The 57,671-nt window shown below is 37.1% G+C and carries 51 protein-coding genes (1 of these 51 running past the window's edge); 43 read left to right on the top strand and 8 right to left on the bottom strand.

The features are described from left to right. Window positions 1-253, bottom strand: partial view of a phosphatase PAP2 family protein gene (locus tag MT489_RS17270; protein WP_244682817.1) — the start only. 377 nt of this gene lie to the left of the window's left edge; the window shows 253 of its 630 coding nt (coding positions 1-253); it begins with the start codon at window positions 251-253; its stop codon lies beyond the left edge, outside the window. 85 nt (window positions 254-338) lie between these two features. Beyond that, window positions 339-1,352: an LLM class flavin-dependent oxidoreductase gene (locus MT489_RS17265; RefSeq protein ID WP_244682816.1), complete on the bottom strand. Its 1,014-nt coding sequence runs from the start codon at window positions 1,350-1,352 to the stop codon at window positions 339-341. A gap of 370 nt (window positions 1,353-1,722) precedes the next feature. Here MT489_RS17265 and MT489_RS17260 point away from each other — a divergent pair, with 370 nt between their 5' ends. The 7 genes from MT489_RS17260 to MT489_RS17230 all read left to right on the top strand — a co-directional run bounded on the left by MT489_RS17260 (window position 1,723) and on the right by MT489_RS17230 (window position 8,780). After that, complete coding sequence (locus tag MT489_RS17260; protein WP_244682815.1) at window positions 1,723-3,345, top strand: Na/Pi cotransporter family protein; 1,623 nt, start codon at window positions 1,723-1,725, stop codon at window positions 3,343-3,345. 422 nt (window positions 3,346-3,767) lie between these two features. Next, window positions 3,768-4,538: a gluconate 2-dehydrogenase subunit 3 family protein gene (locus MT489_RS17255; protein WP_244682814.1), complete on the top strand. Its 771-nt coding sequence runs from the start codon at window positions 3,768-3,770 to the stop codon at window positions 4,536-4,538. Between the two features lie 33 nt (window positions 4,539-4,571). Then, window positions 4,572-6,287, top strand: a complete 1,716-nt coding sequence (locus MT489_RS17250; RefSeq protein WP_244682813.1) for a GMC family oxidoreductase — start codon at window positions 4,572-4,574, stop codon at window positions 6,285-6,287. Between the two features lie 15 nt (window positions 6,288-6,302). Then, on the top strand, window positions 6,303-6,518 hold the full coding sequence (gene tatA / locus MT489_RS17245; protein WP_244682812.1) for a twin-arginine translocase TatA/TatE family subunit: 216 nt from the start codon (window positions 6,303-6,305) through the stop codon (window positions 6,516-6,518). A gap of 9 nt (window positions 6,519-6,527) precedes the next feature. Continuing rightward, window positions 6,528-7,259 (top strand): twin-arginine translocase subunit TatC, encoded by a 732-nt coding sequence (gene tatC, locus MT489_RS17240; protein ID WP_244682811.1) that lies wholly within the window; start codon window positions 6,528-6,530, stop codon window positions 7,257-7,259. Between the two features lie 11 nt (window positions 7,260-7,270). Then, the gene (locus MT489_RS17235; RefSeq protein WP_244682810.1) at window positions 7,271-8,008 is read left to right on the top strand and encodes a polysaccharide deacetylase family protein; all 738 of its coding nucleotides are present in this window, start codon (window positions 7,271-7,273) and stop codon (window positions 8,006-8,008) included. Between the two features lie 67 nt (window positions 8,009-8,075). After that, window positions 8,076-8,780: a pseudouridine synthase gene (locus MT489_RS17230; protein WP_244682809.1), complete on the top strand. Its 705-nt coding sequence runs from the start codon at window positions 8,076-8,078 to the stop codon at window positions 8,778-8,780. Window positions 8,781-8,832: 52 nt separating this feature from the next. On the opposite strand, the gene MT489_RS17225 is transcribed toward MT489_RS17230, so the two are convergent. Then, the gene (locus MT489_RS17225; RefSeq protein ID WP_244682951.1) at window positions 8,833-10,527 is read right to left on the bottom strand and encodes a M3 family oligoendopeptidase; all 1,695 of its coding nucleotides are present in this window, start codon (window positions 10,525-10,527) and stop codon (window positions 8,833-8,835) included. A 475-nt stretch (window positions 10,528-11,002) separates the two neighbouring features. Between MT489_RS17225 and MT489_RS17220 the strand changes: the two genes are divergently transcribed. From MT489_RS17220 to MT489_RS17200, 5 genes are read left to right on the top strand one after another with little or no spacing between them, the layout of a single operon-like run. Then, on the top strand, window positions 11,003-12,091 hold the full coding sequence (locus MT489_RS17220) for an alanine racemase (protein ID WP_244682808.1): 1,089 nt from the start codon (window positions 11,003-11,005) through the stop codon (window positions 12,089-12,091). A 14-nt stretch (window positions 12,092-12,105) separates the two neighbouring features. Next, the gene (locus tag MT489_RS17215) at window positions 12,106-13,710 is read left to right on the top strand and encodes an N-acyl-D-amino-acid deacylase family protein (RefSeq protein WP_244682807.1); all 1,605 of its coding nucleotides are present in this window, start codon (window positions 12,106-12,108) and stop codon (window positions 13,708-13,710) included. Window positions 13,711-13,727: 17 nt separating this feature from the next. Next, window positions 13,728-14,192 (top strand): RidA family protein, encoded by a 465-nt coding sequence (locus MT489_RS17210; protein WP_244682806.1) that lies wholly within the window; start codon window positions 13,728-13,730, stop codon window positions 14,190-14,192. A 35-nt stretch (window positions 14,193-14,227) separates the two neighbouring features. Further along, the gene (locus tag MT489_RS17205; RefSeq protein ID WP_244682805.1) at window positions 14,228-15,223 is read left to right on the top strand and encodes an N-acetylglucosamine kinase; all 996 of its coding nucleotides are present in this window, start codon (window positions 14,228-14,230) and stop codon (window positions 15,221-15,223) included. 37 nt (window positions 15,224-15,260) lie between these two features. Beyond that, on the top strand, window positions 15,261-16,358 hold the full coding sequence (locus MT489_RS17200) for a polysaccharide deacetylase family protein (protein WP_244682804.1): 1,098 nt from the start codon (window positions 15,261-15,263) through the stop codon (window positions 16,356-16,358). Between the two features lie 566 nt (window positions 16,359-16,924). Here MT489_RS17200 and MT489_RS17195 read toward each other — a convergent pair. The 3 genes from MT489_RS17195 to MT489_RS22360 form a co-directional block, all read right to left on the bottom strand. Further along, window positions 16,925-17,299 carry a VOC family protein gene (locus tag MT489_RS17195; RefSeq protein WP_280518691.1) on the bottom strand — a complete coding sequence of 125 codons (375 nt, stop codon included), beginning with the start codon at window positions 17,297-17,299 and terminating at the stop codon, window positions 16,925-16,927. Window positions 17,300-17,519: 220 nt separating this feature from the next. Then, on the bottom strand, window positions 17,520-18,329 hold the full coding sequence (gene zupT / locus MT489_RS17190) for a zinc transporter ZupT (protein ID WP_244682802.1): 810 nt from the start codon (window positions 18,327-18,329) through the stop codon (window positions 17,520-17,522). 389 nt (window positions 18,330-18,718) lie between these two features. After that, window positions 18,719-18,826: a putative holin-like toxin gene (locus tag MT489_RS22360; protein WP_325167455.1), complete on the bottom strand. Its 108-nt coding sequence runs from the start codon at window positions 18,824-18,826 to the stop codon at window positions 18,719-18,721. 240 nt (window positions 18,827-19,066) lie between these two features. Between MT489_RS22360 and MT489_RS17185 the strand changes: the two genes are divergently transcribed. The 17 genes from MT489_RS17185 to MT489_RS17105 all read left to right on the top strand — a co-directional run bounded on the left by MT489_RS17185 (window position 19,067) and on the right by MT489_RS17105 (window position 41,234). Then, the gene (locus MT489_RS17185; protein WP_244682801.1) at window positions 19,067-19,537 is read left to right on the top strand and encodes a hypothetical protein; all 471 of its coding nucleotides are present in this window, start codon (window positions 19,067-19,069) and stop codon (window positions 19,535-19,537) included. Between the two features lie 413 nt (window positions 19,538-19,950). Further along, window positions 19,951-20,922 (top strand): LacI family DNA-binding transcriptional regulator, encoded by a 972-nt coding sequence (locus MT489_RS17180; protein ID WP_244682800.1) that lies wholly within the window; start codon window positions 19,951-19,953, stop codon window positions 20,920-20,922. A gap of 76 nt (window positions 20,923-20,998) precedes the next feature. Next, window positions 20,999-22,381 (top strand): ABC transporter substrate-binding protein, encoded by a 1,383-nt coding sequence (locus tag MT489_RS17175; protein ID WP_244682799.1) that lies wholly within the window; start codon window positions 20,999-21,001, stop codon window positions 22,379-22,381. A gap of 26 nt (window positions 22,382-22,407) precedes the next feature. Beyond that, complete coding sequence (locus MT489_RS17170) at window positions 22,408-25,350, top strand: extracellular solute-binding protein (RefSeq protein ID WP_244682798.1); 2,943 nt, start codon at window positions 22,408-22,410, stop codon at window positions 25,348-25,350. Beyond that, window positions 25,340-26,233: a carbohydrate ABC transporter permease gene (locus tag MT489_RS17165; protein ID WP_244682797.1), complete on the top strand. Its 894-nt coding sequence runs from the start codon at window positions 25,340-25,342 to the stop codon at window positions 26,231-26,233. Before MT489_RS17170 ends, MT489_RS17165 begins: the two co-directional genes overlap by 11 nt. A 45-nt stretch (window positions 26,234-26,278) precedes the next feature. Further along, window positions 26,279-27,160 (top strand): carbohydrate ABC transporter permease, encoded by an 882-nt coding sequence (locus tag MT489_RS17160; RefSeq protein ID WP_244682796.1) that lies wholly within the window; start codon window positions 26,279-26,281, stop codon window positions 27,158-27,160. 15 nt (window positions 27,161-27,175) lie between these two features. After that, window positions 27,176-29,197: a YIP1 family protein gene (locus MT489_RS17155; protein WP_244682795.1), complete on the top strand. Its 2,022-nt coding sequence runs from the start codon at window positions 27,176-27,178 to the stop codon at window positions 29,195-29,197. Continuing rightward, complete coding sequence (locus tag MT489_RS17150; RefSeq protein WP_244682794.1) at window positions 29,190-31,454, top strand: DUF5696 domain-containing protein; 2,265 nt, start codon at window positions 29,190-29,192, stop codon at window positions 31,452-31,454. Before MT489_RS17155 ends, MT489_RS17150 begins: the two co-directional genes overlap by 8 nt. Continuing rightward, window positions 31,451-32,317 carry a carbohydrate ABC transporter permease gene (locus tag MT489_RS17145; RefSeq protein ID WP_244682793.1) on the top strand — a complete coding sequence of 289 codons (867 nt, stop codon included), beginning with the start codon at window positions 31,451-31,453 and terminating at the stop codon, window positions 32,315-32,317. The genes MT489_RS17150 and MT489_RS17145 overlap by 4 nt, the downstream gene beginning before the upstream one ends. Window positions 32,318-32,372: 55 nt before the next feature. Continuing rightward, the gene (locus MT489_RS17140; RefSeq protein WP_244682792.1) at window positions 32,373-33,308 is read left to right on the top strand and encodes a carbohydrate ABC transporter permease; all 936 of its coding nucleotides are present in this window, start codon (window positions 32,373-32,375) and stop codon (window positions 33,306-33,308) included. 21 nt (window positions 33,309-33,329) lie between these two features. After that, window positions 33,330-34,538: a glucoamylase family protein gene (locus MT489_RS17135; RefSeq protein WP_244682791.1), complete on the top strand. Its 1,209-nt coding sequence runs from the start codon at window positions 33,330-33,332 to the stop codon at window positions 34,536-34,538. 8 nt (window positions 34,539-34,546) lie between these two features. Next, a complete protein-coding gene (locus MT489_RS17130; RefSeq protein ID WP_244682790.1) occupies window positions 34,547-36,958 on the top strand; it encodes a beta-galactosidase in 2,412 nt (803 codons plus the stop codon). Between the two features lie 389 nt (window positions 36,959-37,347). Further along, window positions 37,348-37,836 (top strand): GNAT family N-acetyltransferase, encoded by a 489-nt coding sequence (locus MT489_RS17125; protein ID WP_244682789.1) that lies wholly within the window; start codon window positions 37,348-37,350, stop codon window positions 37,834-37,836. A gap of 92 nt (window positions 37,837-37,928) precedes the next feature. Then, the gene (locus MT489_RS17120; protein WP_244682788.1) at window positions 37,929-38,651 is read left to right on the top strand and encodes a YwaF family protein; all 723 of its coding nucleotides are present in this window, start codon (window positions 37,929-37,931) and stop codon (window positions 38,649-38,651) included. Window positions 38,652-39,037: 386 nt separating this feature from the next. After that, window positions 39,038-39,499 (top strand): GyrI-like domain-containing protein, encoded by a 462-nt coding sequence (locus MT489_RS17115; RefSeq protein ID WP_244682787.1) that lies wholly within the window; start codon window positions 39,038-39,040, stop codon window positions 39,497-39,499. A gap of 99 nt (window positions 39,500-39,598) precedes the next feature. After that, the gene (locus tag MT489_RS17110; protein ID WP_244682786.1) at window positions 39,599-40,087 is read left to right on the top strand and encodes a sigma-70 family RNA polymerase sigma factor; all 489 of its coding nucleotides are present in this window, start codon (window positions 39,599-39,601) and stop codon (window positions 40,085-40,087) included. Next, window positions 40,080-41,234 carry an anti-sigma factor gene (locus MT489_RS17105; RefSeq protein ID WP_244682785.1) on the top strand — a complete coding sequence of 385 codons (1,155 nt, stop codon included), beginning with the start codon at window positions 40,080-40,082 and terminating at the stop codon, window positions 41,232-41,234. Before MT489_RS17110 ends, MT489_RS17105 begins: the two co-directional genes overlap by 8 nt. A 27-nt stretch (window positions 41,235-41,261) precedes the next feature. Here the strand turns inward: MT489_RS17105 and MT489_RS17100 are convergent, their stop codons facing one another. Together MT489_RS17100 and MT489_RS17095 are read right to left on the bottom strand one after the other, a co-directional pair. Then, entirely contained in the window at window positions 41,262-41,777 is a 516-nt protein-coding gene (locus MT489_RS17100) for a GNAT family N-acetyltransferase (RefSeq protein WP_244682784.1), read from the bottom strand. Between the two features lie 38 nt (window positions 41,778-41,815). Next, window positions 41,816-42,649, bottom strand: coding sequence for an aminoglycoside 6-adenylyltransferase (locus MT489_RS17095; protein ID WP_244682783.1), 834 nt, complete (start codon window positions 42,647-42,649; stop codon window positions 41,816-41,818). A 162-nt stretch (window positions 42,650-42,811) separates the two neighbouring features. Between MT489_RS17095 and MT489_RS17090 the strand changes: the two genes are divergently transcribed. From MT489_RS17090 to MT489_RS17025, 14 genes are all read left to right on the top strand, one after another. Next, window positions 42,812-43,579, top strand: a complete 768-nt coding sequence (locus MT489_RS17090) for a class I SAM-dependent DNA methyltransferase (RefSeq protein ID WP_244682782.1) — start codon at window positions 42,812-42,814, stop codon at window positions 43,577-43,579. Window positions 43,580-43,749: 170 nt separating this feature from the next. After that, entirely contained in the window at window positions 43,750-45,198 is a 1,449-nt protein-coding gene (gene hpaB / locus MT489_RS17085; protein WP_244682781.1) for a 4-hydroxyphenylacetate 3-monooxygenase, oxygenase component, read from the top strand. 411 nt (window positions 45,199-45,609) lie between these two features. Further along, window positions 45,610-46,539, top strand: coding sequence for a cysteine synthase A (gene cysK, locus MT489_RS17080; protein WP_244682780.1), 930 nt, complete (start codon window positions 45,610-45,612; stop codon window positions 46,537-46,539). Window positions 46,540-46,623: 84 nt separating this feature from the next. Next, window positions 46,624-47,466, top strand: coding sequence for an ABC transporter ATP-binding protein (locus MT489_RS17075; RefSeq protein WP_244682779.1), 843 nt, complete (start codon window positions 46,624-46,626; stop codon window positions 47,464-47,466). Further along, a complete protein-coding gene (locus MT489_RS17070; RefSeq protein WP_244682778.1) occupies window positions 47,399-48,151 on the top strand; it encodes an ABC transporter permease in 753 nt (250 codons plus the stop codon). Before MT489_RS17075 ends, MT489_RS17070 begins: the two co-directional genes overlap by 68 nt. Window positions 48,152-48,327: 176 nt before the next feature. Continuing rightward, on the top strand, window positions 48,328-49,311 hold the full coding sequence (locus tag MT489_RS17065; protein WP_244682777.1) for an aliphatic sulfonate ABC transporter substrate-binding protein: 984 nt from the start codon (window positions 48,328-48,330) through the stop codon (window positions 49,309-49,311). A gap of 158 nt (window positions 49,312-49,469) precedes the next feature. Then, complete coding sequence (locus MT489_RS17060; RefSeq protein WP_244682776.1) at window positions 49,470-50,345, top strand: VOC family protein; 876 nt, start codon at window positions 49,470-49,472, stop codon at window positions 50,343-50,345. Between the two features lie 135 nt (window positions 50,346-50,480). Continuing rightward, the gene (locus MT489_RS17055; RefSeq protein ID WP_244682775.1) at window positions 50,481-52,064 is read left to right on the top strand and encodes a M3 family metallopeptidase; all 1,584 of its coding nucleotides are present in this window, start codon (window positions 50,481-50,483) and stop codon (window positions 52,062-52,064) included. A 31-nt stretch (window positions 52,065-52,095) separates the two neighbouring features. After that, window positions 52,096-52,557 carry a hypothetical protein gene (locus tag MT489_RS17050; protein WP_244682774.1) on the top strand — a complete coding sequence of 154 codons (462 nt, stop codon included), beginning with the start codon at window positions 52,096-52,098 and terminating at the stop codon, window positions 52,555-52,557. 79 nt (window positions 52,558-52,636) lie between these two features. After that, window positions 52,637-53,005, top strand: a complete 369-nt coding sequence (locus tag MT489_RS17045) for a cytochrome-c oxidase (RefSeq protein ID WP_244682773.1) — start codon at window positions 52,637-52,639, stop codon at window positions 53,003-53,005. A 264-nt stretch (window positions 53,006-53,269) separates the two neighbouring features. Beyond that, on the top strand, window positions 53,270-54,952 hold the full coding sequence (locus tag MT489_RS17040; RefSeq protein WP_307416091.1) for an ankyrin repeat domain-containing protein: 1,683 nt from the start codon (window positions 53,270-53,272) through the stop codon (window positions 54,950-54,952). Between the two features lie 242 nt (window positions 54,953-55,194). Further along, entirely contained in the window at window positions 55,195-55,764 is a 570-nt protein-coding gene (locus tag MT489_RS17035; RefSeq protein ID WP_244682771.1) for a histidine phosphatase family protein, read from the top strand. Further along, window positions 55,757-56,479: a nucleotidyltransferase domain-containing protein gene (locus MT489_RS17030; RefSeq protein WP_244682770.1), complete on the top strand. Its 723-nt coding sequence runs from the start codon at window positions 55,757-55,759 to the stop codon at window positions 56,477-56,479. The genes MT489_RS17035 and MT489_RS17030 overlap by 8 nt, the downstream gene beginning before the upstream one ends. A gap of 105 nt (window positions 56,480-56,584) precedes the next feature. After that, a complete protein-coding gene (locus tag MT489_RS17025) occupies window positions 56,585-57,505 on the top strand; it encodes a helix-turn-helix domain-containing protein (RefSeq protein ID WP_244682769.1) in 921 nt (306 codons plus the stop codon). The last annotated feature ends 166 nt before the right edge of the window (window positions 57,506-57,671 follow it).

Here is a 57,671-nt window from a genome sequence, read left to right as displayed (position 1 = left end):
TTAAAAACGATGCTTCTAGATGTTTTTTCTTAATGAGGAGGAAAATCAATACGACAACCGAAATTGGAATAATAAAGTCTTTAGATCCCAATTCAGTGAAAAAGTAAAAGAACCCATTAAAAAAGGTAGTTCTGATTCCTTCAAAAAACCTGAGAGTACTAATATCAATTTTTGTGAAAAATCCAAGGTTATAAGAAAAACCTAGTCCAAAAAATAATATTAAACTTATAATCAAAAAAATCTTTTTTGCCACAAAGTTGCCTCCGTTCTGGATAGTTCATTCCCACTTTATATTTTTGTTCTATAGCATGTCAACTCTATCCAAAACGGCGAGGAACTTAATCCATCATTTCAGCAACAATATCATAAGAACGCAAACGATCTTCTTGGTAAAAAATTTGTGAGTTAATAATAATTTCGTCAGCTTCTGTTTCTTTAACAAAGGCCTCCAGCTGTCGTTTTACAGTATCATAATTGCCAACAAAGGTAGAACGCGAATCGAGTGTTCTTTCAATATGTACACGTTCAATCGGAGACATGACGTCATCCATATTCTCAACAGGTGGTTGCAACTGTGTTGGACGATTTCTAATTAAACTTAAAAATTGTTGCTGCTGTGAGGTTGAAAGCCACATTGCTTTTTCATCTGAATCAGCTGCGATGATGTTGATACCGAGCATTACATAAGGTTTTTGAAGAAAAGCAGATGGTATGAAATTATCACGGTACAGCTTTAGCGCTGGCAAAAGATAATCCGGTGCAAAGTGGCTAGCGAAAGAAAATGGCAATCCTTTTTGTGCTGCTAGCTGTGCACTAAACCCGCTTGATCCTAGAAGCCATAGTGGAATATGTAAACCTTCACCTGGAATAGCGCGAACCCTAGCTTCAGGATTATATTCAAAATAAGCTTGTAATTCTTCTACTTGCTCTGGAAATTCCTCCGCTCCTCTACCTAAGGAGCGTCTAAGTGCATAAGCAGTAGCTTGATCACTACCAGGCGCACGTCCAAGCCCCAGATCAATCCTACCTGGGTATAACGATTCCAATGTTCCAAACTGTTCAGCAATGACAAGTGTCGCATGATTAGGCAGCATAATGCCTCCTGCCCCGACTCGAATCCGCTTTGTTGCGCCAGCAATGTGACCAATTAGGATGGAGGTTGCAGAGCTTGCGATTCCAGGCATATTATGATGCTCGGCTAACCAGTAACGATTAAAACCAAGAGCTTCTACGTGCCGTGCCAATTCTACACTGTTTTTAAAGGACTGTTCCGCGCTGCTTCCTTTTGTAATAGGGGCTAAATCAAGAACTGATAAGGGAATGTTATTAAACAATTTTTGACCACTAGACATTTTCCCACTCCTTTTTCCTTTTAAATAAAGACTCTTTTCTTACACATTGTTGCTATTTAATATAATTTAAATAATAGAATAAATTTGGAACTCAAAACTTAGACATTCTGAGAAAAGAGCTAGTCATTCATAAGAACCGCCAAGCAAGGGTAAAAGCAGGCTTTCGGGCTTTTACAAAAACAACAAACTTTCCGAAAATAGCCTAAATATATGATAGGCTGATTCGTTCATTCAGTCCAACGATTCGGTCTCTAATTGTAAATTCGCCTTTACAAAATCTTTACAATTCCTTAATGTACATTTAATTGTTTCTTAATTAAGATTGTATGGGGCAGAAAGATGTCGAATAAAAACAATTAGGGGAGAAGACATGGATTTGCAATCATTACTTTTTATGTTTTTTGGAGGGCTTGGTATATTCCTATACGGAATTAAGTCAATGGGGGATGGACTCCAAAAGGTTGCCGGAGATGGTTTAAGGGAATTACTCGACCGCTTTACAACTAGGCCGATTATGGGTGTTTTAACGGGAATTGTCGTAACGGGATTAATTCAATCTAGTTCTGCTACAACAGTTTTAACGATTGGACTTGTTACAGCAGGTTTTATGACATTAAGACAAGCCATCGGCGTCATTATGGGTGCCAATATTGGAACGACTGTCACAGCATTTATTATAGGAATTAACATTTCCGAATATTCATTACCAATCCTTGCTTTTGGGACAATCTTAATTTTCTTCTTTAAAAATCATAAAGTTAATAATTTTGGACAAGTATTTTTTGGATTTGGGGCTTTATTTTTTGGGTTGAGCTTGATGGGAGACGCAATGAAGCCACTCCGAAGTGCGCAAGTTTTTATGGATATGATGGTTAACCTAAGTGAAAATCCATTACTAGGTGTAGGTGTTGGTACTCTTTTCACAGTGATTATCCAGAGTTCATCAGCTTCCATTGCACTTCTCCAAACGTTGTTTGATCAAGGTGCCATTAACTTAAATGCAGCGTTGCCAATACTTTTTGGGGATAATATTGGAACAACCATTACAGCGGTTTTAGCATCAATTGGAGCATCAATTGCTGCGAGACGGGCTGCATTTACACATGTCCTTTTTAATGTAATCGGAACGATACTAGTGTTAATATTATTTGTTCCATTTACACATTTAGTTGAATTTTTCCAAGCGACGTTTGATTTAAATCCTAGGATGACAATTGCCTTTGCTCATGGAACGTTTAACGTGACAAATACAATCATTCAATTCCCATTTATTGCTGTACTTGCTTGGATTGTGACTAAATTAATTCCAGGAGAAGACACTGCAATTGAACATAAAGCAGTTCATTTAGGTGAGCAATTTATTCGTCAATCTCCTTCCATCGCACTAGGTCAAGGGAAAAAAGAAGTTCTCCGTATGGCTGAATTGGCAGACAAAGGGATGGATGAGGTAGGTCAATATTATAAAACACAAGGCAAAAAGCATCGAGAGCTTTTACCCCAAATTGAAGATGCCCTAAACAATTTAGATAAAACAATAACAGAATATTTAATCCAAATTTCTTACCATTCGCTTACAGATCAAGATCTACACACACACCATACTCTTATGAATACTGTCATCAACCTTGAGCGAATAGGTGATCATATAGAAAATCTCATGGAAATGATTGATAGCCAAATTAAAAATAAAGTAGTATTTTCTGAATCAGCACTAGAAGATTTAGATGAAATGTTTGATTTAACTGTTTCTACTTTAAGACAAGCTGTCAAAGCATTAGAAACGAATGATATCGAACAGGCCAGAGCGGTTCTAGAAAAGGAAAAAATTATTGATGAAATGGAGCGCGATCTTCGTAAGAAGCACATCAAGCGTTTAAACGAAAATCAATGTACGGGAACTGCAGGAATTATTTATGTTGATATCGTAAGCAACTTGGAAAGAATCGGTGACCACGCCGTAAATATTGCGGACGGGGTTATAAGTGAAGTTTGATATTGATGAAAGAGCCTTACTTTAAAAAGTAGGGCTCTTTTTTTCTGGATTTTTTGATGGTTCGTCTTGTGTGATTTTTATACAGGTCATTCAATTGTTGTACGAGTGGTTTGGCATCATGTAGGTCCCCGTTCCTGTTTAGTTGGAATCATTTCCGTTCAGGAGTCTCCAATTCACGTTCGCTCATCGTTAATTTCAGAAACCCCGAATTCCCTTTCGAAAGGTTCTATTTTCGTTTAGGTGTTTCTAATTCCGTTCATTCCTGCCCAAATTCCAATCCACTTCCAATTCTTGTTCTTTCATCTTTTTTTTACTGTAACGTCAATAGGTAAAGTACTTCTGTTTTTTATCCCCTAAAAATGTGTATTATTCCTTCTTTTGTAAATAATAACTTCAATACTTTTGGAGAAAGGAGTTATGACATGAGTGAACAAAAAGGAAATAAGCAAATGACCCGTAGAGAATTTATTCGAAAAGGAAGTTATGTTGCGGGTGGAGCAATCGGTGGAGGAGTATTAGGCGGATTGATTACTCAGCAAGTGATGAAGCCGAACATTGTAAACCAAGGAGCGGCTCCTCCGGAAAAAGGAGAAGCACAACGGTTTACACAAGCGATGATGTATTTTTCAAATCCAGAAGATTTTAATGTTTTATCTGCAGCTTCAGAACGAATATTTCCAGCAGATGATCTTGGTCCGGGTGCCATTGATTTAGATGTACCTTATTATATCGATCATCAGTTAGCCGGAGCTTGGGGACATAATGCTCGAGATTATATGATGGGGCCATTTTTTCCAGGTCTTGAAACACAAGGGTTCCAATCCCACTTAAAAAGAAATGAGATTTTTAGTCAAGGAATTGGAAAAATCAAATCGTATAGCCAGCAAAAATATAATAAACGTTTTACAGAGTTGTCGGAGAAAGAGCAGGATGAGGTGTTAATTTCCTTTGAAAAAGGCGATGTGCCGATGGAAGGAGTTACATCAAACGATTTCTTTACATTGCTGCGAATGGCTGTATTAGAAGGTGTCTATGCAGATCCTCTTTATGGAGGTAATCGTGATATGGGCGGTTGGAAAATGAAGGGCTTCCCAGGGAATCAAATGAGTTATTTAGACAAAATCGAAGCAACAGACTTTTTGGTCATTGAACCAGTCAGTCTCCATGCTCACATGCCTTCACATGGTAAATAACAATAGTAAATTGACACGGAAAGGAAGACAAAAGTGGCGAAAACTTTACCGAAAACAGATGTTGTTACAGTCGGAGTAGGTTGGGCAGGAGGGATTATAGCAGCTGAATGTGCTAAAAACAGTTTAAAAGTTGTTGGGTTGGAAAGGGGTGGGGGTAATCGAGATACAGCTGATTTTTCAATGATCCATGATGAGCTGCGATATGCGATCCGTTACGATTTAATGCAGGATGTATCGAGGGAGACGATTACTTTTCGTAATAAGTCAGATCAACGGGCATTGCCGATGAGGCAACTCGGATCTTTTTTACTTGGTTCCGGAGTAGGTGGAGCTGGCGTTCATTGGAATGGACATACATTTCGCTTTTTACCATATGACTTTGAACTGAAAACAAAAACGATAGAGAAGTACGGTCCTAAAAAAATAAAAGACGGTTATTTAATACAAGACTGGGGCATTACGTATGATGAGCTTGAGCCTTATTATGATAGATTTGAGAAAACGTGCGGCATATCTGGTGAACCCAATCCTTTAGGAGGGAAAAGGAGTAGTGACTATCCAACTCCTCCTTTAAAAAATACAGTAATGACAAATAAGTTTAGGGATGCAGCAAAAAAATTAAATCTCCATCCTTTTGCATTACCAGCTGCAAATTTATCTCAAGCCTACACAAATCCTGATGGTGAGCAGCTTAATGCCTGTCAATACTGTGCTTTTTGTGAGCGCTTTGGTTGTGAATATGGCGCGAAATCAAGTCCAAATGTGACGGTCATTCCAACTGCGACTAAAACAGGGAATTTTGAACTGCGAACACACGCCAACGTCGTTGAAATCCTCCATAAAGGTGGAAAAGCTACAGGTGTAAGATATATCGACACTGTAAAAGGTGAAGAAATAATTCAGCCTGCAGATGTCGTTGTAATAACAAGCTACGTGATGAATAATACAAAGCTTTTACTCGTTTCAAATCTAGGAAAGCCATATAATCCGAAAACTGGAACAGGTGTAGTTGGAAAAAACTATTGTTATCAGCTAAATCCAGGGACAACAGGCTTTTTTGAAAAAGAAAGATTTAATTCTTATATGGGTGCAGGCGCCCTTGGTCAAGTTGTAGACGATTTTAATGGTGATAATTTTGACCATGGTGATCTCGATTTTATTCATGGGGGTTCCTTTGTCGTCAGTCAATCCGGATTTCGACCAATAGCAAGCAATCCAGTCCCACCTGGAACACCATTATGGGGGAAAGAATTCAAACAAAAATCGATTAAGTATTACACAAGAACGATTGATGCATGGTTTCAAGGAGCTTCAATGCCGCACCGCAACAACTATCTTGATTTGGATCCGACTTTTAAAGATGCGTATGGTGTGCCTTTATTACGGATGACTTACAACTTCACGGATCAAGATAAGAAACTAAATGATTATTTAAACACCCAAAGTGATAAAGTGATGAAAGAAATGGGTGCTGATACGCTTACGAATTATGGTGCGCTGCAGGATTATAACATCGTTCCATATCAAACGACACATAACGTTGGAGGAGTTCCTATGGGAGCAGACCCAGCCATATCTGCGGTGAATAACTACTCACAAATGTGGGACGCTGACAATGTATTTGTCGTAGGTGCATCTTCTTTCCCACATAATAGTGGATATAATCCTACTGGAACCTTGGGGGCTCTTGCATATAGAGCAGCAGAAGGTATACAAAAATATAGCAAAACAGGTGGACAACTTGTTTAAGAAAGGAGAAGATCTATGTTTTTTCAATCTATAGGAATTCCTGGTTTAATTATCATTTTAATCATTACATTAATTGTTTTCGGGCCAAAGAAACTACCTGAGATCGGCGCGGCTTTCGGAAAAACCTTGTCCGAATTTAAAAAATCTGCAAATGAAATAATGAGTTCTGATGAACCAGAGAAAAAAGCCGAAGAGGTCATTCAGCCAGCAACGGATCCAGTTAAAAAGTGAGGGCTCATGATGGATGAAGAAAAAGCATTAACGGAACATTTGGGAGATTTGCGGAAAGTTATCATATATTCGTGCATTTTTTTCATCATTTGCTTCGCAATTTTTATTATCTTTATCCAGCAAATGATTCCGCTTGTTACAAAAAGTCAAAAGTTAACAATGCTCGGACCTTTAGATGTCATTCGATTTTACACAGGGATTGCAGGCAGCCTTAGTATAGGAGTGTCTGCCCCTTTTATTGGCTATTTAATTTGGCGTTTTATTCAACCTGCATTGACAGTAAAGGAAAGTAAAAATGCAATCAAATACATTCCAGCTATGTTGTTTAGTTTTATAAGTGGAATTTCATTCGGCTATTTTGTTGTGTTTCCTTTTGCCTATCAATTTCTCATGAGACTAGGGACCGCTAATTTCGAAATGATGATTACGACGCAGAGCTATTTTTCATTTCTTTTAATGACAACCATCCCAATGGGCTTCCTATTTGAAGTGCCTTTTGTATTAATGTTCTTAACGGCAATTGAACTTGTCACCCCAAGTCATTTGTCGGGGTTTCGAAAATATGCATATGTGGTTATGGCAATAGTGTCGGCAATTATTACGCCGCCTGACTTTGTTTCACAATTAATTGTGCTATTCCCGCTCTTCATTTTATATGAAATTGGAATTGCACTTTCAAAGTTTGTTTTTCAAAACAAAGAAAGAAAAGAAATCCATGAAGAAAGAATCCCTCAAGTATAGGAAATATTTATATGAAAAAGTATGCTTTATTTCTTGTATGTGTTTGTCTATTGTTGCTGCTTCCGTCAGTAACTTTTGCCGCGAGAGAATTTCCAATCTTGATCTACCATAATATTGATGAATTTAAAGGCCACGGTTCCAAAGAATTGTATGTAAGTCCAAATAATTTCGAGATGCAAATGTTATATTTGAGGGACCATGGCTTTACTTTATTAACGTTCGAGCAATGGAATGATGCCAAAAATATAGCAAATCCTATTTTTATGACCTTTGATGATGGGTATAAAAACAATTTAAATGCATTTGAAATTTTTAAAAAGATCGAGACAAATCAATTTAAACCAACGGGCACTATTTTTGTAATATCCGATTTTGTTGGCCGTTCGAATCGTTTATCAAAATCGGAATTAAAAAGGCTGGCCGATTCTGGTTACTTTTCAATTCAATCCCATACGGCGACTCACCCAGAATTGACGAAAATAAAGAATTACCAACACGAATTGAAGGAATCGAAAGAAAAAATTGAACGTATGACGGGCCATCCAATTATTGCACTGGCATATCCGTATGGACTTTATAATGACAAGGTATTAGAAGAAACGAAAAAATATTATTCATTCGGACTAACGACGATACCAGAAACTTTTATTGAAAAGGGTACAAAAGAAGAAAAATATCTATTACCAAGGCTTTACGTTAAATACTCAACTACAATTGAGGAATTTGCAAAACTGGTAGAAGGAAGATGACATGCTTTGACATTGGCATGTCTTTTCCTTTATGATAATTTCTATTAAATGTCAACGGGGGGCTTATATGAGGCTCAATAATTATATTAGCTCAACAGGATTGTGCTCTAGAAGAAAAGCAGATGAATTGATCGCCCAGAAAAAAGTTAAGGTAAATGGAGAAATAGCCGTTTTAGGGCTTGTTGTTGGGCCAGATGATAAAGTAGAAGTAGATGGAAAACTTTTGGAAAAGAAACATAAAGATGTGTATATCGCCTTGAATAAGCCGGTAGGAATCACATGTACGACTGAAAAACATATAGAAGGAAATATCATTGATTTTGTCAATCATCCCGAGCGGATATTTCCCATTGGTAGGCTCGATAAAGACTCGGAAGGCCTTATTTTACTTACAAGTGACGGAAGTATAGTAAATGAAATTTTACGTGAAGAAAATCATCACGAGAAAGATTATATTGTGACGGTCAATAAAGATATTACCCCAGAGTTCATTAAAGGCATGGCCGGAGGAGTTAGAATATTCAATCCCGTAAAAAAATCATACGCAACGACGAAAAAGTGTAAAGTCATAAAGATGAACGATCGACGTTTTAAAATAACTCTTTCTCAAGGTCTCAATCGCCAAATCAGGAGAATGTGTTCTCATTTTGGTTATAAAGTAGTGAAACTAAAGCGAGTTAGAATAGCGCATATTAGTTTGAGCAATCTTCCAATTGGAAAATGGCGGGATTTAACGGAGGAAGAGGTACGAAGGTTTACGGCAAGAAAATAATATTATGTGAGAAGGGGACCCTCTTGGGATCCCCTTCTTTTATGTTGTAAGATTAAAGTGCCTTATCATCCACTTGATCGAGCCATCCCTGAATCGTACCAATAACGGATGCAACACAACCTTCTTCGAATGGAGAAATGAGATTAGCCTCTTTTACAAGGCCGGTAAAGGATTTGCTGCCACCTTGTTTACATAGGTGAATATAATCCTTCCACGCTTCTTCGTGATTTTCCTGGGACTTTTTCCAAAATTGAAATGCGCAAATTTGGGCAAGAGTATAATCAATGTAATAGAATGGTGACTCATAGATATGGCCTTGACGTTGCCAGAATCCGCCTTTTTCTAAATATTCGTTCCCATCATAGTCGCGATGTGGCAAATATTTCTTTTCAATTTCTTTCCATGCTTGCTTTCTCTCAGCAGGAGTTGCCTCAGGATTTTCATAGACAAAATGCTGAAACTCATCAACCGCAACGCCGTATGGTAGGAACAATAGTGCCCCGCTAAGATGTGAGAATTTATATTTATCTGTCTCGTCTTGGAAGAATAATTCCATCCAAGGCCACGTGAAAAATTCCATACTCATTGAATGGATTTCACAAGCTTCATAGGTTGGCCAGCTATATTCAGGAATTTCAAAGTCGCGGCTTGAATAGACTTGAAATGCATGGCCTGCTTCATGTGTTAGAACATCAATATCACCAGATGTACCATTGAAATTTGAGAAAATATATGGCGCTTTATAGTTTTCGATATAAGTACAGTATCCGCCGCTTGCTTTTCCTTTTTTTGCTACTAAATCCATCAGGTGATTATCATTCATAAATGTGAAGAATTCATCCGTCTCTGTTGAAAGCTCTGAATACATTTGCTTTCCATTTTCGATAATCCATTCAGGTGAACCCTTTGGAGTAGCATTACCAGAAACAAATTTAAATCCTTCATCATAGAATTTTAATTGATCAACACCGATACGTTCTTGTTGACGTTCACGTAATTTAGATGCGAGTGGTACTATATGTTCTTTTACTTGTTCGCGGAAAGTTGCAACCATTTCTGCATTATAATCAGTACGGGACATGCGATAATAGGCTAGCTCAACAAAGTTGCTATATCCTAATTTTTTCGCAATTTCTGTCCTTATTTTCACTAATTCATCGTAAATGCGGTCAAATTCTTCTTCATGCTCAGCAAAAAATCCGAATTTCGCATCACTTGCTTGTTTCCTCATTTCACGATCCTTTGATTCCATGAATGGGTCGATCATCGCAAGGGTTCTTTCTTCCCCTTCAAACATTATTTTTGCTGAAGCAACAAGCTTTGTGTATTCAGAGGTAAGCTTGTTTTCTTTTTGCAAAAGAGGAATAATATCAGGCGAAAAAGTTTTAAGCTGGCATTCAGCTAAATCAAATAATTGTTTTCCCCATTTGCTTTCTAGTTCATCACGAAACTTGGAAGAAATAAGTGCTTCATAGTAATTAGAAATAAATCCTTCAATTACTGGAGAAATTTCATCCATATAGTCATTTTCATTTTTGTAAAATTCATCGTTTGTATCAATCGTGTGTCTAATATGGCAAATATTGAACATTGTTCCAATTTCATTGCGAATTTCATTAATCTTATGTATTGCTTGGCTTTGTTCCTCTACATCAACAGCATTTTTGAACTTTTCAAGCTCAGTTTGAAAGGCTGCCTCAATTTCCTTAATGTTAAGCCTTTTATATTGGTAATCTTCGAATTTCACTGTCATTATGTGCACCTCACTTAATTTATAAATCCTTTTATATTTCTCTATCGGTCTTTTCTCAAATATTGTTGCTAAATTATATAAAGTATTTATGAGAAGAAATGTATTTCGACCTCAAAATTAAATTATACAGTTGAGAAAAGAGCTAGAACTTCATAAGAACCTCTATACTTCCTTATTAGGTGTAAAAGCCGGCTTTTGAGCTTTTACAAAAACAATAAACTTTACGAATATAACCTTCTCTAATCATAAAGAAAAACCCTTTCATTTTCAAAATAAAATACTTATCATTTATTAATGCTTATTCAAAACAGTATGTTGTTATGGCAATTAATTAATTGAACAAAAGAATCACCTATTAAAATGACTAAACAAAAATAAAGTTATTTTTTATTATTATTCCATATGCTAGAATAAATATGTTATAACAAATTTAAGGGCTTTCAAAAATTGATGATAGGAGAATCCACATATGCTTGAGACTCCCAGTTTAATTATTGATGAAGCAAAGCTACAAAGAAATATTGAAAAGATGGCTCAACTTGTAAGTAAAAATGGTGTATCGCTTCGCCCGCATACGAAGACACATAAAATCCCTGACATTGCTAAAATGCAAATTGCTGCTGGCGCTACAGGGATTACTGTGGCAAAGGTCGGGGAAGCAGAGGTCATGGCTCAGCATGGTATAAATGATATTTTTATTGCCTATCCGATTGTCACGGATTCAAAACTTGAAAGGGTTGCCGAGTTAAGTAAATCTATTAATCTCATTATTGGAGTTGATAGTCTTGAAGGGGCTTTCAATATATCAGAAGTAGCGAAACGTCATAACATTTCCATTCAAATAAGGCTAGAAATTGATATCGGTTTTAGAAGAACAGGTGTCCTATATGGTGACGCGATAAAGCTAGCATCCGAGTTGCAAAAAATGGACAATATTGAGTTTCAAGGAATTTATACGTATCGTGGATTTTTCATGAATGGAAAACCAACTTTAGAGCTGGAGAAAGCCGGTATTGAAGAAGGGAAATTAATGGTTGATTTGGCAGAGCGGATGCGTAGTGAAGGAATCCCGGTTCGAGATATAAGTGTTGGCTCTACCCCAACGGCTCAATATGCTGCAATGGTAGAGGGGATTACTGAAGTTAGACCAGGTACTTACGTTTTTTATGATCGAATGCAGGCAGCTTTAGGCTGCTGTTCACTCGATGATTGTGCGGGGTCTATCCGGGCAACCGTTGTAAGCCGTCCTTCTGAAAATTTAATGATTATAGATGGTGGAAGTAAGACGTTTGCGACAGATGTGGGCCCTAACAGCGATCCGCTATTTTTAAAAGGATTTGGTCATATTGTAGAAGCTCCTCATGCTATTCTTGAACGATTGTCGGAAGAACATGGCATGGTCCAAATTAGCAAAGAGGATTTATTCAAGGTAGGGGATATCGTCCATGTCATTCCAAACCATATATGCAGTACAGTCAATTTGCATGACAAGATTTTCCTAAAAGGTAACGATAAATACGAAGAAAAAATCGTTTATGCTCGCGGGAAACTTTCATAAAGGTGGATGAAACAATGCTCGATTGCATCATTAAAAACGGAAAAGTTGTAGATGGATCTGGCAACCCTTGGTTTTATGGAGATGTTGGAATCAAGGATGGCATTATAGTAAAAGTAGGTTCTGTTGACGAAGAATCCCATCAAGTAATAGATGCTAAAAGACAAGTAATTTCCCCAGGTTTTATAGATGGGCATTGCCATTCAGATTTGATGATTTTAAATTATCCTAAGAGTGAAATTAAGCTGCAGCAAGGAGTAACAGCAGAGGTAGTTGGAAATTGCGGATTATCTCCTGCTCCATTTTTCGGTGAGTACAAGCAATTGCTTAAGGAGTATGTTCAACCTGTTATCGGTTCGTCCCGTAACGAGTGGTCTTGGAATACAGTAGAAGAATATGTAACTGCAATTCGAAAAGCACGTCCCTCTGAAAATATTACTACATATGTTGCTCATGGAACCTTAAGGATATTGGTGATGGGCTTTGCCAAACGAGCAGCTACAAAAGAGGAAATTGAGCGGATGAAGATGCTGCTTGAAGAAGGGATGAAAGCTGGTGCAATTGGTTTGTCAATCGGGCTTTTGTATGCACCAGGAAGCTATTCTTCAAGGGAAGAGATTGCAGAATTGTGCTCCGTCCTTCCAAAATATAACGGACTTTTTTCTACCCATATTAGGGGTGAAGGAAATAACTTAATTCCTTCTATCAAAGAAGTGATTTGGATTGCGGAAAAGGCTGGGGTACCATTACACGTAAGTCATCTAAAAGCAGCTGGAAAAAGGAATTGGGGATTAGTACAAGATGCTATGGAGCTCATTGCAGATGCAAGGGAAAGAGGACTTGATGTAACGTGTGATGTCTACCCATATTCGGCAAGCTCAACAATGCTGTTAACGGTGCTTCCACCATGGGTTTTAGAAGGCGGAGTCCAACAAACTCTAAATCGTTTTAGAGATAAAACAATACGTGAAAAAATTAAGGGTGAATTGAGTAATGAGCAGGAGGACTGGGATAATTTAGTCTGTTCAACTGGCTGGAACAATGTCATGATTTCCTCAGTTCAAACAGAGAAGAATCGTAGTTTAGAAGGGAAAAACATTGCAGAAATAAGTGAGATGAGAGGAATCCATCCCGTTGACTGTACGCTTGATTTATTGCTAGAGGAAAATGGGAATATCTCCATTGTTTATTTTCTTATGTCAGATGACGACGTTCGAGAAGTCGTGAAGTGGGATAATTCTTTAATAGCATCAGATAGTTTACATTGCGACACAGGGAAACCTCATCCAAGACTGTACGGTTCATTTCCAAGGGTTTTTTCGAAATATGTTAGGGAAGAACGTGTTTTATCATTGGAGCAAGCCGTCCGGAAAATCACTTCTTTTCCAGTAAAGCGCTTTAATTTAGGTAAACGCGGATTACTTATTCCTGGTTATGCAGCCGATATTGTAGTGTTCAATCCGGACACAATTCAAGACGAAGCTACGTATGAAAATCCTAAAAACTACCCGAATGGAATCCATCATGTGTGGGTGAATGGAAAAATGACCATGCGGAACGGGGTGCATACGAATGTAAGGGAAGGTATATTCATACCTTCTAGTAGTTGTTGTAACCATTAAAGAAGGGAGATTAAACTATGTCAAAAGTAGAACAAAGATTAAAAGAATTAGGAATAACACTACCAGTTCCAGGTGAACCAAAATTTTCATATATTCCATGCAATCAAACAGGAAACTTAGTATACACATCTGGGCAGGATTGCCGGATTGATGGAGAGTTAATGTACACGGGTAAGCTTGGCGCAGATTTGACGATTGAACAAGGACAAGAGGCAGCTCGTCAAACGATTATCAATTGTTTAGCTGTTTTAAAAGCACATTTAGGAGATTTGGATCGAGTCGTAAAAGTAGTAAAACTACTAGGATTCGTAAATAGTGCTCCTGGATTTGCAGATCAACCATATGTAATGAATGGAGCTTCTAATTTATTGGTGGACGTATTTGGTGAAAATGGGAAGCACGCACGTTCCGCTATTGGGACAAGTGAACTTCCTTTTCACACACCTGTTGAGATTGAATTGATTGTAGAAGTTAGAGATTAATAAAAGATAAATAAGAAGAAGGGGATGAATGCGCAATGCGTTATGTATTGGGAGTCGATGGGGGCGGAACGAAGACATATACGGTAATTACCGATGAAAAAGGAAATAAGCTGGGAGAAGGACTATCTGGAAGAGGAAATCATCAAGGTCACAGCATAGAAAGCACAATGGTAAATATTAAAGATTCAATTGATCAGGCACTAGAAATGGCCGGACTGGATTATTGCGATATTTCTTTCGCACAATTTGGACTGGCTGGGGCAGACCGACCTTATGACTTCTCTATTCTTTTACCTGCGCTTGAAACTTTACCATTTAAGTCTTGGGATTTAGTATGTGACACATATGAAGGGCTTAGAATTGGTAGTAAAACAAATACCGGTGTTGTGCTCGTCTGTGGAACGGGAACGAATGCCGCTGGAAGAAATAAAGATGGGCTGATGATTCAAACTGGTGGAATGGGCTATCTGTACGGCGATGGGGCTGGAGGATCTGACATGGCTCAACAAACGTTTCGTGCAGCCGTTAGATCTTGGGAATTCAGAGAAGGTCCTACTATTTTAACGAAGAAAGTACCTGAGTTTTTCGGTTTTGAAAATATGGAACAGCTTGTAAATGACTTTTTGGACCGCGAAATTTATCGAGTGAGTGCAAAGTTAACAGTTGTTCTTCACGAAGCCGCTAACGAAGGTGATGAAGTGGCAATTCGAATTTTAAGAGAAACCGGGAAAGAATTAGGAATAGCAGCTAATTCCGTTATCAAGAGGTTAGGTGGTTTTGAAGGGGAAAACATTCCTATCGTTTTAGTTGGTTCCGTTTTCCAAAAAGGAAGGGATCCGCATTTACTAGATTCATTAAAAACAACGGTTGAAAAAGAAAATAAAGATATTACACTAGTAATCCCTGAAATCGAACCAGTTTATGGTTCAGTACTTCTTGCGATGGATCATTTAGGAATTGAAGTGGCAGAAGAGGTTTATGAAAAGTTTGAGTCTTATAAAATTGATTATCACAAAGAAATAAAAGCATAAATTAGCATTTTACAACTGGAGAAAAGGGGTAGTTTAGATGGCTAGTCAAATTTTTCGAGGAAATGTGATTGATCCACATTTTGCTCTTACTTTCGATGATGGGCCTCATTATGTTCCATTAGAAAATTGGTTAGAAGCTTTGGAGCAATGCGGAGCAGTAGGTACCTTTTTCTTTACGGGGGAATGGATCGATAGACATCCTGACAAAGCGAGGATGATTATAGAAAGAGGTCATGAGCTTGCTCCTCATTCTTATTATCATAGAAGAATGGCTGAAATACCAAAAGGTGTATTTTTAGACGAAATAAAGCAAACTGAATTGGCATATCAAGAAGCTACAGGAAAATCATGCCCAACATTCATGAGATTTCCATACTTAAGTTTCAGAGATGAAAACTTGGATTGGCTATCTGAAATTGGATACGTTGATATTGAAGGTGACGACTCTGGAGACTGGGCGGGGTTGACATCACAGCAAATTATCGAAAATGTAACACCTTTTTTCAAAAATGGGGCTATCTTTGTTTTCCATGCAAATGATGCTGCGAATGGGACGCCAGGTTCCTTAAAAACATTAATTCGTATGGGGCGTGAGCATGGATTAAAGCCTGTTAAAGTTTCCGAAATATTGAATGGGTTAGAGATGCCACCATCTGTGAGAACTTGGAAAATCTCGATCGATGTCCCAACTCCAGAAAAGATTACACATACGATCCAGACTTGGCAAGTAGTACAAAGTAAAGAAGAGCTACAAATTTTGGCGCAACAGTCTATGGAATGGGGAATCGTACAAACTCCTACTGGGATGGACTCCGAAAGTAAGTGGTTTAATCATTTGTCAGAACCACTTACCGTTAATGGAATCACTGAGGATCGAAACTTATTCGTAGGCTGGGTAATGGCAGGCGAATATTGGGGCTACGCTCGAATTGCGAGAAAGGGAAACGAACTAATCCTTTTAGACATTGCAACAAGAGAAGCTCAAGCAGATGCTATGGTTTATTTGCTTCGTTGGACTGCAAAGAAAGCAATTGAATTAGGCTGTACCAAAATTTCGGCCACAAGAGAAATGCGTAGATTAGAAAAAATGTGTCAACAACTTGGTTGGGATTCAGTTATTGAGCTTGATCAATAAGGTATTACGCCATCATGGGAAATCCGTGATGGCATTTTTTTAATTGTTGAGCTGCTCCAAGGAAAAGGGCTTGCCCCATTCGATGGTACGTTCAAAGTGGATTATTCGATTTTGGGGGTAGGGATATTTTTAAAATATATTGAGCATCATTGGGGAATCTAGACTAAAACCAAAAGTCCTTGGATTTCATCGAGAATAGAGATGTAATTCTCGACGAAAACGAAAAGATGCTAGAATTCATCGAGAATTGAGGTGTAATTCTCGATGAAAACGAAATGATACTAGATTTCATCGAGAATAGGGGTGTAATTCTCGACAAAAACGAAAAGATGCAAGATTTCATCGAGAATAGGGGGTGAATTCTCGACGAAAACGAAAAGAAGTAAGATTTCATCGAGAATTAGGGTGTGATTCCCGACGAAAAGTCACATCCAAGAAATTCGTCTCTAATCAAAGTAGAATTCGCGAATAAATTTAGAAACCACTAAATTTATTCGCGAATCCGTCTGGAAATTACAATCATAAATTATAAAAACAAAAAGTCCCGCCACTAATTAATTTTTCTCTTAAACCTCTACTTCACTCATAATTGCATGTGTATTGTCCTCAGAATCCTTAAAAAATGCCATCCACGTTTCAACATTTCCCATTTTAGCGATTAGGTGAGGGTTGTCTATAAAGCTCACGCCTTTGTCCTGCAATTCTTCATATGTATCGTTGATGTTTTCAACTTGAAAATAAAGAACCGAACTTGGGTGGGCGAATTCCTCTTTCTCAGGGAGACTTAATAAAAGTCGAACTCCATTACATTCGAAGAAAGCCATTGTATCTGTGTTAAAAAGCATAGGAAGACCAAGGATATCCTTATAAAACTCTAATGCTCTATTAACATCTTTGACAGGTATACCAATTTGACCAACCTTCTGTATTTCAATGCTCATCACTTACTCACTCTCCCATTTTTTAACAAGCATAACATAAAAAAGAAAGGGATATGCCCCTTTCTAAAATAACAGTTATTTTTGTAAAGTTAGTTGTTTTTGTCCAGCACAAATGTTGGCTTTTACTCCGAATAAGGATGTTTTAGCAGTCCCTAGTATGTTACAACTCTTTTGTAAGCACCTCACTCTTTAATAAGCCATGTTTCACATTATTAAGAACCTAAATAATTAACAATAAACTTACTGCCATGACAGCCATACCACTAACTAATCCAAAAATGGATGTATGAGCTTCATCGTATTTTTTGGCAGCTGGTAATAAACCATCAAGTGAAATAAATACCATAATTCCAGCAACAGCTGAAAAAATAATCCCAAACATCACTTCGTTTAAAAAAGGCATTAATATAAGAAATGCCACTATGGCCCCGATTGGTTCTGACAAACCAGATAGAAAAGAAAGTTTGAATGCCCGTTTACGGTTTCCCGTTGCAAAATATACCGGTACTGCTACAGCAATTCCTTCTGGGATGTTATGGATGGCAATAGCGATAGCGATGGCAACCCCCAGTGCAGGGTCTTGTAAAGCTGCTGTAAAAGTTGCAATACCTTCTGGAAAATTATGAATCCCAATCGCTAGTGCCGTAAATGCACCCATTTTTAATAATGCATGATCGTTAAGACCATTTCCTTGTTTATCCATTTCTTCAACTTTTTTAAGCTCATGCGGATTACCTTGCTTTGGGACAAACTGATCGATTAAAGCAATCAGAAGCATTCCGGCGAAAAATCCACCAACAGTAGCCCAATTACCTTTTTCTACACCGAGAGCTAAGACGAGAGAATCCTTTGCTTTTACAAAAATTTCAATCATTGATACATAAATCATCACACCGGCTGAAAAACCTAAAGAGAAAGATAGAAATTTAGTATTTGTTGTGGATGTAAAAAGGGCAAACAGGCTTCCAATTCCAGTTGCTAATCCCGCAAATAGCGTTAATCCAAATGCAAGCAATATATTTTCTGTCATTCTTTGTACTCCCTCTAAGATTCATGTGGCAAACGCCTTTTATTTTTCTAATCTATGCAAAAAAAGTTGAAATGTTGCTATGAGGAAAAACTTTACGTGTAGGGCAAATTAGTTAACAATATCATACAATATTATTTCCCTTAATTGAATGGTGATTATTAAAAACAATGGAATTAATAGTTTGTGAGAATTGATTAATGATATATGGCTAAAGTCATATGTCTTTCATTGAATTGTAGAATTTGCATATGTATAATGGAGGTAGTGATGCATAATATGAGAAAGACCAGGTGTTGCAGCACCTGGTCAGGCAATCGCACACCGCAAGAAGAGCGGTTGACCTCAGAAGAACAAGAATGGCCGTCCAATCCTTTGGTCTAGGGGGACGGTCATTTCTTTTTAGAAATCATGACGACCATCGTAACTATGAATGTAAGGAAGGTAATCATCCCAACACAAAGCTGTATCATAAGACTCATCGATTCGAAAATCGTCATTGGCATCACCTCCTTTGGGAGAGTGGCCAACCGCCCGCCCTGCATATGCAATTACTATTTTTATCTTAACACAATCGGAACATACGTTCGAGTATTTAGAAAAAATAATTGTAAATAACTTTAATAACATATAATGTTGATTTCCATGTAGGATAGTTCTGAATTAATATCAAGATCTGCAAAGCATTGTAAATAAAAACCAGTTAACGTTAAATCATAATAATTGAGAGGAATTAAAAAATGCTGACATTTGAAGAAAAACAAGCGATTATCGAATCATTCCCCCAACTTTCAAAGAAGGAAGTGTCAATGAAGCGCTTGAATTATCACTTTGAAGAAAGTTTGTATGATAAAACAGTTGTTGTTTATCACCTGCATCCTAATGGAAACGGTTTTGTATATGTTGGAGATTTGCCTGCATATCAAGCAGATAATAAGGGTCTCGTAAATATTAGAGAGGTAACCGAAGAGGAACTTCGAAAAATAATAAAGGATTCTATTCAATATTTATCCGAAGATACCATGGAAAGTCTTGGAGAAATAAGTCCACAGGAATATGAATGGCGTAATGAAGAAGGACAGATCCTCGTATTAATACATGAAGACATGCTCTGGAATATTTACGCAGGTCTGAATCTTGTGGATAGTTTTGGCTCAAAAAAAGATGCTGAAACCTATCTGATAGAAGAAGGATTTAAGTCTTTTAAATAATTTGGTTAGACTAAATTCATGTTGAAGATCAAAACGAAGTCATTATTCAATGCCTTCATCCTCGTACTTCGAAAAGCAACTGAGAACCTTAATAAACAAATTACAGATGTAAACATTTCATAGGGAGCTAGTATGACTAGCTCCCTTCAATATGCTCTCCAATTGATACTGGTGGATTATTCCAGTATCTCTTTGTGTATATACTAATTATAATAAATATGAAAGCGCCACGTAAAATTCAAAAAAAGTTTTTATAAATAGTTGTAAACGATAACACATCGTTTTATAATGATATCGAAACGTTTCAACTACAAAAGTAATGGCGCTTCTTTTTTTCTTGCTATTAATAGAAACGTTTCGAATAAAAGTTTTGCCAGTTTTTTGAAACGTTTCAATTAAAAGGGGGAGGGTATTTGGTTACTTTAAAAGATGTAGCGAAACGCGCTGGAGTCAGTGTTTCGACGGCATCTTATTCCATAAATAACAGTCCACTCATTACAAACGATACGAAAGAAAAAGTACTTCATGCGGCAAAGGAAATTGGATATCGTCCAAATGGACTAGCAAAAAATTTAAAAGAACAGAAAACGAATATCATCGGACTATTTTTAAGTGGTTTTACAGGTCCGTTCTTTAATGACATGGTCGAAGGAATTCAAGATGTTGTCATGAAGAAAGAATATGAATTGGTTGTATGTGCGACAGCAGATACACACAGACTTCTTGTGGAAAGGTATGTCGATGGTGCCATCATACTAAATTACCACATGGAGGATGAACTATTAGAATCTTTGGCTAGTGAAAAACTACCTTGCGTGGTGCTTGACCGCGAGTTAAAAAACCCATACATAAAAAATGTTCTCCTTCCAAATGAAGAAGGCTCCGCTATAGCAGTTCGACATTTGAAGGAAAAAGGACACAAACGTATTGGTTTTATCGCTGGATCAGAAGCATCATATGACGGGGAAATGCGTTTAAAAGGTTTTAGAAGAGAAATGGTTAATCAAGGTTTGGAGTTTATAGAGAGAGACTTAATCCGAGCTGATTTTACCGAAATGAGCGGATATACCGCTATGAAAGACTTCCTGGCAAATGCAAATGAAGATTATCCAACAGCTATCATTTGTGCAAATGATGAAATGGCGATTGGTGCAATTAAAGCAATTCAAGAGAGTAAAAATAGAGTTCCAGACGATATAGCTGTTATCGGATTTGATGATATTTATATATCACATTTCTTTAACCCTTCATTAACAACTATTAGTGTACCTAGGAAACAATGGGGAATAACAGCCGCTAATACATTATTTAAAATGTTGGAACAGAATTTTGAATTTGAGCCAGAACAATTAAAAGTAGAACTAATGAGCCGAAATTCAGGCTAATAATCAAGTGAAATCTAGTATGGGCCAACCCATCTATTTCAATAAAAGAATGATTAAAAATTAGGAGAGATCATTTATGAAAAAACTGTTATCGATTTTAGCAGTGTTAGCACTTATGTTTACTTTGGTTGCTTGCTCTAATTCCAAAGAAACAGGAAAAGAAAAAGATGCAAAAGGCAATGATGCACCTGCAGAAAAACAAGAAAATGTAACACTTCATTATGCAAACTGGGCTCTTGGAACAGAAGAAGAGCAAAATTTAGAGCGTCTTATGCTTAAAGCGTTCCAAGAAGAGCATCCCAATATTAAGATTGAAGTTTTTGAAGTAGCGGGAGATTGGAATGAAGCATTATCGACTGCAGCAAGTGCAGGGGAAATGCCAGATGTATTTAGCATTTCGCAATTACCATTAGCACTTTCTAATGATTGGCTATTAGATTTAACTGAATTAACAGCAGCTGATACAGATTTCGAAAATGTTCCTGAAGTTGTTCGTCAATCTGCAAAATTTAATGATAAAGTCGTAGCTGTACCAAACGCACAACACTTTTTAGGCTACTTTGTAAACAAGGATTTATTTAATAAAGCAAACCTTGATTATCCTGAAATGGGAGTTTCGATTGAAGATTTTACAAAAGCTGTAAAAGATGTAACGAACGTTAACGAAGGCACAGTAGGACTTACAAATCCATTCTCTATCCCTGATTGGTATCCAGCAGCGGCTAATCCTGATATGGGTTGGTACACATATAAAGATGGACAATATTCACTTGATAGTAAAGAATTCATTGCTGGTGTAAACTTAGCAAAAGAAATTACGACAAATGGATATGCATATGAAGTACTAACTGATGACCAAAAAGCTAATTTCAATGGTGAAGATCCAACGCAAGTATGGTTAAACGGTGGAACTGGTATCCATTGGGACGGTTCTTGGGCGATTTCAAGCTTAACTGAAAATGCTAGCTTTGAATTTGATTTCATTGGCATCCCTGGTGGAAAAACGGTTATTACAAATGACTTGCTTGGAATCTCTAAGTCTACTAAGCACGCAGAAGAAGCATACTTGTTTGCTAAATATATGTCATTTGGTAAAGACGGATTCATGAAACGTATGGAAATCGCAGATAAAGAAGGAAAAACAGTTAATACATTACCTGTGAACACTGATCCAGAAATTCTTGATGAGTACTTCTCACAACTAAATGTACCTGGTGTACGTAAGGCATATGATCATCTTGACGAAGCAATCTTAGAACCAGTTAAAACAGTTCCAGGATATGTTCAATCTAGATGGGAAGCTCCAACAGGCGTCAAAGTTGGAGATAATGAAAATGCGAATATGGCTCTAATGATAGAAAGCTTTGTAAAAGGCAACTTAAAAGTAGAAGACTATGCAGCACAATTAAATCAATTAGCAAATGAAAAAAGTAAGGAAGCAGTAGAGGCTTTAAAATAAAGCCACATCACTAGGAGGTATATAGTATGAAGACGAAAATAATGATTAGTTTGGCATTAATATGGCTATTAGTTGTTCCAAATGGAATGACACTCGCTAAAGAGGACATTTCTAAGGACCAAACAATCGAAAATGTCGTTGAACAACGCTATCATACCGTCCTAGAACAATGGAGAGAAACTGGAGTAAAGGACGCCTCAAATTTTGAGGCGTCTATCTCTCCGTCTAACTTTAAAGATGTTAAAGAGGATGAACTACTAACTGCTGAAGACAGCAAGGACTATGGGGATCGTGTCTTCTATTGGCATAATCAAGCATTATCATTTAATGTAATAGCGCCAGAAGATGGTTTATATGAAATCTCTTTTGACTACTATCCAATTAGTAAAGAGGTTGTTCCAATAGAGGGTTCAATCCTCGTTAATGGTGAATATCCATTTTACGAGAGTAGAAGAATCGTATTTCCTCTTAAATGGAAAAATGTAACTGATACATTTGATACAGATCGTTTCGGCAATGAAATAATTCCGAACCAAGAAGTTATTCCAGAATGGAGTACTGTCCGTGCGCTAGATGCAAGTAATCTCCAACCTGATCCGTTAAAATATCATCTGAAAAAAGGTAAGAATGAGATCACACTGACTCACTTAAAAGGTGAAATGTTAATTGGAAATGTAACTGTACATTCTCCGACTAAATTAATCTCCTATAAAGATTATCTACAAAACAATAAAAATGATAAAAAAGTTAATTCATTGATCATCCAAGAGGCAGAACAAGGATATACAAAAAATAGTTCCTATATTCGACCTGTAGCTACTACTGGTTCATCGGTTGTTCCGAATAATCCAAAATACATGGTATTAAATACTCTTGGCGGCGACTCCTGGCGAGAGAGTGGACAACGTGTGAATTGGAACGTTTCAATAGCGGAAGATGGATATTATAAGCTCACATTTAAAGTTTTACAAAAGAAAGAGACAGGCGGTACAGTTTTCAGGAAGCTATTGATTGATGGAAAAATTCCATTTAGCGAAGCAGCATTAATCCCATTTGAATTCAATAAGAAATGGGTAAATGCAACACTTAAGGATGAAAAAAATGATCCGTATTTATTCTATTTAACAAAAGGAAATCATGAGATTTCTCTAGAAGCAGATGCTTCGCCTGTAGAAAGATCAATTTTTACGATAAATGAAGTCATTAAGGAAATGCAGGAATTCGCTCTTTCTATTAAAAAATTAACGGGAAATCAAAATGACCGTTCAAGAGGATGGAAGATCAAGGAGTATTTTCCTGATGCTGAAGATAAATTAGATGGTTGGGCAAATCGCCTTGAAGAAGAGAGTAAATATCTCACTGATTTGAATAAGGGAAACCAATCTAAAGATATTGTTTCCTTGAATATGGCAGTGAAAAAATTACGGTCGTTAAATATGAAGCCGAATGAAATTCCGAATCGATTGACAGAGTTAACGGAAGGATCATCTTCGGTGGCTCAATTACTCGGAAACCTATTATTAGAATTGCCAAAGCAGCCATTACTAGTGGACCGTTTTTATGTTCACGGGGAAAATAAATTACCTGCTCCAACTCCAGGCTTTTTTGCGAATACATGGAATGGAATGCAACGTTTTATTCAGTCGTTTTCGGCGGGCAACTATTCTGCATCAAGTGCAGATGATCAAACGATCGAAATATGGGTCAACCGTCAGCGTCAATATGTAGACATTATCCAAAATCTAGCAGATCAGAATTTCACACCGAAAACTGGGATAAAGGTGAAATTTTCAATTATGCCAGATGAAGGAAAATTAATCTTAGCGAGTGCTGCCAATAATCAGCCAGATGTTGCAATTGGAATTAGTAACTGGTTGCCTTATGAATTGTCGATCCGTGGAGCAGCGGTTGATTTGCATGAGTTTAGTGATTTTGAAACATATAGTAAACAATTTTCACCTGGAGCATTTCTGCCGCTTATGATTGATGATTCCGTATATGCGTTGCCGGAAACACAGGACTTTTATGTGCAATTTTATCGGAAGGATATCCTTAATGCACTACATGTCCCTGTACCTGACACTTGGGACGACGTTGTAAAAATCTTGCCTGAACTCCAAAGATTTGGGATGAATTACTATACTCCTATTGCTGGAGCAGGTGGGTTCAAGTCATTCCAAACTACAGCTCCGTTTATATATCAATTTCATGGAGATTTGTATGAGGAAGACGGAATGCGAACGGCTATTGGTGAAGAAGAGTCACTAAAAGCAATAGAATTTATGGCTAAGTTAAATACGATTTATAGCATGCCAATGCAAGTTCCTAATTTTTATAACCATTTCCGTTATTCAACGTTACCAATAGGGATTGCCAATTTTTCGACATACGTTCAATTAACCGCAGCCGCTCCGGAAATTGCGGGATGGTGGGATATTTCTCCATATCCAGGTATCAAACAATCAGACGGAACGGTAGAGAGATGGGCAACAGGGTCCGGGCAATCGGCGATGATTTTTAAAGGAACGAAAGACCGTGATAAATCATGGGAGTTTCTAAAATGGTGGATGTCTACGGATACACAGGTAGATTTTGCTTCAACCTTACAGACGTTGTATGGTCCAGAGTATATGTGGAATTCTGCAAATCTTGAAGCATTCAAACAGCTCCCTTGGCCAGAGGAACATAAAGAGACCATTTTAAAACAATGGGAGTATTTACAAGAAGTACCTAAAACACCAGGAGCTTATATGGTGGAAAGGGAATTGAGTAATATTTGGAACCGGATTGTCTTTGATGGGGAAAATCCACGATCGGCAGTAGATGATTCCGTCATTGCCATTAATCGTGAAATTAGCCGGAAAATGGAGGAGTTTGGCTATATGAAAAATGGAAAGATGGTCAAACCTTATCACATTCCTTCCATTGATCAAGTGAAGAGTTGGGCAGGCGAAGAAAATGAAGATTAAGAAGAAAGTGGATTGGTCACATTGGACCTTCCTTGCACCGTATATCATACTATTTACCGCGTTCATTATTATCCCGGTAGTCGCAGCAATCTATTTATCGTTTACGTACTTTAATGCGATTCAAGCTCCTTCCTTTATTGGATTGAGCAATTACGTCAGTATCCTTACCCAGGATCAAGTATTTATGCAAGTTGTTTTACCAAATACATTGACGTTTGCGTTGATCGTTGGTCCAGGCGGATATCTTCTTTCATTTATTCTTGCCTGGGCTCTCGCTCAAGTTCCGAAAACGATGAGAACGATTCTAGCGTTAATTATTTATTCTCCATCGATGACAGCTGGGGTAGCAATGGCTGTTGTGTGGACGATTATTTTTAGTGGGGATGAAACAGGTTATTTAAACAGTATTTTAATTACAATGGGAGTACTCTTTGAACCTATTCAATGGCTGCAATCTCCTCACTTCTTAATGAAGATTATGATTTTCGTAACTTTATGGGGAAGTATGGGAGTAGGGTTCTTGGCGATGCTGTCAGGTGTATTAAATATAGACAGCGAAATATATGAAGCTGGATATATTGATGGAATTAAAAATCGTTTTCAAGAAGTCATCTATATTACGATTCCATCCATGAGACCACAAATGTTATTCGGGGCAGTTATGGCCGTCGTGGGAACTTTCCAAGCAGGTGCTATCGGTGTAGCACTATCTGGTGCAAACCCGACACCACAGTATGCAGGGCAGCTAATGGTAAACCATCTAGAGGATTATGGATTTATCCGTTACGAAATGGGATATGCAGCAGCCATTTCAGTCGTATTATTGCTTGTGGTTTATGCATTCTCAAAATTTGCTTGGAAGTTATTTGGAGAAAAAGATTAAGTAGAGCAAATCCGCCAAGGCGTCATTGATCAAGGAGGGAACAATATGTCCGCCTTTCAAGGTACAAAGATAAACCCGACAAAGTTTCATAAGAGTCAGTTGAAGTTCTATGCATTTTTAGTACCACTGGCAATATTTATGGCTTTGCCGATCATTTATATTATATTTCATGCTTTTAAACCAATTGATGAGTTATTCGCCTATCCACCACGTTTTTTTGTACAAAAGCCAACGTTCCAAAACTTTGTTGACTTGTTTGCACAAACGAACGCGTCAGGTATTCCAATATCTCGCTATTTATTTAATAGTATTGTTGTAACCATTATTGTTGTGTTTTTAACGATTTTATTCAGCACAATGGCTGGATACGCGTTATCAAAGAAAAACTTCTTATTGAAAAAAACCATTTTTGAAATTAATACACTTGCATTAATGTTCGTACCTGCAGCTGTAGCCATTCCAAGATATTTATTAATAGAAAAAATTGGATTGATAAATTCATTTTGGGTTCATATTCTACCACTTTTGGCAATGCCAATCGGATTATTTTTGGTGAAGCAGTTCATCGATCAGATTCCAAATGAACTAGTAGAAGCAGCTAGGATGGATGGTGCTTCGGATTTCAGAATTTATGCAACGATCATCATTCCGCTTATAAAACCAGCAATCGCTACGGTAGCGATTTTGTCCTTCCAAACGGTTTGGAACAATATTGAAACTTCTACACTTTATGTGAATGATGAAGGGTTAAAGACGTTTTCATTTTATATGTCGACCCTAGCTTCACAGGTAACAGGTGGTAATACAGTTGCTGGTCAAGGAATCGCAGCAGCAGCTTCTTTAATTATGTTCCTACCTAATTTAATTATCTTTATCATTTTACAAAGTCAAGTCATGAATACAATGGCGCACTCAGGAATCAAGTAAGAAAGGGGGAGGAAAATGCAGCAATTTTTCAAAGTTATTATATGTGCATCGATTTTCGTCCTTTTTCCCTTTCTGACGGTTGCCTCGGCATCTGCCCCATATAAAACATTAACCGTATCACCAAGTGGGGAATTGATCGAGACACAAACAGCGTACGAACCGCTCGGGCGCTTATTTACTGGTGCGGATATCGTTAATCCAGAAGATATTTTTATAGACGATAATGGCTCTATATATGTAGTGGATTCAGGAACGAAAAAGGTACTTATTGCAAACTCCAAAGGTGATGTTGTAGCTGAAATTGGTGCTGGAATCTTTGGAGTACCTAAAGGTGTATTTGTAGACGAGCAAGGCGATATATATGTAGCGGATTATGAAAAGGAAAAGGTCTTTCGCTTTTCAAGTAAAGGAGACCTAAAACAAGAATACGGAAAGCCCGACTCTCCTTTATTTGGAAGTAAATCGCCATATAAACCACAAAAAGTAGCTGTTGACCGAAGAGGCAATATTTATGTCATCGGGGAAGGTTCGACGAATGGAATGATGCAGCTAAGCCATGAGGGAGAATTCCTAGGCTACTATGGAGTTAATCGTACTGAGGTTTCCTTATCTGCTGTCATTCGAAACTTGATCGCTTCTGAGAAACAAAAAGCCTCTTTATTTATGAAAACACCACCTGCTCCAGACAATTTAGCGATTGATAAAGAAGGTTTGATCTATTCCGTCACACAAGGAACAAGAACGGAAGTCATCAAAAAATTGAATGTGGCTGGACAGAATATGTTGCATCCATACATTTTAGATGATGCCAATTTAGTGGACATCACGGTCGATGCAAACGGGAATATGTTTGTTATTGATGCTTATGGGAATATTTTTGAATTCGATAGCTATGGTAATTTTTTATTCATCTTTGGTGGAAAAGATGATGGAACTAATAGGCTAGGTTTATTTAAACAACCTAGTGGGATAGCAGTTGACCGATTCGGAAGACTTTATGTATCAGATAAAGAGACTGGTATGATACAAGTTTTTGAGTCTACTGCCTTTTCAAATCTAGTGCACGAAGGGATTGCTTTATACAAGGACGGTCTTTATGTTCAAAGTCAGAAATACTGGGAATCTGTTCTTTCGTTAAATTCTTCTTTCGGACTTGCTCATACAGCGATGGGAAAAGCGTATTACAAGCAACAGAAATATGATGAAGCACTGGCCGAATATAAGCTTGCTGAAGATGTAGTTGGATATTCTGACTCATTCTGGGAAGTTCGTCATGCTTGGATGCAAAAGCATCTTGAAAAAATACTTGTCATTGGGTTTATGCTTATTGCTTTATATTACATTGCCAAATTCTTAGATAAAAAGAAAAATATTTTTGGTGGTTTCCGTCGTCTTTGGGGCAATGTTAAAAAGAGAAAACTTATATCACAGATACTCTTTTTATTCCGTTTCTTTAGGCATCCGATAGATAGTTTTTATGATTTACAGAGGATGGGTAAAGCATCCGTATCATCAGCAACAGTTTTATATGTATTTTTATTTATCGCATATTTAATTCAACGATTTCAAACAGGTTTCATTTTCTCTTCATATCGAAGCGATGAAACAAATGTATTATACGAATTTGCGATCATCTTCGTTCCGCTTCTCGCTTTTATCATCGTTAACTATTTAGTGAGTACAATTAATGATGGAGAAGGAAGATTTAAAGATATTTATATCGGAACGATATATTCACTCGCACCATATTTAGTATTTATTCTTCCTCTTACATTGTTGTCCAATGTTCTAAGCGGAAATGAATACTTCGTATATTTGTTCTCAATAAGGATTATTTACGCTTGGTGCTTAGTAATATTATTTATCATGATTAAAGAGATTCATAACTATTCCATTTCGGAAACGATCAGAAATATATTGGTTACGTTGTTCGGAATGGCGATTTTACTACTAGTCATATTCATTATTTTCGTCTTAATGGATCAAGTGTATGACTTTGTTTATTCCATCGTAAAGGAGGCCTTGCTGCGTGTTTAAAAAATGGATGTTTGCAGTTGCTGTCATGATATTACCCGTATTAATCATTGCAAATCACTCATTTGGCGCTAAATCAGACGAGACGGTTGAAACGTTGGATTTAAGCGATCATACGATTAGATATTCTTCTGCTCAGTTTACTCAACCGGAGTCGGAGAGCCAGCAAGAAATCAAGCAGGATTCTTCTTTCGAGGGATATACAAAGGCAGCTGAAAGCAATGATTTAATTCTGTTTGTAAATGAAAAGTCACTAGCGATTAAGTTGCAAAATAAGAAAACCGGATATGTCTGGGGATCTGGTTTGGATCACCCAGAAAACTACAGATTGAATAAAACATGGGAACAAATTGTTCAATCCGCGGTTACCGTTGACTATACTGATCGCCAAGGAAAACTAAGAACCGAAAGTATATTAACAAATGATTCTACTCCTAATGTAAAACTTTCGGATAATGGTTTCAGTGCGGACGTATTTTTATTTCAATCTAAGCTTAAATTCACGTTTGATGTGCAGCTAAAAGGAAATGAATTAGAGATTTCAATTCCTCAGGAAAAACTGAAAGAAGATAAACGCAATAAGCTTGTGTCGATCCAAATCTATCCTTTTTTAGGAGCAGTAAATGAAAACGACGTTCAGGGCTATATGTTTATTCCTGATGGAAGCGGAGCGCTCATTCGTTTTGAAAAAAGTGCGAAGTCAGCGGGAACACCTTTTGTAGGATCTATATTTGGAATAGATGAAGGTATTAAACATAAAACGAAGTCAAGCGAAGAGGTCGTCCCAGTCCAACAAATTAAAATGCCTGTTTTCGGTGCAGTACATGGGGTTAAACAAAATGGATTTATCGCCATTGTTGAAGAGGGCTACTCTTTTGGAGATATCACCGCCTATCCTGCTGGCGCTTCAACTGATTTTAATCGTGTATCGTCGAAGTTCAATTACCGATATGAGTATTATCAGCCAACAAGTAAAAGCATGAATGGTATGAATGTGTACCAAAAAGAACTGAATAAAATGGACGTAAAGTTAAAGTACATCTTTTTAAGTAATGAAGATGCTGATTACGTCGGAATGGCTAAATCGTATCAAAACTATTTAATCGATAAAAAGCTTTTAACAAAGCAAGAAGACCAAGCGAATGTCCGTTTAGAATTTTTCGGCGGTGAAATGAAAAAAGGTCTACTTTGGAATAAAGTTATACCGATGACAACAATTGACCGTATTCCTTATTTCACAAGTGAATTAAGGAAAAATGGCGTTGAAGATATGTTTGTTGTGTATAAAGGTTGGTCAGATGGAGGATTGACAGGATCACTTCCTGGTAAATTCCCAATGGAAAGTAAACTAGGGAGTAAAAAGGATACAAAAGCGGTTGTTGATACTTTGAAAAAAGACAATATCTTAATGTATTTTTACACTGACTACACGAAGGCCTATGAAGGAGCTTCAGGATTTTCCGGAAGTAAAGATGTTGCTAAAAAGATTAGTTCTGAAACAATTTCCCATAAGGAAAATGATCTCACTTCCTATTATTTATCGCCTAAAAAGTCACTCGAGATCGCGAAAAAAGATCGTAAAAACTACGATGCCTACGGAATGGAAAACCTTGCTGTCGACTCCAGTGGTTTTACGTTATTTTCTGATTTTAGTAAATCCGGAAAGCAAACTAGGTTGGAAACGATGGAAACATATAAAGATATCTTTTCTTATTTAAATGAAAGTGTTGGAAAAACAGCGCTTTATGAGCCGAGTGTATACGCGTGGGCAGACACAGATAAATATTTGGATATCCCGATGAATTCATCGAATTATATGTTCGAAACAGATACTGTGCCATTTATGCAAATCGTATTGAAAGGGTATATCCCGTATTACGCGCCGTTTACAAATTTTAATTCAAATCAGGAAGATCAGTTACTACGTATGATTGAGTACGGAGCATACCCATCCTTCTTATTGACGGAAGAGCCTTCACACCTACTGGCAAAAACACCTTCTAAAAATGTGTATACGTCAGAGTTTAAGGTTTGGAAGGACGATATTATAAAACAATATAAACAAATACAGGAAACACTTGGACAAGTAGAATCAGCAACCATTGAAAGCAGAAAGGTTCCGGAAAGTGGCATTGTTGAAGTAACGTATTCAAATGGAAAGACGCTAATCGTCAATTATACGAATTCAACATACAAGCAAGACGGAGTTGAAGTTAGCGCAAAAGGTTTTTCTGTGATTGACAAGGGGGGAGAGCAGTGAAACTAAGGGGACTAAAAGCTAAACATAGTATGACTGGATGGTTATTTGTTTCACCCTGGATCATTGGTTTTTCAATTTTCACTGCTATTCCTTTGTTTTATTCTTTGTATTTAAGTTTTCAAAAGGTAAAAATTACGACTAGCGGAGTTCAAACTACGTATGTGAAGTTTGAAAACTATAAATATGCGTTTGGCGTCGATGCCATTTTTGTTGATAAACTAACAAGCTATTTAAAGGAACTTATCATTTCAGTTCCAATCATTATCGTATTCTCTTTGATCATTGCTTTGCTGTTAAACCAGAAAGTGAAGTTCCGTGGAATGTTCCGGACAATTTTCTTTCTTCCGGTTATCATTTCAAGTGGTCCAGTTATAAAGGAACTTATCGATCAAGGCGTCACAACAATTCCAACCATTGAAAAATACGCGATTTATGAAGCATTAAATGCGAATCCAGAAGGCTTTGTTAATGGAATACTTTTGTATTTGATTAAAAACTTAATTGTTATTCTTTGGTTTTCAGGTGTGCAGATTTTGATATTCCTTGCAGCTTTGCAAAAAATGGATAGTCAGACTTATGAAGCTGCATCTATCGACGGTGCATCACCATGGGAATGTTTTTGGAAGCTAACTTTACCTAGTTTAGCACCTATGATTCTCGTAAATATCATTTATACAATCGTGACGTATTCAATATTTTCACTGAACCCTGTCATCGAACATATACAGAAAAACATGTTTAGAGTAGACACTGGTTTCGGTTATGCGTCAGCATTATCATGGATCTATTTCGTCATTATTACTATTGCACTTGCACTCACCGTTGGCGCTATGACGTTGAAAAGGAAAAAAAGTTATGCTTAGTAAAAGATTGAGAAGTTCGGCTCTGTGAACTACCTCTAAAAAGGAAGGGTTCAATGTGCAAAAAATAGAAAATCATTATTTAAAAGCTAAAAAGTGGCTCTTAGGTATGCGCGGAAATGATGGCTTCCTATTAAAGGTTCTCATATATGGTTTGTTGATTGGAATCGGATTTGTTTACTTATTCCCGCTTTTACACATGGGGATATATAGTATTAAAAGTTTGGATGATATTTTAAATCCGCTTGTGAATTGGATTCCGACTCAATTTTACCTAGGGAATTATGTGAAAGCGAATCAAGTATTGAACTTTTTCCCTGTATTACTCGAGACTTTATATGTAACTGTCCTGCCTTCCGTCGCACAAACAGCTGTGGCAGCGGTTGTCGGATATGGGCTAGCACGCTTTAATTTTCGAGGGAAAAATATTTTATTCGTACTCGTATTGGCGACATTTCTTATACCGCCTCAAGTTACGCTCATTCCAAGATATATATTTTTTAAAGAGCTAGATATATTAGGCAGCTTGAATGCATTCATGCTTCCTGCTTTATCTGGCCAAGGAATTAATAGCGCCATTTTCATTCTAATCTTTTATCAGTTTTTTAGAATGTTGCCAAAATCATTAGAAGAAGCGGCGCAAATTGATGGAGCGGGTCACCTGAGAATCTTTTTTACAATTGCGATTCCTATGGCTGTTCCTGCAATTATCATTTCATTCCTATTTTCTTTCGTATGGTATTGGAATGAAACGTATTTAGCATCGATTTATTTTGGAAAAGAATTGACGACACTACCATTACAGCTTCAGAAATTCGTAGCATCTTATCAAAAAATGTTCCCGGCTGGCATGGAGGGAAGTGTCAACCAAATTAACGAAGGAATTAGGATGGCGGGTACTCTACTGTCTATCTTGCCGTTATTAATTGTTTATTTTATTACACAAAAATGGTTTGTCGAAGGTGTAGACCGAACAGGAATAACCGGAGAATAATAGTTTGAAGGGAAGAACATCATGGAAAAGCCTAATATTTTGGACTTAGAAGCAAAAGGATGCTTTGATTTCTTTTGGAACGAAGCAAATTCGGATAAAAATTCTGATGGTTACGGATTAATTCTTGACCAGTCTGGAAATAAGCAAGTAGCAAGTATAGCAGCAGTTGGATTCGGTTTGACTGCTATTGTTATCGGAATTGAAAGAGGATGGATTACTCGTGAAGAAGGATACGAGCGTACAAAAGGAACGCTTGAAACTTTTCTTAACCATGTGGAACACGAAGAAGGCTTCTTTTATCACTTTTTGAATATGAAGACGGCGAAAAAGAATGAGACATTCCACGATTGTGCTTCCATCATTGATACAACATTATTTTTAAACGGAGCTATCACGTCTGCTGAGTATTTTGAAGGTGAAATAAAAGAACTATTTGAAAATATTTACGAGCGTATAGACTGGACAATTTATTATGATGAAAGTGTAAACCAGTATTATATGGGTTATGACCCTGAAAGAGGAGGCTTCCATCACTGGGAAACGTATGCTGAGCAAATGACTCAGTATGTGCTTGGTGTTGCTTCGCCTACACATCCTGTTCCAGTAAAAATCTACGACGGATTTGAAAGAAAAACTGCAAAATACGGTCCATACGAATATATAAACGCGCCAGGTGGAGCATTGTTCGTACACCAATTTTCACATGCGTTCATTGATTTTAAAAAGGTTTTGGATAAGGATGGAACGGACTGGTACGAGAATTCAGTGCAAGCTTCATTAGCAAGTCGTCACTATAGCATTGAAAATCCGAACGGTCGGAAAACGTATCACGAAAATGCGTGGGGCTTAACTGCATGTGCGTCTCCAAATGGATATATTGTACCGGGAACTCCGCCATTTTATCCGAACGTGAATCCAAACAATGAAGGAACGGTTCCTCCATGTGGAGCGGCGGGTTCGATTGTTTTTACTCCTGAAGAATCGATTGCAGCTTTAGATTATTACTATGAAAACCATCCACAATTATGGGGACCATATGGTTTCTGGGATGCCTACAATTTGGATGTAGAGCCAGCGTGGTATGCAGAGCATGTCATCGGGATTGATAAAGGAATTACGCTTCTAATGATTGAAAACTACAGATCTGGACTCGTGTGGGATTTATATATGAAAAACAAATATGTTCAGCGCGGAATTGAAATGCTTGGTTGGAAAAAAAGAGAAGCCTGAGGTGCTTTATGATTGAAATTAAAAATAAACAGATTTTAATAGATGGAAAACCTCAATTAATTATGTGTGGGGAAATTCATTATTTTCGACTCGACAGAGAGGATTGGCAGGACCGAATTGATAAGTTAAAGCTATCTGGATGTAACGCCGTCGCTACTTATGTGCCATGGGTCGCTCATGAATTTGAGGAAGGAAAGATTGATTTAACTGGAGAAACCCGTCCGGATTTAGACTTAAAAGCATTTATTGAGCTCTGTGAGGAGAATGGACTTTATTTCTTCGTTCGCCCAGGTCCTTTTATTATGGCGGAAATGAAAAATGAAGGACTCCCTTACTGGGTATACGAAAAGCATCCGGAGATCATTCCGACCGGATGGGACAAACAGCCAGCTACAACAAAAACGATCGATTATTTGCATCCAGGGTATTTAAGTGACGTGAAGAATTGGTATCGTGCTGTTATGGAGATTGTTGCACCTAAACTTTATCCAAATGGAAATATTATTGCATTTCAGCTTGATAATGAAATAGGTATGCTATCTTGGGTCAGCAATACTCCAGATTTAACAGATTTTGTGTTAGATGATTTTGCAGCATGGTTAACAAGTACCTATGGTCGGGAAGCTTTGGCTAGTCGCTATCCATTTAATGTTGAAGAAAAGGGAATTCGTAACGAGGCGATTCGTTCTCCTAAAGAATCGTATTCTTTGGAGTTAATGAAAGACTTAGGCTATTTTATGAGAAATCGTTTTGCAAGATATATTGCTGTACTTCGTGAATATGCAGAAGAATTTGGAGCGAAGGATGTTCCATTCGTAGTTAATATTCACGGAACAGGCGGTGGACGGGGCTTTACATTCCCGATTGGAATTAGTCAGCTATACGAAACGTATACTCAAGGGCCAGGTTATCTATCTGGATCTGATATATATTTTGGTGATTTGACCGTAGAAACATTCCAAGATTTGTACTTGATTAATGGATTTATGGATTCTGTTCATCTTCCAGATCAGCCGCTAACGTCTGTTGAATTTAACTGTGGTGACGGGAATTTCGGTAATAACTTAAGTGGACGCTACGATCCTTCAGCAGCTGATTTTAAAACAAGAATGTGCGTTGCTCAAGGAAATCGATTGATCAATTACTACTTATTCGCTGGCGGTCGTAACTATCGTTTTGACACATCAAGAGGAGATGGAAATGACCGTATTGCCTTCACAGGAGAGCATCACGGCTTCGCTGCACCTGTAGGGCCAGAAGGAAAATTGAATTATACATTTCCGCGTATGGCGAGATCCATTAAGACAATGATGGCTGTTTCAGATAAGCTAGCAGCGATGGACGAGGAACGTGATAATATTTCTTTTGGATTTATTCCGGATTACTATATGACGGAATACCGCTATCCGGCTAGTGAAAAGATGAGGGCCGTATTATCGAACATTGAAGCTAATCGTGCATATAGCTCTTGGGAAAGCATGGGACGAGCGCTATTATTATCTGGCTACAGATTCGGTGCAATCGATATTCAAAATAAGCCATTATCGATTGATGATACGGAAGTACTAGCTTTACCATCTGCGAAATATATGGCAGCAAATATTCAAAATAAATTAGTCGCCTTTTTAGAGGCAGGCGGAAGGCTTCTTTTGTACGGAGAACTACCACAATTTGATATGGAGGGCAATCCTTGTACAATTTTAGGAGATGCACTTCGTATTAAAGCGGTCAGTGAAAAACGGGATAGCTCTGAATATTATTTGTCATTGAATGCTATGAACTGGGCGGCTCCTCGTCCAGAAACAAGAACTCATTTTGCGCAAGTATTAGTGTCAGATTCCGCGACACCAATTTTGAGCGTGTACGACACAAATGAAGTATGTGCGTATGATGCTGTTGTAGGAAATGGACGAGCAGTTGTAATAGCTGCAGCTTATCCTTGTGATCTAGCTTTTTATAAAAAAGTGTTTGCACAATTGGGGGCAGTAGCTAGGCTTACTCATGATTATGAGGATCATGGCATTTTCAGCACTTCAACGGCGAATGCTGATGAAGAACGCTTTATCCATCTTTTGAATCTCGATGGGTTTGATAAATCGTTAAGAGTTTATCAGGATGAAGAAGCTTTGTTTGGAGGAAGAAAGTTACTCCTCCAAAGTAAAGAAGGAGTTATGCTGGCTATAAATGTGAAGCTTAATGGTATAGGTGAGATTGTCTATTCAACTGCAGAAATCATGCATGTAGGTGAAGACGCGATTGAATTCTATTTAACGCAAGCGGAAGATGTAATAGCGCTTCGAACGGAGAGAGTCGTCTTGGCGAGCGATGATTATGACGTAGTGATTACTGATGGAGTGACATTCATTCATTCTAAAAAGCATGCGAAAGTGGATTCGCAGTTAGTTATAGGATTTGAATAAAGTGGATGATAAAATCCTAGGGGAAATTGAGTTTTCTCCTAGGATTTTTATATAGGTTGGGATTGCTAACTATTTTTAAACACATTGGAGCCCTTGGTCAGTGCAAATATTGTAAGTAAGGTCATCAATGCTGTATATTGCTTCCCTTCCCAGCTATGAAAAGAATTACTTAGGTCACCAATCCACTTATTGGTGACCTAAGTAGTATAAAAATCTGCTTAAAAGGTTATCAATCGGGCTATTGGTGCCCTGAGTACTTTGAAAATTTAATGTGAAGGTCACCAATCCATTTATTAGAAACTAAACCTATGCATCACACGTCTAAAATAAAGCAGGGGAATTTCCATTTCTATTGAATAAGTAGTAGAGAACCTAGAGGGGTGATATCCATGTTGAAAATAAGAAACATAAAAGAATCCGAGATTGAATTTTTAAAAGACATGATGTACGAGTCCATCCACATTCCCGAAAATAAGCCACCTAAAGAAGAATTGCTAAATCTTCCTCATCTAAAAAAATACAATGAAAATTGGGGAAGGGCTGGAGATAGGGCTTTGTTGGCTGAAGACAGTGATGGCAATCCTTTGGGAGCCGCCTGGTACCGATTATTCAATGAACAAAATAAGGGCTATGGCTATGTCGATAGTTTTACACCGGAATTAGGAATTGCAGTTTCTCCCGAAGCAAGAGGGATGGGGATAGGCTCGTTACTAATGAAGGCGTTGATCGAACGAGCGAAGGATGATGGCTTTAAGGGATTGTCTCTAAGCGTAGACCCACATAACGAGCAGGCAGTTCACGTATACAAAAAACTCGGATTTGAGGAATGCGGGTTATCGGGAACATCTGTGACAATGGTATATGATTTTGCCGAATAGTTTCTGAATTTATCAAATCTGGAGAGAAGACAACTTCCTCAAAAATCCATTAGGATTTAAAGAGGGATGAACAATTGTAAGGAGGTAGGGAAATGGGAGATACAAATGAAGCTGCATTCGTAATGTTCTCAACCGCTCATTTTGCGTCAATTATTGTATTATTTCTTTCCCTTTTACTACTTTTAATATTTAGAAAGCTACTACAATCGAGGAAATTACACTGGATTGAGCGAATATTTGCACTGACATTATTGTTGATGGAAATCCTATACCACCTTTGGTTAATTAGAATAGGAAGATGGAGTTTAATAGACTCGCTTCCATTAGAGCTGTGTAGCGTTAGTTTAATCATGGCTATTCTTCTTCTTTGTACTGGAAATAAGCATATTTATGATTTTGTTTTTTACGCTGGGATAGGGGGAGCCATTCAGGCAATTGCAACCCCAGATTTGGATTTGAGTTTCCCTCACTTTAGATACTTTCACTTTTTTTACACCCACATCGGTATTGTTATAACAGCACTTTATTTTACATGGGTGAAAGGATACGCACCCACCTTTAAAGGAATTATAAAGACTCTTGTTATTTTGAATATATTACTTCCCCTCATATTCACAGTTAATTACTTCTTCAATGGGAATTATATGTTTTTAAAAGAGAAGCCCGTAAATGGAAGTTTGCTAGATTTTTTGGGTCCTTATCCTTGGTATATATTATCGCTTGAAGCAGTGGCTTTGGTAATATTCATCATTCTTTGGTTATTATTCAGGAATAATGGATTAGGGGAGCGCAAAAGGATGGGGAGAAATATATAAAAAGGAGATATCCCCTATATTTTTAGAGGTATCTCTTATAAAAGCTGAAATGATTACTTAGCTGGAAAATGGAAAGTTATGTTTTGATTCTTGCAAGGAGTAGCAGGGATTGTATCTAATGTAAAGAACAAATTAAAAAAGCCAATTAAGACTTCCTACAGCAAATAGAAGTGAACCATTAGAAGTAAAAAAGTAATGCATACTTTTATCTTCATTCCATCCAACGCTCCTATCTGAGTAATGTTATTCCTGCAATTAAACATTACCCAATGGATATTAATTTTTAATTGAAAAATTGTAATATATACGTAAATTTTCTGAAAAAAAGGATTTTTAATAATAAGTGAAGAAATACATAACAATATCTTTTTTGAGGAGTGGATAAGGTGACAACGACTCAAGTAGAAATTTTGGAAAAGGAAGAAATCAAGTTGGTTGGTTTTTCTGTAATGGAAAGTCTTAATGATATTCTAGCTAATAGGACAGTGGGGATATTACGGGAGGATTTAGATAAAAGAAAGAATGAGGTTGAAAATCGAGAAGGCGACGGGATATATTTAATTCAGCTTTACTCCGCTGGTGGATGGACACCAGATACACCATTTGAAAACATTGTTGCCGTAAAGGTTTCTTCATTTGCAGAAATTCCTAGTGATATGATAACTCATGTAGTGCCTGCTGGACAGTATGCTAAGTTTGTCCATATTGGTTTAGAATCGGAAATTAGTCATACGTACGATCGTATCAATGATTATGGACCAAGACCATTCGACGTAGAATATTGGGAAGATATCCACTCACTTGAAACGGAAGAAAGTGAGATTGATATATACATACCTGTAAAGTAAGTTAGTTATTTGCACTACTTCTTTAATGAAGTAGTGTTTTTTTATTTATTGTGTAACCTTTTTAATTCTCATTCGTGTTATTGGTGAAGGGAGGAGCAAATGAAGGAATCATTAGAATCGATTTATAATTTTTACTTTCAGGATATTTATCGTTTCCTCCTTTCATTATGTCGAGACCATCATACAGCTGAGGACCTGGTTCAGGAAACATTTTTACGAGCGTATTTGCATGTAGAAGATTATGAAAATACCAGCATTAAGTCATGGTTATTTACAGTAGCTTATCATGCTTTTATTGATTACCAGAGGAAACAAAAGCGAATTGAACTTAAACAAGATGGCTTTTTCTCAAGGCTTTTTGACCGGAAAAAGACTCCTGAGGAAGCGGTCGTTATCCAAGAAGATATACAGGAAATTATTAACCTGCTTGAATATTTGCCAGAAAAGCAAAAACACGCCATTCTACTGCATGATTTTCATGAACTAAGTTATGCAGAGGCAGCGAAGATCATGAACGTGTCATTAGCAAATTTTAAAGTTGTATTATTTCGTGGCAGGCAAGCGATGAGAAGGAAAAAAGGTGAGTGAAAAGATGAGCGAGGAATTTAAAAATAAGTTAGATGCTTATGAGAAAGGTGAATTGCACGGGGATGAGTTAGCTGATTTTGAAAAGGAATTAGAGAAACTAGAATTGTATCAAGAGCATCTTGATGGAAAAAAGTCACAGGCAGTGACCACGATTAATGAAAATAAACAATTAAAGATTCTCAAAAGAAGCAAGTGGAAGGCGCGTTTTCAAACGGCTTTAACTGCGTTAGGCATCTTTATTCTTATCTTGATAATTTCATCTATTTTAACTGCAGTTTATTATTCATGGGGCACACCGGATCGTGGTGATGTTTTTGCTAAAGTGATTGACTATACACTAGCGGTTACAGAACCGGATGGGGAGTTTGGTGGAACAAGCTCGAATGCAAAGCCATTTTTTAGTATGGAGATGGAAAGAGACCTTAAGAAAAAAGTAGGCAGTAATGTAATGAAAGTGGGAGAGTTAAAGGTAAATTTCCTGTTTTCTTTAATGGGTTTTCCAGAAAGAAATTACATGGGGAATGTTTCACAAAACCAACCAATATTTACGTATCCTGGGTTTGATCGCGGTTGGTCGGATTGGGAGAGACTTGAGAAACTTCCTGAAGGTACTGTTGTGTCGGCTTACATTTCTTTTAACAATTTGGAAAGTACAGATGAGGTATACCAACTATTAGGTGAAAAGGACTTTGATATTTCGTGGTTTGCAGTAGACACCGGAGATAGGGGGGAAGAAGCTAGTCTAGATGGTGGTGCTATCCTTGACCCAATTGGTTTCCCAAGCACCCCTATATGGCATGAGGATGATATGAAACTTGATTCTCGAGAGGAAACGAAAGGATTTTTATTTGGAAAAGTCGTTTCGGAGGGTTATTCCTCCCCAAGTTACCAAGAAGGCGACAGCGACATGCTTCACAAACAGTTTTTAAAAACACTTCGTTTTCTAGAAAAACATGAAAAAATGGCAAATAAGCTATATCAAGGTAGAAACTTAGATCTCGAAAATAAACTTCAATACCTTGAAAAGAACGGGATTAAACATTATGGAGTTGTCATCACAGGTCCTACGAAAGAGATATTTAAGCTGAAAAATGAGAAGGCGATTAGTACAATTGAAGTGGATGAGGTTGGATTTTGGAATTGGTAAGAATAGAAGAGGGCAGTATGTCTGCCCTTAGTATATATTCAATCTATATTGTATAAGCAGGCTAATCGATCCTAAGTATTCTTCATTACCAATTCTACTAATTTCTTTAAATCCCAACTTTTTAAGCATGTTTCTTGAACGAACATTCGCCTCGTGTGTTTCTGCGTAAAAAGTTGAGATTCCTAAAACCTTTGATGCATAATCAATCATACATAAAGCAGAATTAAATCCAATACCCTTACCCCATAAAGTGCTTTCACCAATCGCAATGCCTAATTCGGCGGTACTATCTTTAATACGAGCTAAGTCAGCGTATCCAATAATTTTATTATTGAATTCTATACCCATTCGAATGAAATCATCAGCCTTATTATTTACACAATTGAGCCACCATTCATAAATCTCTTCAGGATTTCTATTGTTTTCCCATCCATTAGCTGAGCAAAAAGTTCTGTCCTTGCTCCAATTCAAGACAATATGATAATCATCTACGATTAAAGGTCTTATACTAATCGAATGTGAAACATTAATTTTGCTATCCATTTCGATTCTCCCTAAGTATGGGTAAGAACAAATCCTTATTAGCTAACCATACTAAAAATATCAACAACCCATTCAGGTTTTTCTTCTATGTTGACCTTTTCGCATAAACTTTTATGGACTACTAAAAATTCTGGAATGATCATTTTTATTACAGACATTATTTCGTTCGGTTCCCTATTACTATGCCATTCTTCCAGTAGTGCGATTTGCCAATCTAGTAATTTACTTCTGTCACCTTCTAATTTTGCCCAATCTCCAAAGGCGTTAGGTTGAATTCCAGCATCCATATACCAGGCAGCTACGATGGATAGTCTTAAGCTATCAAGGCAATAAAGGGCGTAATATATTTCTTTTCTCATAACCCTTCGATAGGCCTCGTGTGCGTATGCGAAAAATTTATTTCTCCAAATTTCTACCTCTTGAACATTCGGTTTATAAGATAGTTTCATTGATTCTTCTAGAATATCTTTCATTAGATTATCGGAATCATGGACAATTTTAATATTTTGGAGCCATACTGACGGCTGCAGATCTTGAATTTTGTAATAAAAACTGTCAACTTTAATAAAAGAATGATAGTGAGCAATACTGTGTGAAGCCCAAGGGAAATCTTCAAAAAATAATACTTTACCCCAATTGGTTGCTCTATGCTTTTTATTCTGCCTATACTCTTCAAATACATCATCTTTGACAACAATGCGTAGATCAATATCGGAATATAGGTCGGTATTTTTATTACCTATCGAACCTCCATAATATACTGCTAATACATTAGCATCATTTTTTAAGTCTTTTTGTATTGCATCTAATAATTCCTCACGATGTTTCGGAATAGCTAAGTCTCTTTCTTTATGATTAGTTTCTAATCCCACACATTTCGTACCAGCTCCTTCTCTTTTCCAAATTATAGCAATTTAATCTCGTTTGGTATATCTATAAAATAATATTTTTACCAATAGGAGGAATATATGCTTTTTCCTAGAATTACGGAATAAATGGTAACCATAATTATTGGAAAAATAAGGAGGTTAATAATGATAGATTTCGATAATTTAGAAGGATATCGCGATGCTGTTGCTTATGATCAATTAAACAATCTCGATGGACTAGAAGAAAAGTTTTTCTCTGACCTTGCTCACCAATCCGGTGGTCCAATATTAGATATTGCTTGTGGTACAGGAAGGCTAACAATACCACTGGCTAAACAAGGATACGATTTGACTGGTGTTGATATAACTATCGAAATGCTAGAAGTTGCAAAAAGGAAATCTTCAGCTCAAGATGTTTCGGTAAATTGGATTCATGCTGATATAAGAAATTTTGAAATAAAGAAGAAGTACAAGATGATTTATACGACGGGGAACTCTTTTCAACATTTTTTGGATAGAGAATCGCAAGAGGAAATGCTTCGGACAGTACATAAACATCTTGATCAAGAAGGATTATTTACATTTGAAACAAGGAATCCAGTTCTGTCACTTTTATCAGCTGATGAAGATATAGAAAAGGATGCTGGTTCATATGTAGACAAAGATGGGAATCAAGTTAGCAGCACATACCGACGTTCGTATGATCATAAAAAACAAATAGAACTCTATTTGTTTACCAATCGGATATGGAAGGATCCAACTAATATGATCGAAACAAAAGAACATTTCGCCATTCGCTACTTTTTCCCTCAAGAGCTTGAAAGCTTACTTTACTATAATGGATTTATATTAGAAAAGATGTATGGAAACTTTGATTTAAGTCCATTCCAAGCGGAGAGCCCACTCATGGTGTGTATTTGCCGAAAACGATAAGAATGAGACATGAATTACTAATAAAATCAATAAAGTCGGAGAGATCAGAAAAAAACAGGCTTTCCTTTATCGAAAACAAAAGAACAGACTAACATCCTTTTTAATACAATAAAACATACAAAAACAGGTCGTTTTATTGTACTTTTCACTTAGGAGAAGGAGTGTTAAAAGTGGGAGCTATTACTGGAAAAGACTTCATTGACCGATTAAATCAACGAAAAACAGAAATTTGGTTTAACGGTCAAAAAGTTGATGGGAACATTTCTGAACATCCAGCCTTTAAAGGGGTCATTCATACAAAGGCTTCTCTTTACGACTTGCAGCATGATCCTAAGTTTAAAGAAGAGATGACGTTCTCGCTGCTAGGAAAAAAAAAACGTATTGGGCTTTCTTATTTACAACCCAAAACGAAAGAGGACATAAAAAAAAGAAGAAGAATGATTGAACATTGGGCAAGGCATACGCATGGAATGATGGGGAGAAGTCCTGACTATATGAACTCAGTACTTATGAGTTTTGCCTCCTCTGCTGCTATGTTAAATGAAAGAGAAAACTGTTTTCCTGAAAATATCCAAACACTATATGAAAGAGCAATGGATGAAGACCTTTCGTTTACACATTCATTTATTACTCCCCAAGTAAACCGCTCGCAAATGAATTTGGGATTTTCAAATGAACCAATTTCCGCAAAAGTTGTTGGGAAAAATGAAAAAGGGCTCATTATTAAAGGAGCTCGGCTTCTCGCGACCCAAGGTGGTTTGACTGATGAAATTTTGGTGTTTACGGCTCCTAAGTTATTTTTTGATCCCAAGGAGGCATTCGCCTTTTCCATACCTTCGGACACAGAAGGTTTAAAATTTATTTGTAGAGAGTCTTTTGTTGGTAGTGAATCTACTTTCAATCATCCGCTCAGCTCTAAGTATGAAGAAATGGATTCGATTGTTGTGTTTGACAATGTATTAGTACCGTGGGAACGAGTTTTTTATTATGAGAATGTTGACGTTGCTGTCGACTTCCTGATTAAAAGTTCATTTAATTCTTACGCATATCATCAAGCAATTATTAGGCAAGTGGTAAAAACAGAATTTATTCTAGGTGTAGCAGAACTACTAATTAAAACAATCAATGTGAATGAATACCAGCATATACAGGAAAAGCTTTCTGAAATAATCATAGGACTTGAAACGATGAAAGCCCTATTAGATAAATCAGAAAATGATCCGGAAATTGATGAGTGGGGGTATATGCGTCCAAATATAATCCCCTTGAGAGTAGCTGGTACGATATTCCCTAAAATTTATCCTCGTTTTTGTGAAATCATTCAATTAATTGGTGCAAGCGGAATGGTATCTCTGCCTACAGAAAAAGATTTTGAATCTCCAATAGGAACAGACTTGGATAAATACCTACAAGCAACAAATAGGACCGCTGAGGAACGAGTTAAGCTATTCCGATTGGCATGGGACCTTACAATGAGTCCATTTGGAACGAGACAAATCCAATATGAACGATACTTTTTTGGTGATCCCATTCGATTATCTAGTCAATTGTATAAAAGCTATCCGAAACAGAATAGTGTGGATATCGTTAGTCAATTTTTAGGACTAAAAAATCAATAAAATTTATAGTGGAGGCAAATCGCCTCTTTTTTTATTTGTACTAGACTAATGGGAGCTTTCAGGTTTTAAGTGAATAAAATGGGCTCTTTGAATTTTTGAATTGAATGAAGAATAAAAATGAAAAATCTCCATCGACAATTTTTGGAGTATCTTTATTATTTCGTGAATTAAGAAGTGCAATCAATTTAAAGTAAAGCAAAACGGTGGCCTCCTATTTATTATGTTAGGCTGCTTTTAATTCGATACTTCCCCAAATACACTAATTAAAAGAGATTTCGTAAGATGAATAGCAGTTTTTTCCTACATAAAATAATCTTATATTTAAATATAAGTAAAAAGGTATGTATTATAGGAAATGAATTTGCTATAATGATAAACACGTTAACAGCAAATGGAAAGTGAGGTTCCACTATGTTACAAGTCGTAAATAATATTGCAGAATTAATTGGTGGCACACCACTAGTAAAATTAAATAAGCTGCCAGAAGCCGAAGGGGCTGAGGTATTTGTAAAGCTGGAATATTTTAATCCAAGTCGGAGCGTGAAAGACCGTGCGGCTTATAATATGATTTTAGAGGCAGAAAGAGAAGGTTTATTAAAAGAAGGATCAACCATTATAGAGCCTACATCAGGAAATACGGGAATTGGACTTGCTATGAATGCTGCAGCAAGAGGATATAGAGCAATTATTGTCATGCCTGATTCTTCAACAGCTGAGCGAATAAATATTTTAAAAGCATATGGCGCAGAGGTCGTCCTTACACCTAGTGATGAAAAAATGCCTGGAGCAATAAAAAAAGCGAGAGAGATTGCGGAGACAATTACTAATAGTTTTATCCCAATGCAGTTTGAAAATAATGCAAATCCTGATATTCACAGAAAAACAACTGCACTTGAAATCATTGAGGCATTTAAAGATTACGATAAAAAGTTGAGTGCTTTTATAGGGACATCCGGGACAGGTGGGACAATTACAGGAACGGGAGAGACATTGAAAGACTACGATTCTTCCATTACTGTACACGTTGTTGAACCTGCAGGATCACCCGTTTTGTCAGGTGGAGTACCCGGTAAACATAAACTTGTTGGCACTAGTCCAGGCTTCATTCCGCCAATTTTAAACACTTCTGTATATGATGAAATTTTTCAAATAAAAGATGAAGAAGCATATGAAACGGTTAGGAAACTAGCGAGGATGGAAGGAATCTTGTTAGGACCATCAGGAGGAGCTTCCGTATATGCAGCTTTAAAGGTGGCAAAAAGATTAGCCCCTGATGAAGTAGTTGTCTGTATTGCTCCTGATACAGGGGAGCGATATTTAACGAGTGATCTATTTAGTTAAGCAGGATTAAATCCTGTTTCTTTTTAATCACTAAAGCTGATAAAAACAATGGGAATAATGAAGTATTGTAAATGGGGTGAGAAAATGTATTTAACTATTGATGGAATAGACAAAAGTTTTGTGAATGAAAAAAGTAATAGATTACAAGTATTAGATAATATTAGCTTAAATATTGAAAAAGGAAGCTTTGTGTCAATTGTAGGGCCGTCGGGCTGTGGAAAATCAACATTACTTTATTTAATCGCGGGTCTTGAAAAGGCAGATAAAGGTGAAATTAATATATCAGGAAAGAAGGTTCAGCAACCTGGACCAGATCGAGTTGTTGTGTTTCAAGAAGCTGGACTATTTCCATGGCTAACAGTTTTAGAGAATGTAACGTACGGCCTATTGTTAAAAAAGATGGACAAAAATGAGGCGGAAAAAAAGGCGAAAGATATTTTAAAGATGGTCCATCTAAGCCGATATATTGACGCTTACCCACATCAACTTTCGGGTGGGATGAAACAAAGGGTAGCGATTGCAAGGGCCTTAGTCATGGAACCAGACATTTTACTAATGGATGAACCTTTTTCGGCACTTGATGAGCAAACGAGAATGGTACTGCACAAAGAGCTTTTAGATATTTGGAAAAAAACAAAAGTTACCATTTTTTTTGTAACACATAACATCCGCGAAGCTGTTCTTTTGTCAGAAAAAATTGTTGTATTTGCAACTCGTCCAGGACGAATTAAAGAAATTATTACCGTTCCATCGTCAAAGGAAGGAATCATGCCTGATAGCATAACCCTTCATACAGAACAAAGAATTTTATCTTTATTAGAAAATGAAATTGAAAAAGTGTTAAAGGAGGAAATGGGAGATGAATACAGCTTTGAGACGAATCATCTTCATCGCGATAATAGCGGTGATATGGGAAGTCACATCTAGATTTTCTGGTCTTCCAGATTTCATGTTTCCAAGATTAACACAAGTGTTTGAAACTTTATTCAATGGCTTAATCAATGGTCAAATCGCTACAGCTATTGGAAAAAGTTTTAGCAGGCTCCTAATTGGTTTTGCTATTGCCATTATTTTAGGACTTTTCATGGGATATCTTATCTGGCGATATAAATTTGTGGAAGATACACTTGGTTTTGTCGTTACAGCCCTTCAATCAATTCCTAGTATTGTTTGGTTTCCGTTAGCAATTATATGGTTTGGATTAAATGATTTTGCCATTTTGTTTATTGTGACAATTGGAGCTACATGGACGATGACGGTTAGTGCCACTAGTGGATTTAAAAATGTTCCTACTTTATATCAGCGTGTAGCGAAAACATTCGGATCAAAAGGGTTTCATTTTGTGAGGACGGTCATTTTACCAGCATCGATACCGCAGCTACTTTCTGGATTAAGAATTGCTTGGGCATTTTCATGGCGGGCTCTTATGGCTGGGGAATTATTGGGAGCAGGTGGTGGACTCGGCCAACTGTTAGAAACAGGAAGATCATTAGGTCAGATGGATCTAGTTATTTCCGTCATGATTATTATTGCAGTCATTGGAACAATTATGGACAATGTTGTTTTTATGCGCTTAGAACGTAGTGTACAAACAAAATGGGGTATAAATTGAACTTAATGAAAGGCTCTTTTCTCAAAAAATATAATATTGGGAAATGGATTTGTATCTAAAAATGAATTATTCATCTGAGAAACGAGCTAGTAATAGTAATGCTAAAATTCTTAATTAGTGTAAAAGCCAGCTTTTGTTTTATAAAAACAGCCTTAGGAAAAGGGGAAGAAAAGAAGATGAAAAAGAGATTATTCACTGTATTTATTGCTATATTGTTGGTAGGATTGTTGAATGCTTGCTCCAAAGCAGAGTCAGGAACAGTAAAGATTGGATATTTTCCAAACTTAACTCATATAGCTACAATTGTGGCCCTTGAAAAAGGATACTTTAAAGAAGAATTTGGCGATAAGGTAAAAATTGAAACGAAAACCTTCAATAATGGTGGTTTATTTATGGAAGGTATGGCGACAAAAGCCATTGACGTAGGAACAGTGGGACCTGGACCATTACTAAATTTTTATGTTAAAAATCCAAAGTTTCACCTCATTTCAGGTGCAGTAAATGGTGGAGCTGTTCTTGTAGCAAATGAAAATAGTGGAATAAATGAGCTTAAAGATCTTGATGGCAAAAGAGTTGCTATACCTGTTATTGGAAGTACACAAGACGTGATGCTTAGAAAGGCACTACAAGATGTAAATTTAAAAGTGAAAGAAAACGGCGGTACAGTTGAACTATATGCAGCTGCCCCTGCGGACACAGCAACTTTATTCGTACAAAAATCAGTTGATGCAGCGGCAACACAAGAGCCATGGGGATATGTCCTTGAAACGCAAGCAAAAGGAAAACTTCTTCTAGATTGGGATAAATTTGCATGGGGAAAGGAATCAACCAATACTGTTGTTGCAGCGAGTGAAGATTTTTTAAAAAATAAAGAATTCGTTACAGCCTACTTAAAAGCTCATAAAAGAGCGGTGGATTTCATCCAAGAACATCCAGAAGAAGCGCAGGATCTTGTTGTTAAGCATATTAAAGATTTGACTGGCAAAGAAATTAATAAAGATGAAACGACAGCAGCCTTTAATAGATTACAAGTAACAACGGATGTTAATGAACAAGTTATTCAGGAAATGGCTGATATTAGCAAAGACGCTGGCTATGTACCGAGCAATGATATAAAAGGTTTAATTGATCTTTCATATTTAAAGGATATATCGAAATAAATATTGCATTAGGGGGACGTTTCTAGAGAACTAGAGGCGTCTTTTTCATCTTGAGAAAATTTCACTCAACAACATTATTTCACAGGTTCCAAAAAGGATTTTCTAACAATATATGGAATTGTATTCATAATAAATTTTAATTGCCAGAGGTGTGTGTTATGAGTGAACAAATAGTCGAAACTAGACTAGATGGAAAAATGAAAGCTATACCTGATCTGCAATACGATGGCAGTAGTATTGATGTTCTATATGATTATCATGAAGAGGCTATAAAATGGTACGAAAATCATTTAGGCTGGAAGGTTGAGCAAAAAGAGGATTGGAAAGTTGATCCAAGAGTGGTGCAAGGAAAAATGACTCATATGGGGTATGGAGCATGGTTAGTTTCGTATATTGCAAATGAAAGGCTGCCTTTTCACTTTGCGGAGCGTGGAACCGTTGATTCGAATGTCCGTTTGTGCTTTAAAGCTCGCGATTTAGATAAAGCACATAGTGGTTTTTCCACAAATGGTATCCGAGTCTCAGACATATATGATGGTCCTGGTGGCCATCGCTACTTTGATGCATGGGTTACGTTAGAGGGGATTAAATTTACATTCCAGAATGAATTAGAGAATTCCCTAGTAGCATTTCCTCATTGTGATAATTTTAGGGATACTTGCGTTTTTATTGGTGTAAGTAATTTAGAAAAATCGGTTGAGTGGTATAAGCACTTTGTTGGAATGGAAGTAGAGTCTGAATATATTGAAGATGGCTATGTGATAATGTCATTAGGTGTCAATCATCATCCGGACGGAAAATCAAAATGGATTCTCGTGACGCTGCCGGAAAATGCTTATGTAGGTAAAGTGGATGGTGCCGTTCGTCCAATGTGCTTTATTCATAACCGGGATGAATTTTTTGAATACCATCGTTTTCTTAAAGCTAACGGAGTAGAAGTTGGTGAAATTGGAGGTTTTACAGGACGCGGGATGTCAATGTTCCACTTCTATGATTTAGATGGCAATCGTTTTAATGTAAGTTGTTTTGTGTAAAATTTGCCACGTATTTCTCCTATAAATCTATAATTTTGGAGAAGCTGCGTGGCTCGTTTTTTTATTTGTAAAAAAACCCTATGATATAATGATAAACAGTTGAGTTCATACGGATTAAGGGGGTTTTTAGCATCAATGTCATTCCAAAAAGTTGAAGAATTTCTTAATGACCAAAATAAGTCTATACAATCACTCTATAAACCAATTCTCTTTAACCATTGGATGTCGGCGACAACAGGTGATAAAGAGTGGAGCGACAAACATGAACAGTCCTTGAAGAAATACTTTGCCCACTTCGCCGATCAAGAGGCATATCAAAAAGTTGTAGCATTAAAAAAAGAGAAGTCCCTTACTCCGCTTCAGGCACGCCAACTGGGCGATTTATACAATAAAATGGTGAAAAATCAACTAGATCAAAGCGAACTAGGTAAAACGTTAGAACTTGAAAAAAATATATCATATGTTTTTAATACATATCGACCTACACTTACTGGAAAACAAGTAACGAATAATGATCTCTTACATATTCTTAAAAATAGTAATGATAATGAGGAAAGAAAAGAAGCGTGGCTAGCTAGTAAACAAGTGGGAAAGAAGATAGAACAAGATCTTTTGAAATTAATACATAAACGAAATAACGATGCACAAGCATTGGGATATAATAACTTTTATGAAATGAGTTTAGCTACTCAAGAATTGGATATGAATACGGTTTTTAGTGTTTTTAAACAATTGAAGGACATATCAGATGAACCTTTCCGCTTAATGAAAGAGGAAATAGACGCAGAACGTGCTGAAGTTTTTGGTGTTAAAAAAGAGGAACTGCGCCCTTGGCATTATGTAGATCCGTTTTTTCAGGAAGCTCAACCTGTCAGTGGTGTAGATGTTGATCAATTTTATAGAGGTAAAGACCTAGAGAAAATTATATCAAATACCTTCAAATCAATGGGGTTAGATATTGATGATATTCTTCTGAGAAGTGATTTGTATCCTCGTGAAAATAAAAATCCATTTGGTTTTTGTACGAATATTGATCGCATAGATGATATAAGGGTTCTCGTAAATCTTGACGAAAGTGTGTATTGGGCAACCGCCTTATTACATGAGTTTGGACATGCCGCATATTTCAAATATATTGATGATACATTGCCATTTTTATTAAGGTTTCACTCACACTCATTAACTACAGAAGCGGTAGCCTTGTTTTATGGAAGACTAACGAAAAATGTTGAATGGCAAAAACGTTTCCTAGAAGTAAATGAAGAAGAGCTAATGGAAAAATTGCCTGCAATTGAGAAAATGCTACAACGACAAATGTTAGTTTCTGCTAGATGGATGATGACATTTTCTTTTTTTGAAAGGCAATTATATGAAAATCCAAATCAAGACTTAAATCGATTATGGTGGGATTTAGTAAAGGATATCCAATATGTTAATCCCCCTGAAGATACAAGCTATCCTGATTGGGCTTCGAAAATGCATTTTTCATTAGCACCTGCCACTTACCAAGACTATTTACTAGGTGAATTAATGGCGTCTCAGCTGCAACATTATATTGAAACGAATATTTCTTCAGACTTATTTAGGCCAGAAGTCGGAACGTTTTTAAAAGATGATTTCTTCAAATATGGAGCTTCATTACAGTGGAATGAAAAAATAAAAAAGGCGACCGGGGACTACTTAAATCCTGTATATTTCATTAAGCAGTTTTTAAATTAAGCTATTCTTAATAATAGAAGGGGAGTAAGGAATGGAACACCAACTGTTTTCGCACAAGCAATTAGCTGCATCATGTTTCAACAAAGTATGGGACTATCTAGATAAAGAAGTTCTGTCCCCTGAAGAAAAAGAAGAAATGATTCACCTTTGCCACAGTTCATTTTGGCATTGGACTCAAGTTGAAGATCATACGAGGCAAAACATTTCCATCGGCTATTGGCAGCTTTCACGTGTATATGCTGTAGTTGGTCAAGGTGAGAGTGCTTTGTTCTATGCGAAACGCTGTATAACGGTAGGAACAAGCGCTAATCTCAATCCATTTTATATTGGGTATGGATATGAAGCAGCGGCAAGGGCTTTTTCCACCTTGAAGCAATTTGAACAGTGTAAGGAAATGATGAAACAAGCTCATGATTATGTTGAAAAAATTGTGGATAACGAAAATAAGCAGTTATTACTAAATGATTTAAATAGCATTCCCTATTCAGTTTGAGAAAAAAGAACTAGGATAAAGAATTCTCCTCATGTCTAACTCATATAATGTATTGACTAATTATATGAGGAGGTTTTATATGGGGATCAAGTTGATTAAAATAGCAGTTGTTTATTTTTTGATCGGAATTTCTTTTGGACTCTATATGTCTCTCACCCATGTTTTTAAACTAGCTACGGTACATGTGCATATTAATTTACTTGGCTGGATGTCCCTTTCGATTGCTGGTATTTTTTATATTTTATTTCCGAAGCTTGCAGAGACATCTGCTGCCAAAGTCCATTTCTGGTTACACAATATCGGTCTACCAGTTATGATGATTAGCATTGCACTGGCGATATTGGATGTGAGTCCTATCTTTTTCCTCATTGCCACGATAGGTGGAGTTGTAACGGTAATTGGTATCTTTTGTTTCGGTTATAATGTGTTGAAAAATTTAAGTTCTTAAAAAACTGAGCATCCTTTTAAAAAGGATGCTTTTTTCATTGTTTAAGATAAACAATTTACAAAATTTCAAGAAAACATTAAGGGTGTTGTTAACAAACATATATGTTGAAAGACTATCTATATACACTTAAGCAAGTTAGATGACTATTGCCTGAAACAAATACTAATATGCTATTTTTTAAAAAATATACTTGCCTTTGACGTTACGTCACGGGTTAGGGTTATGATAAGGCTATATTAGATAGATAGGAGGGGGAGCGGGATAGTGAAGGATGAAAAATTATATTATCGTATCGGTCAATTTGCTAAAATGGCAGGTGTTACCAAACGAACGTTGCGTTATTATGATCGCATAGGTTTACTAGAGCCTAGGAAAGTTTCCGAATCAGGTCATCGTTTGTATGCAGATGGTGATCTTGTAAGGCTGGAACAAATCATGACTTTAAAATTTATCGGTTTTTCCCTTGCTCAGATTAGGAGTATTGTAGATATGAGCGATATGAATTTAGCGGTGGTTCTCTCTATGCAGCGGGAATGGATGGAGGATAATATTAAACGCATGCAGTTAGCCCTTCAAGCCATTAAGGAAGCCGAAAGGATAATCGAATACGGGCAGGAAGAAACTGCCGAGCAATTAAAACGAATTATTGAGGTGGTTGAGATGGCAACGAACAGAGATTGGTCAAGTGAATTCCTTTTGGCTGCTATTAACTATAATGAGGAAAAGGCGAAGACCATATTGGCTGCAAATCATGAAATTCCAACGTTGAGTATTTACGTAGCAGCTGCTTTGGGTGAAGCTAAAATTGTTCAGGAGATGCTAGAGAAGGATGCCTCTCTAGCGGTGAAACCAGGAGGACCGGAGAATTGGGAACCGTTGCTTTATTTATGTTTTTCTTGTTTTCTTAAGAAACGGGAGTACGAGGAACGATTTGTGCAGACTGCTAAGTTGTTAATTGAGTACGGAGCGGATGTCAACTCTTCTTATACACAAAAAGATGATCCACACGAACGTCAGCTTAGTTGTTTATATGGGGTTGCGGGAATTGCAGGGAATGCTGCTGTAGCCGAAATTTTACTTGCAGAAGGGGCTAATCCGAATGATGGGGAGTCTTTGTACCATGCTGCGGAACTGCCTGAATATGAATGTTTGGAAGTACTGTATCGGTATGGGGCGGACTTGAATGCAACACCGGCATTATTCCGAAAATTGGACTTTGATGATTATTTCGGAGTGAAATGGTTTTTAGAACATGGAGCTGATCCGAATCTGACATTAGGAGATCAAGGTACTACACTTCACTGGGCGGTATATCGCGATCGTTCAGTTGCGACTATAGAACTTTTGCTAAAACACGGAGCACAGGTAAATTTGAAAACACCTGATGGCAAGACGGCGTATACGTTGGCCACGCGATTTGGACGTACGGATATAATTGATATACTTTGTAGGCATGGGGCAGTGACCGATGTTGAAAATGTCGATCGCCTTTTCGGAGCGTATGCTGTAGTTGACGAACCTACTGTTCATGGCATGATAAAGAATGAACCGACACTAATTTCATCTTTATCTTATAACGATCAACTAATGCTACTAGAATTTGCCGAGTTGAATAAAGCTGAAACGGTAAGTCTGATGCTCAATACCGGTTTTGATCATACGGTACAAAAAGGGGTGGGTACAGCACTACATATTGCAGCATGGTTTGGACATATCGAAACAGTACAGGTTCTGATTAATCATGGAGCATCATTGACTTTGCAAAATGTTTATGGAGGAACACCATTGGGCAGTGCAATCCATGGGTCTATCCATTGCAATCCCTCTAGAGAAGGATCTCACGCCGCTGTTGTAGAGGCTTTAATTCTAGCAGGAGCCGAGGTGCCAGCTAAGGCTGTGGGTAACAAAGAAGTATTTGAAATATTACAGAAGTACGGTGCTGAATAATAACAAAAAGTGTAAAAAAATGAGATAAAACATCATTGCCTGTTTTTTGCTAGATACAGCAGCAGTAAAAGAAACCTTATTTTTTCGGAGTAATAATTTTATACAATATTTTAGTGGTAAGAAGAATAAGCATTCTCTATTTGATTGAATAAGAGGATGCTTGTTTCATTTTTATATAAAGGATTTAAAAAGATTAAGGAGAATTAATCTATACAGAAATAATTAGATTGGGGTAAATAAAGTTGCAAACAAACATATATTTTGTTAGACACGCTCATTCCACTTACACACCTGATGAGTTAAGAAGGCCGTTGTCGGAACGTGGTTTAAGGGATGCCCAATCAGTCACAGATGTACTTAAAAGTGAAAGTATTGATTATGTTATATCTAGCCCTTATAAACGTGCAATTCAAACAGTGGAAGGGATTGCGAAATTGATTGATAAGGAGATTATCATAGAAGAGGATTTCAAGGAAAGAAAACTGGCAGAAGGGTCTGTGGCAGATTTCAGAGAAGCGATTAAGAAAGTATGGGCAGATCCGGATTTTTCTTGGAAAGGTGGAGAATCAAATAATTATGCACAAAAAAGGGGAGTAGAAATTACCCTTGAGGTACTCAAAAATTACGAAGGAAGGAATATCGTTATCGGAACTCATGGAAATATTATGGTTCTCATTATGAATTACTTTGATACAATATTTGATTTTACCTTTTGGCAAAAACTTGATATGCCTGACATTTATAAATTAACTTTTTCTGGACGGGAGCTTATAGGTGTCAATCGAATTTGGGGAGCTGATAATAATGGTTAAACCAGATCCAAAAACAGCAGCTGCACAATTTGTTGCAGAGCATTTCCCGGATTGTCAAGGTGCGGTTTTGGCAGGGAGTGTTGTAAGGGGGGAAGCAACGGAAACCTCGGATCTAGATATTGTTATTTTTGATGAAAGTTTACAGTCCTCTTTCAGGGAATCATTAACAGCGTTTGGATGGCCAATCGAAATCTTTGTCCACAATCTTTTCTCTTATAGATATTTTTTCGAAATGGATTGTAAGGATGCTATTCCTTCGATGCCGAGAATGGTTTCCGAAGGGATTGTTCTAAAGGATAGTGGGATTATTCAATCAATAAAAGAGGAAGCAAATGCATTATTAAGTAAAGGTCCAGAGAGGTGGTCCGCAGAAACGATAATCGAAAAACGTTACTTTATTACGGATGTCTTGGATGATTTTATTGGGAGCACTATTCGGGCAGAACAAATTTTTATTGCAAATACACTTTCAAATAAAATCCAAGAATTTGTTTTGCGAACTAATGGGCATTGGATGGGAACATCAAAGTGGGTTGTTCGTGCGTTAAAGATGTATGATGAAAAGTTTGCCGAGGAGTTTGTAAATGCTTTTGATGAATTTTATAAATCTGGTAAGAAAGATAAAATCATTACGATCGTTGATAAAGTATTAGAGCCGTATGGGGGAAGATTCTTTGACGGTTTTTTGCTTGGGAATAAAATATTCAACAGATAGTTGAATCCATCAATTCAACCAACAGTTGATAGGATGATGGGGGAGAGCATGCTACGATAATATTGACAGTGCGCGCTGTACTTATACACAAATGGAGGAGTTAATATGCTCGATACGAGAAAAATTGGTGCATATATTTCCAAGCTTCGAAAAGATCAAGATATGACGCAAATGGAATTGGCGGAACAACTCAATGTCAGCCATCAAGCTGTTTCTAAATGGGAGCGGGGTGAGTCTCTACCTGATATCGGAACACTTCCTGTTCTGGCGCAATTATTTGGCCAAACAGTTGATGATATAATGAACGGTGGAGCTGCAATTGAAAATCGAAAATATCAACATATCGGTAAAATCGTTGAAAAGATGTCTGAGGATAAGACTGAAGAGGTTGCGGAGCTAATCAATACAGGTGAAGTAGATGTAGAAGAACTCGTTGACGTTGCTCCAATTGTAAAAACAAGCAAACTGAAAAAAGTTACCGAGAATTTAGATGCAGACCGTTTCAATACAGATATCATAGTAAGACTTGCTCCTTTCCTAGACTCGGAAACGTTGGACGAACTTGTTGAACATGCAATTAAAGGCGAAGTTCAATGGGATATCGTTATAAAAATAGCACCATTTCTTGGCCAAGGCGCATTGAATCAATTAGTTGACAAATCAATTGATGGAACGATTGATGTACAAGAGATAGTGAGACTTGCACCATTTCTCGGAAGGGATCAATTGGATAAGTTAGTTCACCATGCAGAAGAAGGGAGTTTTAGTTGGAATATCGTCCAGTCACTCGCTCCTTTTATTAGTAAAGAAACATTAGGCCGCCTCGTTAATCAGGTAGTGGATGGTAAGTTAGAGGCTAGTCGGATTGTAAGTCTTGCTCCTTTTTTAGGTAAGGAGCATATCGATAAATTGATTAATGAGGTTGAAATGGAAAATCTGAACCCAGATATTCTGGCCAGTCTTGCTCCGTTTATTGATCAAGGAACGCTAAGGAATTTGGTGACTAGCTTGATAGCGAGGAGTTAGGAAGATATATAATAAATGATACTAATAATAAAAAGGTGTCCAGATTAATTTGATGTGCACCCCAAAAGTTAGAGTCAAAATCTAACTTTTGGGGTGTTTTTTATGGTTAAATATGCGGATAACTTTAAGGCGATGGTAGTGAATGAATACCTCAAAGGGACGCTTG

Source organism: Lederbergia wuyishanensis (assembly GCF_022900255.1).
Lineage (GTDB): Bacteria > Bacillota > Bacilli > Bacillales > Bacillaceae_C > Lederbergia > Lederbergia wuyishanensis.
This window is presented reverse-complemented; position numbering and strand designations above follow the sequence as displayed.

Bases quoted from the DNA above. Each gene is read 5' to 3' on its own strand.
- MT489_RS17265 (WP_244682816.1), bottom strand. From the start codon at position 1,352: ATGTCTAGTGGTCAAAAATTGTTTAATAACATTCCCTTATCAGTTCTT.
- MT489_RS17260 (WP_244682815.1), top strand. From the start codon at position 1,723: ATGGATTTGCAATCATTACTTTTTATGTTTTTTGGAGGGCTTGGTATA.
- MT489_RS17255 (WP_244682814.1), top strand. From the start codon at position 3,768: ATGAGTGAACAAAAAGGAAATAAGCAAATGACCCGTAGAGAATTTATT.
- tatA (WP_244682812.1), top strand. From the start codon at position 6,303: ATGTTTTTTCAATCTATAGGAATTCCTGGTTTAATTATCATTTTAATC.
- tatC (WP_244682811.1), top strand. From the start codon at position 6,528: ATGGATGAAGAAAAAGCATTAACGGAACATTTGGGAGATTTGCGGAAA.
- MT489_RS17235 (WP_244682810.1), top strand. From the start codon at position 7,271: ATGAAAAAGTATGCTTTATTTCTTGTATGTGTTTGTCTATTGTTGCTG.
- MT489_RS17230 (WP_244682809.1), top strand. From the start codon at position 8,076: ATGAGGCTCAATAATTATATTAGCTCAACAGGATTGTGCTCTAGAAGA.
- MT489_RS17220 (WP_244682808.1), top strand. From the start codon at position 11,003: ATGCTTGAGACTCCCAGTTTAATTATTGATGAAGCAAAGCTACAAAGA.
- MT489_RS17215 (WP_244682807.1), top strand. From the start codon at position 12,106: ATGCTCGATTGCATCATTAAAAACGGAAAAGTTGTAGATGGATCTGGC.
- MT489_RS17210 (WP_244682806.1), top strand. From the start codon at position 13,728: ATGTCAAAAGTAGAACAAAGATTAAAAGAATTAGGAATAACACTACCA.
- MT489_RS17205 (WP_244682805.1), top strand. From the start codon at position 14,228: ATGCGTTATGTATTGGGAGTCGATGGGGGCGGAACGAAGACATATACG.
- MT489_RS17200 (WP_244682804.1), top strand. From the start codon at position 15,261: ATGGCTAGTCAAATTTTTCGAGGAAATGTGATTGATCCACATTTTGCT.
- MT489_RS17195 (WP_280518691.1), bottom strand. From the start codon at position 17,299: ATGAGCATTGAAATACAGAAGGTTGGTCAAATTGGTATACCTGTCAAA.
- zupT (WP_244682802.1), bottom strand. From the start codon at position 18,329: ATGACAGAAAATATATTGCTTGCATTTGGATTAACGCTATTTGCGGGA.
- MT489_RS22360 (WP_325167455.1), bottom strand. From the start codon at position 18,826: ATGACGATTTTCGAATCGATGAGTCTTATGATACAGCTTTGTGTTGGG.
- MT489_RS17185 (WP_244682801.1), top strand. From the start codon at position 19,067: ATGCTGACATTTGAAGAAAAACAAGCGATTATCGAATCATTCCCCCAA.
- MT489_RS17175 (WP_244682799.1), top strand. From the start codon at position 20,999: ATGAAAAAACTGTTATCGATTTTAGCAGTGTTAGCACTTATGTTTACT.
- MT489_RS17170 (WP_244682798.1), top strand. From the start codon at position 22,408: ATGAAGACGAAAATAATGATTAGTTTGGCATTAATATGGCTATTAGTT.
- MT489_RS17165 (WP_244682797.1), top strand. From the start codon at position 25,340: ATGAAGATTAAGAAGAAAGTGGATTGGTCACATTGGACCTTCCTTGCA.
- MT489_RS17160 (WP_244682796.1), top strand. From the start codon at position 26,279: ATGTCCGCCTTTCAAGGTACAAAGATAAACCCGACAAAGTTTCATAAG.
- MT489_RS17155 (WP_244682795.1), top strand. From the start codon at position 27,176: ATGCAGCAATTTTTCAAAGTTATTATATGTGCATCGATTTTCGTCCTT.
- MT489_RS17135 (WP_244682791.1), top strand. From the start codon at position 33,330: ATGGAAAAGCCTAATATTTTGGACTTAGAAGCAAAAGGATGCTTTGAT.
- MT489_RS17130 (WP_244682790.1), top strand. From the start codon at position 34,547: ATGATTGAAATTAAAAATAAACAGATTTTAATAGATGGAAAACCTCAA.
- MT489_RS17125 (WP_244682789.1), top strand. From the start codon at position 37,348: ATGTTGAAAATAAGAAACATAAAAGAATCCGAGATTGAATTTTTAAAA.
- MT489_RS17120 (WP_244682788.1), top strand. From the start codon at position 37,929: ATGGGAGATACAAATGAAGCTGCATTCGTAATGTTCTCAACCGCTCAT.
- MT489_RS17110 (WP_244682786.1), top strand. From the start codon at position 39,599: ATGAAGGAATCATTAGAATCGATTTATAATTTTTACTTTCAGGATATT.
- MT489_RS17100 (WP_244682784.1), bottom strand. From the start codon at position 41,777: ATGGATAGCAAAATTAATGTTTCACATTCGATTAGTATAAGACCTTTA.
- MT489_RS17090 (WP_244682782.1), top strand. From the start codon at position 42,812: ATGATAGATTTCGATAATTTAGAAGGATATCGCGATGCTGTTGCTTAT.
- cysK (WP_244682780.1), top strand. From the start codon at position 45,610: ATGTTACAAGTCGTAAATAATATTGCAGAATTAATTGGTGGCACACCA.
- MT489_RS17075 (WP_244682779.1), top strand. From the start codon at position 46,624: ATGTATTTAACTATTGATGGAATAGACAAAAGTTTTGTGAATGAAAAA.
- MT489_RS17070 (WP_244682778.1), top strand. From the start codon at position 47,399: ATGAATACAGCTTTGAGACGAATCATCTTCATCGCGATAATAGCGGTG.
- MT489_RS17065 (WP_244682777.1), top strand. From the start codon at position 48,328: ATGAAAAAGAGATTATTCACTGTATTTATTGCTATATTGTTGGTAGGA.
- MT489_RS17060 (WP_244682776.1), top strand. From the start codon at position 49,470: ATGAGTGAACAAATAGTCGAAACTAGACTAGATGGAAAAATGAAAGCT.
- MT489_RS17055 (WP_244682775.1), top strand. From the start codon at position 50,481: ATGTCATTCCAAAAAGTTGAAGAATTTCTTAATGACCAAAATAAGTCT.
- MT489_RS17050 (WP_244682774.1), top strand. From the start codon at position 52,096: ATGGAACACCAACTGTTTTCGCACAAGCAATTAGCTGCATCATGTTTC.
- MT489_RS17045 (WP_244682773.1), top strand. From the start codon at position 52,637: ATGGGGATCAAGTTGATTAAAATAGCAGTTGTTTATTTTTTGATCGGA.
- MT489_RS17030 (WP_244682770.1), top strand. From the start codon at position 55,757: ATGGTTAAACCAGATCCAAAAACAGCAGCTGCACAATTTGTTGCAGAG.
- MT489_RS17025 (WP_244682769.1), top strand. From the start codon at position 56,585: ATGCTCGATACGAGAAAAATTGGTGCATATATTTCCAAGCTTCGAAAA.